The sequence below is a fragment of the Photobacterium sp. 53610 genome, from assembly GCF_036409375.1.
In the GTDB taxonomy this organism is placed as follows: Bacteria; Pseudomonadota; Gammaproteobacteria; order Enterobacterales; family Vibrionaceae; genus Photobacterium.
Window position 1 is genome coordinate 288240 of record NZ_JAXOFS010000004.1, and the last position, 57671, is coordinate 345910.

General features: G+C 51.2%; 59 protein-coding genes (1 of these 59 only partly in view). 29 read left to right on the plus strand and 30 right to left on the minus strand.

Features of this window, described 5'->3' with window-relative positions; translation table 11 throughout:
- Nucleotides 1-95: 95 nt before the first annotated feature.
- Nucleotides 96-1127: a cell division protein ZipA gene (gene zipA, locus SPK40_RS13510; RefSeq protein WP_330960782.1), complete on the minus strand. Its 1032-nt coding sequence runs from the start codon at nt 1125-1127 to the stop codon at nt 96-98.
- A 399-nt stretch (nt 1128-1526) separates the two neighbouring features.
- Here zipA and cysZ point away from each other — a divergent pair, with 399 nt between their 5' ends.
- The 5 genes from cysZ (at nt 1527) to crr (ending at nt 6412) form a co-directional block, all read left to right on the plus strand.
- Nucleotides 1527-2288: a sulfate transporter CysZ gene (cysZ, locus tag SPK40_RS13515; protein WP_330960783.1), complete on the plus strand. Its 762-nt coding sequence runs from the start codon at nt 1527-1529 to the stop codon at nt 2286-2288.
- A gap of 245 nt (nt 2289-2533) precedes the next feature.
- On the plus strand, nt 2534-3502 hold the full coding sequence (gene cysK / locus SPK40_RS13520) for a cysteine synthase A (RefSeq protein ID WP_248143553.1): 969 nt from the start codon (nt 2534-2536) through the stop codon (nt 3500-3502).
- A 319-nt stretch (nt 3503-3821) separates the two neighbouring features.
- Entirely contained in the window at nt 3822-4079 is a 258-nt protein-coding gene (locus SPK40_RS13525; RefSeq protein ID WP_248143552.1) for an HPr family phosphocarrier protein, read from the plus strand.
- A 55-nt stretch (nt 4080-4134) separates the two neighbouring features.
- Nucleotides 4135-5862 (plus strand): phosphoenolpyruvate-protein phosphotransferase PtsI, encoded by a 1728-nt coding sequence (gene ptsI / locus SPK40_RS13530; RefSeq protein ID WP_330960784.1) that lies wholly within the window; start codon nt 4135-4137, stop codon nt 5860-5862.
- 40 nt (nt 5863-5902) lie between these two features.
- Nucleotides 5903-6412 (plus strand): PTS glucose transporter subunit IIA, encoded by a 510-nt coding sequence (crr, locus tag SPK40_RS13535; protein ID WP_036748389.1) that lies wholly within the window; start codon nt 5903-5905, stop codon nt 6410-6412.
- A gap of 86 nt (nt 6413-6498) precedes the next feature.
- Here the strand turns inward: crr and SPK40_RS13540 are convergent, their stop codons facing one another.
- From SPK40_RS13540 to SPK40_RS13550, 3 genes are all read right to left on the minus strand, one after another.
- Nucleotides 6499-7398 carry a Dyp-type peroxidase gene (locus SPK40_RS13540; RefSeq protein WP_330960841.1) on the minus strand — a complete coding sequence of 300 codons (900 nt, stop codon included), beginning with the start codon at nt 7396-7398 and terminating at the stop codon, nt 6499-6501.
- Nucleotides 7399-7662: 264 nt separating this feature from the next.
- A complete protein-coding gene (locus tag SPK40_RS13545) occupies nt 7663-8061 on the minus strand; it encodes a hypothetical protein (protein ID WP_248143549.1) in 399 nt (132 codons plus the stop codon).
- Between the two features lie 19 nt (nt 8062-8080).
- Nucleotides 8081-8524, minus strand: coding sequence for a DUF2919 domain-containing protein (locus tag SPK40_RS13550; protein ID WP_330960785.1), 444 nt, complete (start codon nt 8522-8524; stop codon nt 8081-8083).
- A 389-nt stretch (nt 8525-8913) separates the two neighbouring features.
- Between SPK40_RS13550 and SPK40_RS13555 the strand changes: the two genes are divergently transcribed.
- Nucleotides 8914-9255 carry a DUF2956 domain-containing protein gene (locus SPK40_RS13555; protein ID WP_330960786.1) on the plus strand — a complete coding sequence of 114 codons (342 nt, stop codon included), beginning with the start codon at nt 8914-8916 and terminating at the stop codon, nt 9253-9255.
- 90 nt (nt 9256-9345) lie between these two features.
- Entirely contained in the window at nt 9346-9525 is a 180-nt protein-coding gene (locus SPK40_RS13560) for a hypothetical protein (RefSeq protein ID WP_330960787.1), read from the plus strand.
- On the opposite strand, the gene SPK40_RS13565 is transcribed toward SPK40_RS13560, so the two are convergent.
- Genes SPK40_RS13565 through napF form a run of 6 tightly spaced genes read right to left on the minus strand, consistent with a single transcriptional unit; the run spans nt 9522 to nt 14112 of the window.
- Nucleotides 9522-9665, minus strand: coding sequence for a TIGR02808 family protein (locus SPK40_RS13565; protein ID WP_248143544.1), 144 nt, complete (start codon nt 9663-9665; stop codon nt 9522-9524). The genes SPK40_RS13560 and SPK40_RS13565 overlap by 4 nt on opposite strands.
- Before the next feature lie 12 nt (nt 9666-9677).
- A complete protein-coding gene (locus tag SPK40_RS13570; RefSeq protein ID WP_248143543.1) occupies nt 9678-10253 on the minus strand; it encodes a NapC/NirT family cytochrome c in 576 nt (191 codons plus the stop codon).
- Nucleotides 10254-10267: 14 nt separating this feature from the next.
- The gene (locus tag SPK40_RS13575; RefSeq protein ID WP_371929392.1) at nt 10268-10747 is read right to left on the minus strand and encodes a nitrate reductase cytochrome c-type subunit; all 480 of its coding nucleotides are present in this window, start codon (nt 10745-10747) and stop codon (nt 10268-10270) included.
- A gap of 18 nt (nt 10748-10765) precedes the next feature.
- Nucleotides 10766-13252: a periplasmic nitrate reductase subunit alpha gene (gene napA / locus SPK40_RS13580; protein WP_330960788.1), complete on the minus strand. Its 2487-nt coding sequence runs from the start codon at nt 13250-13252 to the stop codon at nt 10766-10768.
- Complete coding sequence (locus tag SPK40_RS13585; protein WP_330960789.1) at nt 13249-13575, minus strand: chaperone NapD; 327 nt, start codon at nt 13573-13575, stop codon at nt 13249-13251. Before SPK40_RS13585 ends, napA begins: the two co-directional genes overlap by 4 nt.
- Before the next feature lie 3 nt (nt 13576-13578).
- Nucleotides 13579-14112 (minus strand): ferredoxin-type protein NapF, encoded by a 534-nt coding sequence (gene napF, locus SPK40_RS13590; RefSeq protein ID WP_330960790.1) that lies wholly within the window; start codon nt 14110-14112, stop codon nt 13579-13581.
- Between the two features lie 226 nt (nt 14113-14338).
- On the opposite strand from napF, the gene narQ reads away from it, so the two are divergent.
- The 6 genes from narQ to SPK40_RS13620 all read left to right on the plus strand — a co-directional run bounded on the left by narQ (nt 14339) and on the right by SPK40_RS13620 (nt 19245).
- Nucleotides 14339-16066, plus strand: a complete 1728-nt coding sequence (narQ, locus tag SPK40_RS13595; RefSeq protein WP_330960791.1) for a nitrate/nitrite two-component system sensor histidine kinase NarQ — start codon at nt 14339-14341, stop codon at nt 16064-16066.
- 2 nt (nt 16067-16068) lie between these two features.
- On the plus strand, nt 16069-16707 hold the full coding sequence (locus SPK40_RS13600; RefSeq protein WP_248143539.1) for a response regulator: 639 nt from the start codon (nt 16069-16071) through the stop codon (nt 16705-16707).
- A 122-nt stretch (nt 16708-16829) separates the two neighbouring features.
- Nucleotides 16830-17177 carry an ArsC family reductase gene (locus SPK40_RS13605; RefSeq protein ID WP_330960792.1) on the plus strand — a complete coding sequence of 116 codons (348 nt, stop codon included), beginning with the start codon at nt 16830-16832 and terminating at the stop codon, nt 17175-17177.
- Nucleotides 17178-17226: 49 nt separating this feature from the next.
- Entirely contained in the window at nt 17227-18360 is a 1134-nt protein-coding gene (gene dapE / locus SPK40_RS13610) for a succinyl-diaminopimelate desuccinylase (protein ID WP_330960793.1), read from the plus strand.
- Nucleotides 18357-19046 carry a M15 family metallopeptidase gene (locus SPK40_RS13615; RefSeq protein WP_248143535.1) on the plus strand — a complete coding sequence of 230 codons (690 nt, stop codon included), beginning with the start codon at nt 18357-18359 and terminating at the stop codon, nt 19044-19046. The genes dapE and SPK40_RS13615 overlap by 4 nt, the downstream gene beginning before the upstream one ends.
- A gap of 1 nt (nt 19047) precedes the next feature.
- Complete coding sequence (locus SPK40_RS13620) at nt 19048-19245, plus strand: DUF2897 family protein (RefSeq protein WP_330960794.1); 198 nt, start codon at nt 19048-19050, stop codon at nt 19243-19245.
- Nucleotides 19246-19287: 42 nt separating this feature from the next.
- Here the strand turns inward: SPK40_RS13620 and SPK40_RS13625 are convergent, their stop codons facing one another.
- The 6 genes from SPK40_RS13625 to SPK40_RS13650 form a co-directional block, all read right to left on the minus strand.
- Nucleotides 19288-20529: a glutamate-5-semialdehyde dehydrogenase gene (locus tag SPK40_RS13625; RefSeq protein WP_442957578.1), complete on the minus strand. Its 1242-nt coding sequence runs from the start codon at nt 20527-20529 to the stop codon at nt 19288-19290.
- A 53-nt stretch (nt 20530-20582) separates the two neighbouring features.
- Nucleotides 20583-21743 carry a glutamate 5-kinase gene (proB, locus tag SPK40_RS13630; RefSeq protein ID WP_248143532.1) on the minus strand — a complete coding sequence of 387 codons (1161 nt, stop codon included), beginning with the start codon at nt 21741-21743 and terminating at the stop codon, nt 20583-20585.
- A gap of 118 nt (nt 21744-21861) precedes the next feature.
- Nucleotides 21862-22266 carry a sigma factor-binding protein Crl gene (crl, locus tag SPK40_RS13635; RefSeq protein WP_248143531.1) on the minus strand — a complete coding sequence of 135 codons (405 nt, stop codon included), beginning with the start codon at nt 22264-22266 and terminating at the stop codon, nt 21862-21864.
- Nucleotides 22267-22409: 143 nt separating this feature from the next.
- Nucleotides 22410-23666 (minus strand): esterase FrsA, encoded by a 1257-nt coding sequence (gene frsA, locus SPK40_RS13640; protein ID WP_248143530.1) that lies wholly within the window; start codon nt 23664-23666, stop codon nt 22410-22412.
- A 148-nt stretch (nt 23667-23814) separates the two neighbouring features.
- Nucleotides 23815-24276 (minus strand): xanthine phosphoribosyltransferase, encoded by a 462-nt coding sequence (gpt, locus tag SPK40_RS13645; RefSeq protein WP_248143529.1) that lies wholly within the window; start codon nt 24274-24276, stop codon nt 23815-23817.
- A gap of 52 nt (nt 24277-24328) precedes the next feature.
- Nucleotides 24329-25618, minus strand: a complete 1290-nt coding sequence (locus SPK40_RS13650; protein WP_330960796.1) for an NCS2 family permease — start codon at nt 25616-25618, stop codon at nt 24329-24331.
- A 1050-nt stretch (nt 25619-26668) separates the two neighbouring features.
- Here SPK40_RS13650 and SPK40_RS13655 point away from each other — a divergent pair.
- Together SPK40_RS13655 and SPK40_RS13660 are read left to right on the plus strand one after the other, a co-directional pair.
- Nucleotides 26669-28312, plus strand: coding sequence for a methyl-accepting chemotaxis protein (locus SPK40_RS13655; protein ID WP_330960797.1), 1644 nt, complete (start codon nt 26669-26671; stop codon nt 28310-28312).
- A 116-nt stretch (nt 28313-28428) separates the two neighbouring features.
- Complete coding sequence (locus SPK40_RS13660) at nt 28429-29889, plus strand: aminoacyl-histidine dipeptidase (protein WP_330960798.1); 1461 nt, start codon at nt 28429-28431, stop codon at nt 29887-29889.
- A gap of 64 nt (nt 29890-29953) precedes the next feature.
- On the opposite strand, the gene dinB is transcribed toward SPK40_RS13660, so the two are convergent.
- The 10 genes from dinB to bolA all read right to left on the minus strand — a co-directional run bounded on the left by dinB (nt 29954) and on the right by bolA (nt 39408).
- Nucleotides 29954-31036, minus strand: coding sequence for a DNA polymerase IV (dinB, locus tag SPK40_RS13665; RefSeq protein ID WP_330960799.1), 1083 nt, complete (start codon nt 31034-31036; stop codon nt 29954-29956).
- Between the two features lie 132 nt (nt 31037-31168).
- Entirely contained in the window at nt 31169-31390 is a 222-nt protein-coding gene (gene nqrM / locus SPK40_RS13670; protein WP_248143521.1) for a (Na+)-NQR maturation NqrM, read from the minus strand.
- A gap of 14 nt (nt 31391-31404) precedes the next feature.
- On the minus strand, nt 31405-32427 hold the full coding sequence (locus tag SPK40_RS13675) for an FAD:protein FMN transferase (protein ID WP_330960800.1): 1023 nt from the start codon (nt 32425-32427) through the stop codon (nt 31405-31407).
- A 152-nt stretch (nt 32428-32579) separates the two neighbouring features.
- Nucleotides 32580-33806: an NADH:ubiquinone reductase (Na(+)-transporting) subunit F gene (nqrF, locus tag SPK40_RS13680; protein ID WP_248143518.1), complete on the minus strand. Its 1227-nt coding sequence runs from the start codon at nt 33804-33806 to the stop codon at nt 32580-32582.
- A gap of 22 nt (nt 33807-33828) precedes the next feature.
- Nucleotides 33829-34425: an NADH:ubiquinone reductase (Na(+)-transporting) subunit E gene (gene nqrE / locus SPK40_RS13685; protein WP_330960801.1), complete on the minus strand. Its 597-nt coding sequence runs from the start codon at nt 34423-34425 to the stop codon at nt 33829-33831.
- Between the two features lie 7 nt (nt 34426-34432).
- Complete coding sequence (locus SPK40_RS13690) at nt 34433-35065, minus strand: NADH:ubiquinone reductase (Na(+)-transporting) subunit D (protein WP_248143516.1); 633 nt, start codon at nt 35063-35065, stop codon at nt 34433-34435.
- Entirely contained in the window at nt 35058-35849 is a 792-nt protein-coding gene (locus SPK40_RS13695; RefSeq protein ID WP_330960802.1) for a Na(+)-translocating NADH-quinone reductase subunit C, read from the minus strand. Before SPK40_RS13695 ends, SPK40_RS13690 begins: the two co-directional genes overlap by 8 nt.
- The gene (locus SPK40_RS13700) at nt 35839-37083 is read right to left on the minus strand and encodes an NADH:ubiquinone reductase (Na(+)-transporting) subunit B (RefSeq protein ID WP_248143514.1); all 1245 of its coding nucleotides are present in this window, start codon (nt 37081-37083) and stop codon (nt 35839-35841) included. Before SPK40_RS13700 ends, SPK40_RS13695 begins: the two co-directional genes overlap by 11 nt.
- 3 nt (nt 37084-37086) lie before the next feature.
- Entirely contained in the window at nt 37087-38427 is a 1341-nt protein-coding gene (locus SPK40_RS13705) for a Na(+)-translocating NADH-quinone reductase subunit A (protein ID WP_248143513.1), read from the minus strand.
- A gap of 669 nt (nt 38428-39096) precedes the next feature.
- Nucleotides 39097-39408, minus strand: a complete 312-nt coding sequence (gene bolA, locus SPK40_RS13710) for a transcriptional regulator BolA (protein ID WP_248143512.1) — start codon at nt 39406-39408, stop codon at nt 39097-39099.
- 174 nt (nt 39409-39582) lie between these two features.
- On the opposite strand from bolA, the gene SPK40_RS13715 reads away from it, so the two are divergent.
- The 9 genes from SPK40_RS13715 (at nt 39583) to SPK40_RS13755 (ending at nt 47790) form a co-directional block, all read left to right on the plus strand.
- Nucleotides 39583-40725 carry a methyltransferase gene (locus SPK40_RS13715; RefSeq protein ID WP_330960803.1) on the plus strand — a complete coding sequence of 381 codons (1143 nt, stop codon included), beginning with the start codon at nt 39583-39585 and terminating at the stop codon, nt 40723-40725.
- A 54-nt stretch (nt 40726-40779) separates the two neighbouring features.
- Nucleotides 40780-41349 (plus strand): YajG family lipoprotein, encoded by a 570-nt coding sequence (locus SPK40_RS13720; protein WP_330960804.1) that lies wholly within the window; start codon nt 40780-40782, stop codon nt 41347-41349.
- Nucleotides 41349-41903 (plus strand): peptidylprolyl isomerase, encoded by a 555-nt coding sequence (locus tag SPK40_RS13725; protein WP_330960805.1) that lies wholly within the window; start codon nt 41349-41351, stop codon nt 41901-41903. Before SPK40_RS13720 ends, SPK40_RS13725 begins: the two co-directional genes overlap by 1 nt.
- Nucleotides 41904-41944: 41 nt before the next feature.
- Nucleotides 41945-42307 carry a hypothetical protein gene (locus tag SPK40_RS13730; protein WP_248143507.1) on the plus strand — a complete coding sequence of 121 codons (363 nt, stop codon included), beginning with the start codon at nt 41945-41947 and terminating at the stop codon, nt 42305-42307.
- 170 nt (nt 42308-42477) lie between these two features.
- Nucleotides 42478-43842 carry an AmpG family muropeptide MFS transporter gene (locus SPK40_RS13735; RefSeq protein ID WP_330960806.1) on the plus strand — a complete coding sequence of 455 codons (1365 nt, stop codon included), beginning with the start codon at nt 42478-42480 and terminating at the stop codon, nt 43840-43842.
- 398 nt (nt 43843-44240) lie between these two features.
- Nucleotides 44241-45029, plus strand: coding sequence for a nucleoside-specific channel-forming Tsx family protein (locus SPK40_RS13740; RefSeq protein ID WP_330960807.1), 789 nt, complete (start codon nt 44241-44243; stop codon nt 45027-45029).
- Nucleotides 45030-45335: 306 nt separating this feature from the next.
- Nucleotides 45336-46148 carry a nucleoside-specific channel-forming Tsx family protein gene (locus SPK40_RS13745; RefSeq protein WP_248143504.1) on the plus strand — a complete coding sequence of 271 codons (813 nt, stop codon included), beginning with the start codon at nt 45336-45338 and terminating at the stop codon, nt 46146-46148.
- A gap of 117 nt (nt 46149-46265) precedes the next feature.
- The gene (gene panE / locus SPK40_RS13750; RefSeq protein ID WP_330960808.1) at nt 46266-47165 is read left to right on the plus strand and encodes a 2-dehydropantoate 2-reductase; all 900 of its coding nucleotides are present in this window, start codon (nt 46266-46268) and stop codon (nt 47163-47165) included.
- Nucleotides 47158-47790 (plus strand): DJ-1 family glyoxalase III, encoded by a 633-nt coding sequence (locus tag SPK40_RS13755; RefSeq protein WP_330960809.1) that lies wholly within the window; start codon nt 47158-47160, stop codon nt 47788-47790. Before panE ends, SPK40_RS13755 begins: the two co-directional genes overlap by 8 nt.
- 91 nt (nt 47791-47881) lie before the next feature.
- Here the strand turns inward: SPK40_RS13755 and thiI are convergent, their stop codons facing one another.
- The 3 genes from thiI to pomA form a co-directional block, all read right to left on the minus strand.
- Entirely contained in the window at nt 47882-49330 is a 1449-nt protein-coding gene (thiI, locus tag SPK40_RS13760; RefSeq protein WP_248143500.1) for a tRNA uracil 4-sulfurtransferase ThiI, read from the minus strand.
- Between the two features lie 202 nt (nt 49331-49532).
- Complete coding sequence (locus tag SPK40_RS13765; RefSeq protein ID WP_330960810.1) at nt 49533-50474, minus strand: flagellar motor protein MotB; 942 nt, start codon at nt 50472-50474, stop codon at nt 49533-49535.
- A gap of 11 nt (nt 50475-50485) precedes the next feature.
- Nucleotides 50486-51247 (minus strand): flagellar motor protein PomA, encoded by a 762-nt coding sequence (gene pomA / locus SPK40_RS13770; protein ID WP_248143496.1) that lies wholly within the window; start codon nt 51245-51247, stop codon nt 50486-50488.
- Between the two features lie 345 nt (nt 51248-51592).
- Here pomA and xseB point away from each other — a divergent pair, with 345 nt between their 5' ends.
- From xseB to dxs, 3 genes are read left to right on the plus strand one after another with little or no spacing between them, the layout of a single operon-like run.
- Nucleotides 51593-51835, plus strand: a complete 243-nt coding sequence (xseB, locus tag SPK40_RS13775; RefSeq protein WP_248143494.1) for an exodeoxyribonuclease VII small subunit — start codon at nt 51593-51595, stop codon at nt 51833-51835.
- A complete protein-coding gene (gene ispA / locus SPK40_RS13780; RefSeq protein WP_248143492.1) occupies nt 51828-52724 on the plus strand; it encodes a (2E,6E)-farnesyl diphosphate synthase in 897 nt (298 codons plus the stop codon). Before xseB ends, ispA begins: the two co-directional genes overlap by 8 nt.
- Before the next feature lie 24 nt (nt 52725-52748).
- Nucleotides 52749-54611, plus strand: a complete 1863-nt coding sequence (gene dxs, locus SPK40_RS13785; RefSeq protein WP_330960811.1) for a 1-deoxy-D-xylulose-5-phosphate synthase — start codon at nt 52749-52751, stop codon at nt 54609-54611.
- Between the two features lie 85 nt (nt 54612-54696).
- Here dxs and yfbV read toward each other — a convergent pair whose 3' ends face one another.
- Complete coding sequence (gene yfbV, locus SPK40_RS13790; protein ID WP_330960812.1) at nt 54697-55146, minus strand: terminus macrodomain insulation protein YfbV; 450 nt, start codon at nt 55144-55146, stop codon at nt 54697-54699.
- Nucleotides 55147-55461: 315 nt separating this feature from the next.
- On the opposite strand from yfbV, the gene SPK40_RS13795 reads away from it, so the two are divergent.
- On the plus strand, nt 55462-56661 hold the full coding sequence (locus SPK40_RS13795) for an acetate kinase (protein ID WP_330960813.1): 1200 nt from the start codon (nt 55462-55464) through the stop codon (nt 56659-56661).
- Between the two features lie 120 nt (nt 56662-56781).
- Nucleotides 56782-57671: the 5' end (the start) of a phosphate acetyltransferase gene (pta, locus tag SPK40_RS13800; RefSeq protein ID WP_248143484.1), read on the plus strand. 1264 nt of this gene lie beyond the right edge of the window; 890 of the gene's 2154 nt are visible here — the first part of the coding sequence; its start codon is at nt 56782-56784; the stop codon falls past the right edge of the window.

Genomic DNA, 57671 nt, shown 5'->3' on the forward strand with positions numbered 1-57671 from the left:
GGCAGACACAAGACCCGATTTTTCTGATTCTTCACTCTCAACATTTAGGGCCCCAATCAGGGGCCCTAAAACATATTCACTGCGAAACGGCACCATCACAGGTACTGTTTGGCTTTTTCCCGGTAGGCTTTCAAGCGCTGCGGCGTAATCAGATTACGCTCATGGTCCAGAATATCTGCGCCCATGTCATCCGCAATCCGCTGAACGGTCTGCAGCATCAGATTAAAATTGTCATCTGCACGGCCATGACAAGGCAGCATCAGGTAGAACGCAACCCCAGGCGTGGCAAACTCATCCAGCTGGTCCTGAGGGAAGTATCCCGGACTCACCATATTAGCCACCGTGAAAAGAACTGGACCCGTTCCGGCTAAATCAGCATGGCGGTGATAAACAGAGTTTTCACCATAAATCAGGTGATGCCTTTCCAGACACTGGAACAGCTTCACACCGGTTAACATTTCGCCACCACGCGCATGTACATTCAGCACCAGAAAGTCCGGCTCAAGTTTCACTTCTTCAACAGGCGCTTCAGGCTCAGCGAGTGGCACCTCTGAAACTTGTTGTGCTGCTTCAACTTGTACCTCTTCATTCTGCGGCAAAATCGCCTGCTCCGATACCGGAGAGTCTGCAGACACAAACTGCGGCTCCGACTGGGGCGCTTGCTGAATCACTTCCGCTTCTGCCTGGACCTCAACCTCAGGGATGACCGTTTCCAGTACAGCTTCTTCCACAGAAGCCGATGTCTGTACCGAAGCGGTCACCTCAGGTTGCGAGTCCTGAGATATCTCGCCGCGACGTTCTTCCGCCACGGGTGCAGCCGGTGTCGCCGGCGCGTCAAATAAAGGATCAATTGCCAGTTCATCACCAAAGTGCAATTCTGGCTCTTTACGTGCCGGGCGCTTGGCAGGCGCTTCCGGTTCCCCGCCATTCGCGATGACCCTGACGGAACCGATACCGTCCTGATCGAACCCTTCGTTGTCTTTTGTCTTGCCTTCGTCCAGACGACCAATTGGTTTTTCACCAAACTTGGCGGGCTTGTCCTTCCGGCTCGACCACAATCCGTGCAACAGAAGTGCAGAGATAGCCAGCACTCCGACAATAATTAGAACCAGACGCAATTCCTGCATTATGAGTACTCTGAATAACTTGTTTTACCTGACAAAGTCGGCCTGAAACTGTGTATCTGACCAATCTGAAACGCTTGGCTTCAGGGACAGACCCCACTAAGCGTGCCACACCTGAGACATTTTTGCTGTAACCAGGATCTGTTTTGTTGTCCTGACAGCCTGTCTCGTGAAGGTATTGTCCTAATGTATCAAAACTCAAATCCCAAAGAGAAGTTCAAAGTTGTGATTGATGTCATATAGTGCATCCGAGCACAAAATTCCATCAATGAACTGGCATCTGCGGCTTGCCGGGTCTATGACGGCAGATTGATCACACCCAACAGAAACCGTTACTATGCCTGCATCAATATCCTGTCGCCTGTACACACGACAACAGGATCGTTTTTGAGGAGACTGGCAATGCCAAATACTGCTTTAAATACCACCCCGATCGGCGGTGCGGGATATTTTTTCCGTGGCGTTTCTCTGGCGATGCAGCCGGGAACCCGCCGTTTTGTCATCATTCCATTACTGGTCAACATACTGCTTTTTGGCGCTGCTTTTGGTTTTGTCCTGACACGACTGAATGACTGGATTACCAGCTGGATGGAAGGCTTGCCTGGCTGGCTGGACTGGTTGTCTTATCTGCTGTGGCCGCTGCTGGCGATTGCGCTGCTGGTGGTGCTCTCTTATTTTTTCAGTACCATCGCAAACTGGATTGCCGCGCCATTCAATGGGCTTCTGGCTGAGCATCTGGAAGCCAAATTAACCGGTGAAGCACCACCGGACAGCGGGCTGAAAGATATGCTGAAAGACTTACCCCGCATCCTGCATCGCGAGTGGGTCAAACTCAAATATTACCTGCCCAAAGCAATCGGACTGCTCATTTTACTGTGGATCCCGGCAATCGGTCAGACACTTGGGCCCGTACTGTGGTTTCTGTTCAGTGCCTGGATGATGACCATCCAATATGTCGATTACCCGTTCGATAATCACAAGGTTCCTTTTATTACCATGCGGGACGCGCTGAAACAGTATCGGGGCAAGTCCCTGAGTTTTGGCAGCCTGGTGATGCTGTGTACCATGACCCCGATTCTGAACCTGTTCGTCATGCCGGTTGCCGTCTGCGGTGCGACCGCCATGTGGGTGGATCACTACCGAAAACCCATGATGAGTCTCTGACCCCGTCAGAATCCTTCATCCCCGGCAATGCCGGTAACAACAGAGGCGGATTGACCGCCTCTTTCTTTATTCTTCTGACAACGCCCGGATTCCGTTCTCTGGCGGCCTGACGACAAAATCGGTGGCCCGGTTCACACCTTTTCTTATAACTCTAAGATATAACAATAAATTACTTTTCAATATGCAGTCAGCGATTATGCTTGGTCTATCATCTGTTGATAACGTGTCACCAAGGAACGACAAGCATGAGTAAGATTTACGAAGATAATTCTCTGACAATTGGTAATACCCCGCTGGTTCGCCTGAACCGTGTCAGCAAAGGCAATGTTCTGGCCAAAGTTGAATCCCGTAACCCTAGTTTCAGTGTGAAATGCCGTATCGGTGCCAACATGATCTGGGATGCAGAAAAACGTGGCGTCCTGAAACAAGGTGTGGAACTGGTAGAACCAACCAGTGGTAACACAGGGATTGCTCTGGCATTTGTTGCCGCAGCCCGTGGGTACAAGCTGACCCTGACCATGCCAGAGAGTATGAGCCTGGAGCGTCGTAAACTACTCAAAGCACTGGGTGCCAACCTTGTTCTGACCGAAGCGCCAAAAGGCATGAAAGGTGCCATTGAAAAGGCAGAAGAAATCGTTGCATCTAATCCGGATAAGTACCTGCTGCTGCAGCAGTTTGACAACCCGGCAAACCCTGAAATCCACGAAAAAACGACTGGTCCTGAGCTGTGGGATGCAACGGATGGTGAAATCGATGTTTTCGTTTCCGGTGTCGGTACCGGTGGTACGCTGACTGGCGTCAGCCGCTATATCAAGCAGCAGAAAGGAAAAGCCATTACGACAGTTGCCGTTGAGCCGGTTGAATCTCCTGTCATTACCCAGGCGCTGAACGGTGAAGAAATCAAACCGGCCCCGCATAAAATTCAGGGTATCGGTGCTGGTTTCATTCCTGGCAACCTGGATCTGACACTGATCGACGAAGTTGAGCGTGTCAGCTCTGAAGATGCCATCGAAATGGCTCGCCGTCTGATGGAAGAAGAAGGCATCCTGGCTGGTATCTCTTCCGGTGCGGCAGTCGTTGCTGCCAACCGCATGGCGGAACGTCCGGAGTTCGCAGGAAAGAACATTGTTGTTGTGCTACCAAGCTCAGGTGAGCGCTACTTATCGACTGCACTGTTTGCTGGCATCTTTACCGAAAAAGAAACCCAACAGTGATCACAAAATTGCCATTTTTGATAAGCAATTGTTAATGTCAAGCCCCCCAACGGGGGCTTTTTTATTGCTTTTTGACCTTACCTTTAATATAAATCCGACCACGCTTTTATTTTCAGCATCGAAATAAAGGGGCAAAAATTGACCTGGTCGATGTTTGCTGGGTGATAAACCACTTAGAATGGGACCCAGAACAACACTAAATCAATGTAAATGAATGTGAAATTAAACACCTAAATTAGCAAGCTTTCGCTATTGGGATTAAGCTTACCTTCAGTTGCGTGATTATTACATTAGACGATATCAAGAATCGGGGTGAAAAATGTATCAGAAGCAAGTTGAGATTACTGCAGAAAACGGCCTACACACTCGTCCTGCTGCGCAGTTCGTGAAAGAAGCAAAAGGTTTTGACGCAGACATCACTGTTACTTCTAACGGTAAAAGCGCAAGTGCAAAAAGCCTGTTCAAACTGCAAACACTGGGCCTGGTCAAAGGCACTGTGGTAACTATTTCTGCTGAAGGTGCGCAAGCACAAGAAGCTGTTGACCACCTGGTTGCCCTGATGGATCAACTGCACTAATCAGCCGCAGTACAAAAATTCCCTACTAGTTGTTTGTTAATTTTAAGGTAAGGCTATGATTTCAGGTATCCTGGCATCTCCTGGTATCGCTTTTGGTAAAGCGCTGCTACTGCAGGAAGAAGAGATTACTCTTGATAAGTCACCAGTTTCTGGCGATCAGATCGAAAAAGAAATTGAGTGCTTCTTCAATGCGCGTCAGAAATCTTCTGAACAACTCGAAGTTATCAAAGAAAAAGCAAGAGCAACCTTCGGTGAAGAAAAGGAAGCTATCTTTGAAGGCCACATCATGTTGCTCGAAGATGAAGAGCTTGAAGAGGAAATCATAGCCTTCATTAAAGAAAACAAAGCGAGAGCAGCCTACGCTATTTATTCAGTGATTGAAGAGCAGGCAATGACGCTGGAATCGCTGGATGATGAATACCTGAAAGAGCGTGCAACGGATATCCGTGATATCGGTAACCGTTTCGTCAAAAATGCGCTGGGTATCAATATCGTCAACCTGAGTGCCATCAATGAAGAAGTTATTCTGGTGGCCAACGATCTGACTCCGTCTGAAACAGCACAGATCAACCTGAATTATGTGTTAGGTTTTATCACCGACATCGGTGGCCGTACCTCACACACCTCAATCATGGCACGTTCACTGGAGCTGCCTGCGATTGTGGGTACGAACGACATCACCAAGCAGGTACAGAACGGCGACATGCTGGTTCTGGATGCGATCAACAACCAGATCGTCATCAACCCGACTGATGGTGAAATGGCGAAGTTCAAAGCCATTCGCGATGAATTCCAGGCCGAAAAAGATGAACTGGCCAAACTGAAAGACCTGCCGGCTATTACGCTGGACGGCCATCAAGTCGAAGTCTGCGGTAACATTGGTACCGTGAAAGACTGTGATGGCGTGAACCGCAACGGCGGTGAAGGTGTTGGCCTGTACCGCACCGAGTTCCTGTTCATGGACCGTGATGCACTGCCGACAGAAGACGAACAGTATCAGGCATACAAAGACGTGGCGGAAGCCATGCAGGGCCAGGCGGTCATTATTCGTACCATGGACATTGGTGGCGATAAAGATCTGCCATACATGGATCTGCCAAAAGAAATGAACCCATTCCTGGGCTGGCGTGCCGTACGTATCAGCCTGGATCGCCGTGACATCCTGCGCGCTCAACTTCGTGCGATTCTGCGAGCATCTGCGCATGGTAAATTGCGTATCATGTTCCCGATGATTATCTCGGTTGAAGAAATCCGTGAACTGAAAAACGAGCTGGAAACCTACAAAGCAGAACTGCGTGAAGAAGGTTTGGCATTTGACGACAGCATTGAAGTCGGCGTCATGGTTGAAACACCGGCAGCCGCTGCAATTGCGCACCACCTGGCCAAAGAAGTTGACTTCTTTAGCATTGGTACAAACGACTTAACCCAGTATACTCTGGCTGTTGACCGTGGTAACGAACTGATTTCTCATCTGTATAACCCGATGTCACCAGCGGTACTGACCGTCATCAAGCAAGTAATTGATGCCTCCCACAAGGAAGGCAAATGGACTGGCATGTGTGGTGAGTTAGCCGGTGATGAACGTGCAACCCTGCTGTTGCTTGGTATGGGTCTGGATGAGTTCAGCATGAGTGCGATTTCTATTCCACGTATCAAGAAAGTGATTCGTAACAGTAACTTTGCTGATGTAAAACTGATGGCTGAGCAAGCCCTTGCTCTTCCGACAGCTGCTGAAATCGAAGCACACGTAGAGACATTTATCGCAGAAAAAACCATCTGCTAAGATAGCAGCAGATAGAATAACAACGCTTAGGAGCAACGCTATGGGTCTGTTTGACAAATTGAAGAAACTGGTTTCTGACGACACCAATGAAGCAGGCGCGATTGAAATCATCGCCCCACTTTCAGGCGAAATCGTCAATATCGAAGACGTGCCTGATGTTGTCTTTGCTGAGAAAATCGTTGGTGATGGCATCGCTATCAAACCTGCCGGTAACAAAATGGTTGCCCCGGTTAACGGTACTATCGGTAAGATCTTTGAAACCAACCACGCGTTCTCTATCGAGTCTGATGACGGTGTAGAGCTGTTCGTACACTTCGGTATTGATACTGTTGAACTGAAAGGCGAAGGCTTTACCCGTGTCGCAGAAGAAGGCCAAACCGTGAAAGTGGGTGACACTATCATTGAGTTTGATCTGGCTGTACTGGAAGAAAAAGCAAAATCTACGCTGACCCCGGTTGTGATTTCTAACATGGATGAAATCAAAGAGCTGAGCAAACTGTCCGGTGCCGTGACTGTTGGCGAAACCCCAGTTCTGCGCATCAAGAAGTAAGACTCTCCTGAGAGACTGAAAGCAAACATAAAAAGCCGCCTCAACAGGCGGCTTTTTTGTCTCTGTCAATCACATTCGAAACAGTATCAGAGTTGCTTCAGCATTGCTTCAGACGGCACAAAGAAGTATCCCCCGGTCACGGCCTGGGTGAAATCCAGTAACTTATCCGTCTGACTATCTTTCTCACCATACATGCTACTGAGCATTTCACGGAAATTTCGCTGCTCCGCACAGTAAGCAATGAACAGCAAACCATGCTCACCACTCACCGCACCATAAGGGAGACTGTGACGGACAATCTTCAGTCCTTTGCCATTTTCTTTCAGATCAACACGGCCCACATGGGAATTCTCAGGGACATCATCCAGCTCGACTGAGTCCGCTTTGGTCCGCCCGATAATTTTTTCCTGCTGGGCGACGTTCACGGCATGCCAGGCCGGCAGCTGATGGACAAAACGCTGGACCATCACGAAGCTTCCCCCAGCAAACTCCCCATCCGGGATAATTGCCACCTGACGACGTGCCTCCTGCATTTTCGGATTTTCCGTGCCGTCAATAAATCCGGTCAAATCCCGGGCATCGAGATAACGAAAACCATGGGTCTCATCCAGCAGTTCCACTTCCGACGAAATAGGCTGTAAAAAGCTGCTCAGCAAATGGAAATTCAAATCATGTCGATTCGAATGAATATGCAGCAGAATATCCCCTCCGGTCGCCGGTGCCGTGACGTCACCACTTCCCAGTGGGGTAAATTCTTCAAAATCGTCCGGACAACCCAACTCGAATTGCTGCCAGAACGCTTTCCCAAACCCCATACTCAAATGAATATCAGCACTCACATGCTGGTGGTTGAGCTTTTTCGCGATTTCCGGGAGCCCCTGGCACTGACGGATAACCTTTTCCTTGTTTCCGACCAGGTTCAACACACAGACTAAAGAAAACGGACCTGCTTCTGGTAATATGGCACTTTGTGGCGTCACCTTCATTCTCCCATGATTGTCTCGTTCTGTTTTCCGACTCATTGAAACTGCGCTCTGCCTTTGCAACATCAATGATTAGAAAATGATAATAGTCGCTTCTGAGTTAAACATATTGATCATCAACAGCCAAGACGAGATCGAATCCAAAATTGTTAACTCTCGTGAAGGCTGCGCCTCATCACTCAAATCTTCATCAAAGAGAAAACAAAAAAGCGCCTTATAAGGCGCTTTTCAATCATCAAAATACACTTTTATCAAACAGAGACAGAGTTACGCAGACATCACAGCCACTTGCAGTTTCACTGAGTTCAGTGCGTCATCTTCACACGTTTCAAATGAAGCCGGTGTATCAAGTCCTGTCGAAATTACCGGTGCAGCCAGTACCCGCCAGGCACCGTCATCCAGCTGTTCTTGTATCTTAAAGGCGATTTTCACTTCTTCGGCCGAAACTTCCAGCAATTCTGCACTGCCGAAAAACTTACGGCGCTCTCCTTCAGTGGAGCCGAAAATGACCGTTTCTTCACCTGGCAGCAGCTGTAAGGATGTCGCTACCGATTGGTGGTAACCTGCACTGGACAGTTCAAGGTTCACATTCAGCAACCAGTCTGCCATCGCCAGCGGGCTCAGTAAGGCACTAAACAGCACCACCCCTCTCCCAAAATCATTCATCTGACACTTTCTCCATAGGCTAATTGGCAAATGTATGTCTGACTCGGGAACTCCGTACCAGATAGGCCATCAGCCAGAGCGATATCAGCAGCGTCACGGCTGCCGGCCAGCTAAAGGCGCCTCTCATTAACGTCAGGTGGTACACTTGCAATACAACATCAAAGGCATATGTCATCAGCAGAATTGGTCTGCCATATCGCCATAGCCCATTCACTATTTTGTTTTTTTTATGTCGAAGTCCACTCAGCCACATTAAAACCACAGCCGGTAAACCAATTCCCATCAGCAGATAAAGATTCTGCGTATGGGGAAAAAACAGCTGAAGCAGATTGGCGCCCTGCGCCTGACTTGCTCCGGCCATTACAAACGCGCCCCAGCCTCTTGCACTGAACAGCATGCTCAGCCATAACAAGCCTGATGGTTTCAGCTGGCCATGACTGTCATAAGCATCAATCGAATACATCTGTCCTTCGCTCAGAGTTTTGAACAACGTATTTATTTTTTTCGACAATAAATGATATGGATCAATAGGCAAAGACATAGACGTTCGTTCTGCGTCATCACGCACGAATAATTTGCCTAACCTGCAATCACGATCACGATTTTACGTATACTTAACAAACAATTCGTCTGTGATGTTTTTTCCATCTGCAAACAGACAGACGATTTCCCTGAGAATTGATGATATTTCATCAACTTGATAGTCTTGGTCAGTCACATGGAAACATTCAACCGTGAATGTTCGACAGCCAAAATGTAGGAAAATTCCTACAAATCATCTCAATTTACGCTTTGAAGTATTCCGGGATAAACTGCTTACTTCACGTTATTTTCATCGTCAATGAGAACGCTATGAGCAAATCAGCTAACAGCCCGTCCCCAGAGACTCAGTCGGAAGCACTGCAAATCGCCAGAGCTACGCAAAAGCCAGGCCAAACCAAAGAGCAGACCAAGCTCATCGCCCAGGGCATCCAGAAAGGGATTGAACTCTATAAGAAACAGCAAAAAGCCAAGGCCAGGGAGAGGGACAAGTTCCGGAAGAAACAACAGAAAGAAAAAGTTGCCGCCGCCAATCACACCAATGCAGTCCGTGACGACATCGAACCGCAGATCATCGTGAAACACAGTGCGCTGCCCTGGTTGCTTTTAGCTGTGTCATGGTGCGGCTTTTTGGCCTGGCAATATTTCAGCTGATTCAGATCAATGCCACACACTTGATAATAATTAGCATTTGCATCTATACTTATCCATAAATTTTGAAAGGATAAATCTATGGAGCGGCGAGTGTTTCGAATGATCTGCCTGCTGGGATTGACCAGTATCGCTTTGCTTCACCTGGGTGAAATCTGGCTCACTGGCCCAACCCAACAAACTCATTTCCTGACTGAATGGCTGCCACTATATACCGTTTGGGGGATCCAGCTGGCACTCAGCTGGTGGCAGCCGGATCAGGAAAATTCCTAGGAATGGTGAGTCGATTTGTCTTTCCCGAATGACAGCAGCCACAATGACACCACAGCCACGGCAAGGAAGCCGGTCAGAATAATCACAGGCATCGCGGCATAACCCAATACATGCCAGATGACAGATTCCAGCGTACTCATGTTCCTTTCTCCTTATTGCCAGCCTTCAACATCTTTCATATCCGGTAACCGGTGCGCAATCCCTTTGTGGCAATCCACGCAGGTTTTATCCCCTGTTGCCAGCGCCTGAGAGTGCTGTTTTACCGCACGTTCACCCTGCTCTGAATAATCCATATAGTCAAACTGGTGGCAGTTACGGCATTCTTTTGAATCATTTTTCTTCATGCGGCTCCACTCGCGATGGGCAAGATGTCCCCGCCTTTCCTGAAACTTCTCTTCGGTGTTAATTGTCCCCATTGCAAAAGCAAACAGTTCTTTGGAAGCCTGAACTTTACGGACAATTTTATCCGTCCATTCATGAGGCACATGGCAGTCAGAACAGATCGCCCGCACCCCGGAACGGTTGGAGTAATGAATAGTGGAGCGGATTTCTTTTACAATCGGCGCATGGCAACCGGAACAAAAAGCTTCAGTGTTCGTGGCCTCCATCCCGGTGTTAAAGGCCCCCCAAAACAGCAGACCGCCCATAAAGCCCAGAAAAAGCACCACCCCTACCGCAGCCTTACTCGGCGATTTTAAACGGCACCAGAAACGTTTAATGATATTCATAACTGGCTCCGTGGTTATTTATCTTCCAGGGCGTCAACACGCTTGAAGGTGTTGTCGACCAGGGGCGTTGCATCCGCCTGCGGCACATGGCATTGCAGACAGAAATACCGGCTGGGAGATACATCAGACAGCACCTGCCCCTGACGCGGCGAACGATAATGGGTCACACTGATTTTGGTCGCCCCCATTTCATTGGCATATTTCCAGCTGTGGCAGGACAAGCATTTATTCGCATTCAGCGAGACTTCGTAATTCCGTATCGTATGCGGAATCAAAGGCGGCTGATACACGTAGTCGCTGTCAATAGGCTTGCCATCCTTCGGATAGTTTTTCCAGCTTTCCCCGGGGAAAGTATCTTTAATCTCTGTCTGCCCCCGCAGCGAATGCAGGCCGCCATTGCCGCCCACCAGCTCATCATTTGTGTCAGTAGCGGCATGGGCAGCACCCAAGGCAAGCAACAGGACCATCAGCCCGCCAGTCAATTTGTTCGCAATCTTCATGAGCAGCTCCATTTACGCCTTGGTAATCTTGATCGGGCATTTTTTGTAGTCGGTCTGTTTCGACAACGGATCCGTTGCATCCAGCACCAGCTTATTAATCAGAACCCTGGCATCGAAGAAAGGCACAAAGACCAGTCCTGCCGGCGGTCTGTTCCGGCCCCGGGTATCCACCCGACAGCGAACTTCACCGCGGCGAGACGTCAGCAGGACTTCATCTCCCCGGCGAATGTTGCGCTTCCGCGCATCATCAGGATGCATGTAACACACCGCATCCGGAACTGCTTTATAAAGCTCTGGAACACGACGGGTCATGGTGCCGGTATGCCAGTGCTCCAGCACCCGGCCGGTACAGAGCCACATGTCGTATTCTTCATCCGGTACTTCCGGCGGCTGTTCATATGGGGCAAAAATGATGTTCGCTTTACCGTCCGGCTGTCCGTAGAAATAGAAACCTTTCCCTTCAGGTACATAAGGGTCAGAGCCCTCGGCATACCGCCAGCGGGTTTCTTTCCCGTCCACCACCGGCCAGCGTAAACCACGGGCGTTGTGATAATCATCGTATGGTGCCAGATCATGACCATGACCGCGGCCAAAGCTGGCATATTCCTCAAACAGACCCTTCTGCACATAATAACCCTGTGCTTTGGCGTCATCATTCAGTGCCTGAGCTTGCTCCAGCGGGAACTGATCTACCTGGCCGTTACGGAATAACACGTCGTACATGGTTTTGCCTTTGTATTCCGGCATTTTTGCCAGCAGTGCTTCGTCCCAGACCTCTTCGATTTTGAAACGTTTGCTGAACTCCATGATCTGCCACAGATCCGATTTGGCGTCTCCGGGCGCTGCAACCTGCTGGTACCAGGCCTGTGTCCGGCGTTCTGCATTCCCGTAGGCACCTTCTTTCTCAACCCACATCGCCGTTGGCAGAACCAGGTCGGCCGACTGCGCAGTTGCGGTCGGGTACGGGTCAGAGCAGACAATAAAGTTCTCCGGATTGCGATAGCCGGGCAACCGCTCCTGATTGATGTTCGGGCCCGCCTGCATATTGTTGTTACACATCACCCAGTACGCGTTCAGAACGCCGTCATGAAGCATGCGATCCTGAAGCACGGCATGGAATCCGGGCTTCGGCGGGATGGTCCCTTCCGGCAGCTTCCAGATTTTCTCTGCGATGGCACGGTGTTTCGGATTCATCACTACCAGATCCGCCGGTAAACGGTGCGCAAAGGTACCAACTTCCCGTGCGGTTCCGCAGGCTGAAGGCTGGCCGGTCAGTGAAAACGGGCTGTTCCCCGGCTGTGAGATTTTTCCGGTCAGCAGGTGGATGTTGTAAACCAGATTATTCATCCATACCCCGCGGGTATGCTGGTTCATCCCCATGGTCCACAGTGACATCACTTTCACATTCGGATCGGCGTAATATTTCGCCAGCTCCAGAAGCTTGTCTTTCTCCACACCGGACAATTCAATCGTTTTCTCCAGCGTGTATTCCGCGACAGAGGCCTTATATTCCTCAAACGTCATGTCATGCATGGCACCTGAGTTCGGATTCGCTGCCGCCTTCTGCCGCGGATCTTCGTCGCGCAGCCCGTAACCGATATCCGTGTCGGCGCGTTTAAAGTGAGTATGCTTGTTGACGAAATCCCAGTTCACCGCGTCGTTTTCGATAATGTAGTTCGCGATAAAGTTTGCAATCGCCAGATCGGACTGCGGATGGAAGATCATACCGTTATCCGCCAGCTCAAAAGAGCGGTGATAGTAAGTCGACAGCACGTTCACCTTCACATGGGGATAGCTCAGACGCCTGTCGGTAATCCGGGTCCACAATATCGGGTGCATCTCCGCCATGTTCGAGCCCCAGAGGACAAAGGCATCCGCATGTTCAAAGTCGTCATAACACCCCATCGGTTCGTCCATATTGAACGCCCGCATGAAGCCCACCACCGCCGAAGCCATACAGTGGCGAGCATTGGGATCGATGTTGTTGGAACGGAAGCCCGCCTTCATCATCTTGGAGGCCGCATAGCCTTCCATCACCGTCCACTGTCCTGAACCGAACATCCCGACACTGGTTGGCCCTTTGGCTTTCAGGGCTGCTTTCCATTTTTCAGCCATAATATCGAAGGCCTGATCCCAGCTGACTGGCTGGAAATCACCGTCTTTGTGGTATTGGCCATCTTTCATGCGCAGCAAAGGTGTGGTTAAACGGTCGGCGCCATACATGATTTTTGACAGGAAATAGCCTTTGATACAGTTCAGGCCGCGGTTGACTTCAGCTTCAGGATCGGCCTGCGTCGCAATCACCTTGCCCTGCTGCGTCCCCACCAGCACCGAGCAGCCCGTCCCGCAAAAACGGCAGGGGGCTTTGTCCCAGTGGATCTTGGTTTCATCCGAACTGACAATCAGGTTGGTTGCCGAGGCCGGTAAGGTAATGCCGGCCACTGCTGCGGCCGAAGCTGCCGCGTTTGCTTTCACAAACGCCCTTCTGGTCATTTTCATGGTGTATCCTCAAAGTCAGGTCCCTGCTGCTCAACCTGGTGAAACACCAGAAAGGTCGTCAGCACATGATCAAATGCTTGAATGACATCAATAATGTCGGTTACTTCTCTGTGATTTGCGGTTTCCAGTACTACCACCAGCTTGCCTGCCGGGCTTTCCCCGTAAACTTCAGCCTGCGGTATGGCATTGATCCGGGTTTTCACCCGGGCCAGGCCTTCTGGTTTCACGTGCACAACCAGGCTGGAAATATGGACCTCTCCGGAAGGTGCCGACGGTGATTTCTGAAAACGCGGATCCGCGTCTTGTCTGAATTGCTTCATCATCTGTTATTCCACCTGGCTTTCTGGGTGATAGTTGTCTGAATGATGGTTTTCTGCATGAAGGCTGTCTGAGTGAATCTGGATGGCCTGAGCCGGGCACACGGAAACGCAGGCCCCGCAGCCGGTACAATCCACAGCACTGACCACAGGCTGAGCCACTTTGCCCTGCTGTAATACAAAACGAATCGCCACCGGCTCACACTGCTCTCCGCAAGACCGGCACTCCACCCCGTTGAATGCCAGACAGGTCTCAGAGATTTCAGCACTTACCTGCCAGGGCGCTTCTGCCTGCGGGCGAAACAACGGCTCCGGGCACACCTCAGCACACTGATAGCAAAACGTGCATTCTCCGCGCTGAAAATCAACCTGAGGAAAACCGCCGTCACCCTGGACAATAATGCTGGTCTCGCAGGCTTTCTGGCACGCCTGGCAGCGTGTGCACTGTTCCGTGAACACCTTGTCTTCTGTCATCCAGGGAAGCCGGGGGGCTTGCGGCGCGTTCCCCCGCCTCAGCCAGAAACGTCGAGCTAAATCAGCCATAGATTCATCACAGCAGTTATTCCGTTTTGCCTGACCGGGGTATGCAAAACATGATGGTCAAAGTATAGACTCAGTTTAAAAAGGGTTATTGGTAGCAGAATATACCTCTAAGGGGGTAATTCGGGGGTAAGCTTGTTTGAGATCAAGAAAGTACATTGTCAGCCTTCACAAAATGACTGACATCGGCGAAAACAGGGCGTCGGGGATTCAGCAGAAAGGAGCCGGGGTGTACCGAAAGACAACAACGAAAGCCGCCTTGAAAAGTGCCGGTGCTGGCAGCGTCACCGGGGTTATTGCCCGCGTGATGCTCGCGATTGTGCTGCTGTCGCTTCTGACAACAGGCGCCACCATGCTGGCTGTCAATGCCAGTCGATATGATGCAGAAATGGTGAATCTGGCCGGGTCACTGCGGATGCAGAGTTACCGGCTTGCTTTTCAGTTGGCCCAGGACGGCCAAGCCCGTGAAACTGACATTGCCCATTTCAGCCAGACGCTGAATGCACCAGCCATGACCTCACTGAGAAGCCTGACGACACCGGATAATCTGCTGCAAAGCTATCAGAACCTGCTGGATGACTGGCGCCGGATCAGTCCACAGCTGACCGGTGCTACCCCGGATTACTTTGTTCATCAGGTGCCCGAGTTTGTTGATCGCATTGATCACTTTGTCTATGAATTGCAGGCTTTTTCTCAGCAAAAACTGCACATCATGGCCGCAATTTCCGGTCTGGGGCTGGGGATAATCCTGATGCTGGCATTATTTGCCATTCACTACAGCCGACGCCGTATTGTGCCGCCACTGCAGAGCTTGCTTGCCGCCAGCCAACAGGTTCAGGCCCGTCATTTCTCGGTCCGGGTTGATGAAAACAGCCAGAATGAGCTGGGAACCCTGGCCCGGGCTTTCAATCATATGGCACAAGAGCTGGGACAGAGCTACCGGGCGCTGGAAACCACAGTCGAAGAGAAAACCCATCGTCTGAAAGAAGCCAATAATGCCCTGAAAACCTTGTACGATTGCGCGCAGTTGCTGTCCGTAAACCGGATTCAGGCCAGACATTTCAGTCAGATTCTGGACAGACTGATCCAGCTCGAAGGCTTTGCCGTCATCCGGCTGGTTGTCGAAGAGGGCCACGGGATTCGCACTGAATTTCAGGCAGGCAAGCCCGACGACAGCCAGAGCTGGCATCAGCATGCGCTCAAACAGGAAGACCAGCATCTGGGAACCCTCTGGTGGCAACACACCCTGCCCTGTCCGGATCCGGCGCTGATCATCAGTGTCGGCCATTTGCTCAGCCGGGCGCTGTACGCCCACCAGACGCAGACACAGAGCGACCAGTTACTCCTGATGGAGGAAAGGGCCACCATTGCCCGTGAACTGCATGATTCACTGGCACAGGCCCTGTCCTATCTGAAAATTCAGCTGACACTGCTCAAGCGTCAGCTGGCCACATCCCCGGACGCCGCAAACAACATTATTGATGATCTCGAACAGGGGCTGTCTCAGGCTTACCGTCAGCTTCGTGAGCTGCTGAATACATTTCGTCTGTCGATTAAACCCGGCAAGCTCAGCGACGCCTTAAATGACATGCTGGCACCGCTCCGGAATCAGACCACAGCGACCATTCTGCTGCATAATCAGCTGCCCTCCCTGCAACTGACGGCGCCACAGCACATTCACCTGATTCAGCTGACACGGGAGGCTGTGCTCAATGCCATCAAGCATGCAAAAGCGACAACCATCACGGTCGACTGTATCCCGCAGGGCGATCAGGTGCTGGTCGAGATCTGTGATGATGGTCAGGGATTCGATCCGGATCAGAGCAAAACATCCCACTATGGGATGTCGATCATGAACGAGCGGGCAGAAAGTCTCGGCGGAAAACTGACCATCCTCAGCGCCGCCGGTCAGGGCTGCCGCGTTCAACTGAAATTCGCCTTACAAAGTACAGGATAACCATGATGCACAACCCACCGGCCCACCGGATCGTCATTGTTGATGATCATCCTCTGATGCGACGCGGCCTCAGTCAGTTACTGGAACTGGAGCCAGATTTCGAGCTTGCCGGGGAAGCCAGCAATGGTTATCAGGCACTGGATATAGCCCTGGAACAAGAACCGGATCTGATATTACTGGATCTCAACATGAAAGGGCTGTCCGGCCTCGACACCTTACGCGCTCTGCGCGAACAGGGCTGTCAGGCAATCGTGGTCATCCTGACGGTTTCCGACAACCCAAACGACATCCGGACCTTGCTGGAGGCCGGTGCAGACGGATATTTACTGAAGGATACCGAACCGGAACAATTGCTGGCGCTGCTTCAGCAGGCGCTGACCGGACAGCAGGTATTCAGCGAGCAGGTCAGGCAATATCTGGAAAACAACACTCAGGCCGACGATCCGCTGCAGGAACTCACCGGCAGGGAGAGAGAAATTCTTCATCTGGTTGCCCAGGGCAAACGAAATAAAGACATCGCCATGCTACTTTTCATTTCAGAAGCCACAGTGAAGGTCCATATCAAAAGCCTGCTCAAAAAACTGGAGGTGGGGTCACGCACAGCTGCCACAGTCATTTATCTGCAAACGCAGGAGAAATAGCTCCGGCACTCAGGCCTGCTTCGGTGGCGGATACACAGGCTTTCCCATTGCGTCGCTTTCTCATTCCCGTTATAAAAGGGGCTTGTTTCAAAACAACTGCCATGCACAAAACAGGTTAGATTATGAGCACCATTGCCTACGGGATCAAAAACTGCGATACCATCAAAAAAATGAAGAAGTGGCTCGATGCCCAGAGCGTTGAATACCGCTTCCATGACTACCGTGTTGACGGCCTGGATCGCACTCTTCTTGAGTCTTTTGAAGCCGAACTGGGCTGGGAAGCCATGCTGAACAAGCGCGGCACCACTTTCCGTCAGTTGACCGATGAGCAGAAAAACAACCTGGACCGGGAGAATGCCCTGGCACTGATGCTGGAATATCCGGCGATGATCAAACGCCCGCTGCTGGTCCACAACAAAACCTGCCACCTCGGCTTTAAGCCTGAGCAATATCAGGCCATTTTCGCGTAACTGCCCATATTTACTTTTCCCAACCCAAAGAACACAGAAGGAAACACGGATGTCAGACAGCCCAGTGATCGCCCTGACCAAAGACCTTATCAGCCGAGCCTCAGTCACCCCGGAAGACGAAGGGTGTCAGGATGTCATGATCGCCCGACTGGAAAAACTGGGCTTTCAGATAGAGAGCATGGTGTTTGAAGACACCACCAACCTCTGGGCTCGCCGGGGTACAGAAGCCCCGCTGTTTGTCTTTGCCGGTCATACTGACGTCGTTCCTGCCGGTCCGGCTGAACAGTGGCATACACCGCCTTTTGAACCCACCATTATCGACGGTTATCTGCACGGCCGCGGTGCTGCGGATATGAAAGGCTCACTGGCCTGTATGATCGTATCGATTGAACGTTTTCTGGCCGAGCACCCTGACCATCAGGGCTCCATTGCGTTGCTGATCACTTCCGACGAAGAAGGGCCGTTTATCAACGGAACCACCCGTGTTGTTGATACCCTTGAAGCCCGCAACGAAAAAATCGACATGTGTATTGTCGGTGAACCGTCCAGTACCCATGAAGTGGGTGATGTGGTGAAAAATGGCCGCCGTGGTTCAATCACCGGTGATCTCGTCGTGAAAGGTGTTCAAGGGCATGTTGCCTACCCACACCTGGCTGACAACCCGGTTCACAGAGCTATGCCTGCGCTGGCAGAACTGGCGACTACGGTCTGGGATCACGGCAACGATTATTTTCCGCCAACTAGTTTCCAGATTGCCAATATGGCAGCAGGCACCGGCGCATCCAATGTAATCCCCGGAGAACTCAAGGTTCAGTTTAACCTGCGTTTCAGCACGGAGCTGACCAACGAAGACATCCAGCGCAAAATACACTCCGTGCTGGATGCTCATGGTCTGGAATATGATCTGGCCTGGACCTTCAACGGCCAGCCGTTCCTGACGGACAAGGGCACCCTGCTGGAAGCCGTCGTCCGTGCGATTGAAGAAGTGAACCATCAGCGTCCGGAGCTGCTGACCACCGGCGGCACCTCTGATGGCCGTTTCATTGCCCGCACCGGTGCGCAGGTGGTTGAACTGGGTCCTGTGAACGCGACCATTCACAAGGTCAACGAATGCGTGAAGATTGCCGATCTGGAAAAATTGACCGACATGTACCAGAAAGTACTGGAAAACACGCTGGTATGACTCTCAGCCTGCCCCATTTAACGCTGGCGCAACTCACCGGGCTGGATGAAAGCCATCTCTGTGAGTATCAGGGACGCCAGATTCACGCTGGTATTCAGGATGCACTGGCCGCCTTGCAAGAGGCGGCCGCTCAGGCTGGATTTGATCTGAAACTGGCCAGTGCATTTCGCTCCTTTGACCGTCAGCTGCTGATCTGGAACAGCAAGTTCAACGGCCTGCGACCCATTCTGGACAACAACAGTCAGCCGCTTAATCCGGCCTGTCTGTCTGAACTGGAAAAGATCCACGCCATTTTACGCTGGTCTGCCCTGCCCGGTGCCAGCCGCCACCACTGGGGCACCGATCTGGATGTCTACGCAGCCAACTGCCTGCCTCAGGGAGAATCGCTGCAACTGGAACCCTGGGAATATCTTGACGGCGGACATCAGGCCGGATTCAACAACTGGCTGACAGCGCATATGAACCGTTTCGGATTTTACCGCCCTTATGCCGCTGACTTAGGCGGGGTCGCCATTGAACCCTGGCACATCAGCTATTTTCCACTCAGCAGTCAGCTCAGAACTCAGCTGACGCCAAGCCAGCTTGCCACTGTCATTGCCGATCAACCTGTTGCAGGAAAATCGCATATTCTGGCAAACCTTGATACGCTTTATAGTAAGTACATCAACAACATCTGTGAGGTCTGATATGGACTGGCTGCTCAATCCCTGGGTCATCACCATCATCATCGTGAGTGTTGTGGTCAGTAACATTGCGGCCATTAAATACACGGCCAATATGAAATTTGGCCATCACGACAAAACCAGCGAGTTACTGAAAAAACAGCAGGAAGTAGAAAACCTGACCCACAAAGATCACGCCGCTGAAAATGAAGAAAAAAAATAGCCGGTTTCAAAAACCGGCTATGGCTGTTTTGTGGCTGAATCATCAGCTCCGGCAGAGGTAATCTGCCTGACCAACCCATTTGTAACTGGTCAGTTCTTCCAGCCCCATCGGTCCGCGGGCATGTAACTTCTGAGTCGACACCGCAACTTCAGCGCCCAGACCAAACTGCGCCCCATCCGTAAAACGGGTGGATGCATTGACGTAGACCGCCGCTGAACCCGCTGCATTAATAAACCGCTCCGCAGACATCAGGTCATTGGTCAGAATCGCATCTGAATGGCTGGCATTGTGCGCGTGCATATGCTGAATCGCCGCGTCGACATCCGGAACAATTTTCACCCCCAGCGTATAACTCAGCCATTCAGTATCAAAGTCGCCTTCCTGAGCTGCACACACCTGATCGGCGTGATCTTTCAGCAAAGTCATTGCCTGCGCTTCTGCAACCAGTGTGACCTTGTTCTGATTCATCCGCTCTGCCAGTTTCGGCAAAAACTCCGCGGCTACCGCTTCATGCACCAGCAGCGTATCCAGCGCATTACAGGCTGACGGACGCTGAACTTTTGCATTTTCAACCACATCCAGTGCACGGATCAGATCCGCAGACTGATCCACAAAAGTATGACTGATTCCAAAGCCGCCGATAATGACAGGAATCGTGCTCTTTTCCTTACACATCTTGTGCAGACCGGCACCACCACGCGGAATGATCATATCGACATACTGATCCATCGTCAGCAGCTCAGACACCAGTTCACGGTCAGGCTTGGCAATGTACTGCACCGCCGCTGCCGGTAAACCGGCCTTTTCCAGTGCCTGTTGAATGACGCTCACCAGCGCCATATTAGAATGGAAGGTTTCACGACCGCCGCGCAGAATACTGGCGTTACCAGTTTTCAGACAAAGCGCTGCAATATCAATGGTCACATTCGGGCGCGCTTCATAAATCACACCGACAACACCCAGCGGAACCCGGCGACGACTCAGGCGCATGCCATTTTCCAGCACCCGGGAGTCCAGTTCAGCACCCACAGGATCCGGCAATCCAATCACGTTCCGGACATCACCGGCAATTGCCGCCAGACGCGGTGCATTCAGCATCAGACGATCCAGTAACGCTTCTGACATCCCGCTTTCCCTCGCAGCTGCCAGATCTTTTTCATTGGCAGCCAGGATTTCAGCCTGACGGGCTTCCAGTTCATCCGCAATAAAAGCCAGTGCCTGGTTTTTCTGTGCGGTCGCTGTTGTCGCCAGTGTAAAAGCAGCCTGTTTTGCTGCTTGTCCCATTGCTTGCAATTCCACCCTGTTTCCCTCTCGGTCCGTATGATTGTGCTGTTGTATTAGATGAGTACCAGATCGTCCCGGTGGACAGCAACCGGACCGTACTCATAGCCCAGCACTTTATGAATATCCTGACTGTGTTTTCCGGCAATTTTCGCAATATCCTGGCTGGAATAGCGACTGATCCCGCGGGCCAGCAAAATTCCGTCGGCACTGTATATCCGCGCCACTTCACCCCGCTCAAACTGGCCTTTGACCTCAGTGATCCCTTTCGCCAGCAGACTGCTGCCACGCTGAGTCACCGCCATCGCGGCACCGGCATCAACAATGATATCCCCGGCTGGTGGCGGTCCCGCGAGGATCCAGCGCTTCCGGCTTTCCAGTGGTGATTCCAGCGGCAGGAACCGGGTTCCGACCTGCTCACCATTGACAATACCGGCAATCACTTCCGGACGGCTGCCCGCAGCAATAATGACTTCAATTCCGGCACGACGTGCAACATCCGCGGCCTGCAACTTCGTCGCCATCCCGCCGGTTCCGAGACCACCGACGCTGCCACCCGCCAGCTTCCGCAGGGTTTCATCAATAGTATGTACTTCCCGGATCAGTTCCGCATCCGGATTGCTGCGCGGATCCGCAGTGAAAAGTCCGGGCTGGTCTGTCAGCAACAATAGCTTGTCTGCTCCGGCCAGGATCCCGACCAACGCAGATAGATTGTCATTATCGCCGACTTTAATTTCCGTGGTGGCGACAGCATCATTCTCATTCACCACCGGAATAATATCGTTCTCAAGCAGTGCCAGCAGCATATCGCGGGCATTCAGATAACGTTCTCTGTCGTTCAGGTCGGCACGGGTCAGCAACATCTGGCCCACATGCAGTCCGTAAATACTGAACAGCTTTTCCCACTCCTGGATCAGACGACTCTGACCCACGGCAGCCAGCAATTGTTTGCTGGCCATGGTTTTCGGCAGTTCCGGGTAACCTAAATGCTCGCGACCTGCGGCAATGGCACCGGAGGTCACAATCACCACCTGATGACCCTGTCGGCGAAGATGGGCGCACTGCCGGACCAGTTCAACCATATGTGCACGGTCGAGTCTCAGTGTGCCCCCCGTCAGAACGCTGGTTCCCAACTTCACAACGATGGTCTGTGATGCAGTCTCAGCTGCATGATGAGCCTGGTGCTCACTTGCTTGTAATTTGTGATTGTCTGCCATGAAGAAAACTAAAGGATGCTGAAGAATGGCATTTGTTTTATCAACCCCGACCGTAAAGCACAAGAAAAATGCGTCTGAGTCGACGCATTTTCTATTTTTTCAGGATTTCATGTGGAAATCAGGCCGAAACGGATAAAGTCGGTGCTGACAGATCCGGGGCCGGATGAATCGGGAGGTCGTATTCCTGTTCCAGTAACGTACTGAGCTTGTGGTAAAAATCTTCCAGTGTCTGTTGTACCGGCTCCAGATGTTTTGCCGGCACCTTATCTTCCAGCCAATCACCATGAATATCATAGCGGCCGAAGTAGTAATGGTACTGGAACCCGCCCTCACTTTGGGTCAGTTCCAGCCACCATCCCCAGAACTCACGCTCTTCCGGTGCTTTTTTGGCATTAATGCAGCTGGCTAAGCAATCGAAGAAAAAGTGTCCTTCAGATGACTGTTGCTGACGCAGGTAAGGACCAAGTGCGGTCAGCTTGGTCATCAGACGGCCATGGGAAGGAAAAGTGACTTGTGTTGGCATAGGTCCATCCTTAGTCTGGTATTCAACAAAAAGCGCTAAGGGTCTGTTGACCCTACTTGTTTCCCCTATCGCTATCATTTAACACACAGCGACAGAGAAATGGCAACATTTTATTTACATCCTCAGACCAGATCATCGAGCCGTCACAGCTTATCCTTCAGCCACTCGACAACCTGGGTCATGGCTCTGTGATAACCGTCGTGAAGCGGCGCGGCCGGCAGGCTGACCGCTTTCCCGCCCCGGCTGGACATTGCAATCAGCTGATTATCCATGTCGGTGCTGACCGGATCGTCTTTCAGGTTGACACCCAGCATCGGAATATCAACTTTCCTGCGCCCGAGCAGCCCCTGCTGCTTCAGCGACCAGGCCGTCATATGGGAAACCAGACTTGCTTTAGACACGCCGTTTTTACCCATGCGCGAAGCAAACATATCCAGATACATGCGCGGCATACTGTTCAGCAGCTTGGGCTGGGACAGGAAACTATGAATAATTCCGCCAAGGCTGATACAGGTTTTCAGCCGGGTCGGCTCAACGAACCCCAGCCGGATTGCAGCATTCCCGCCAAACCGGATACCAAGCATTGCGACCCGGTGGTGATCAACCCAGGGGACGTCCCTGACCTGTTGCAGCAATGCCTGATGCAGCTGACTGGTATCTTCGGTGAGTGTCCATGCTGCACTGTGGCCAACCGACGGCATGTCCAGTGTGATCATGGCATAACCCGCTGGTCCCAGATATTGCTGATACAGCGGCCAGAGTTCCGTCTGGAGTGTATCCAGGCCGCCGCTGACAATCACGGTCGGTAACAGCTGATCGGTACGCGGCAAGTGGATAAAGGCCTGGAATGTTTTTCCCTGATAAGACACATCAATCGTTTTGACCTGATGCGGCATCAGTTCCATGGCATCTTTATAAGTGACGGTCGCCTGCAGCTCAGCCTGGGCAGCCAGCTCATCCCCTTTGAGATGCGGATAAGCTGCGATGCTGTAATGAGTACTGGCTTTCAGCATCATCTCGGCCGCTTTTTCCTTATTGCCTTTGTCCAGATGTTCACGGCTGAGACGCTGGTACTGACTCCCCAGTTGTGACCATTCATAAACCCAGTTCCCGGGCTTATATCCAATCACGGTATCTAGCAGTTCATCATTGGTCCGCTTTGCTTTCGCGGTGGCAATTCTGGCAAAGATCCCTTCCATTTCAATGGGATCGACTCCCTGCCAAATCCAGAGCGGACGGCGTAAGACCCGATACCAACCAGCAACGGTATCGCCGTCAAGCGCATTGTGAACTTCTGTAGATGAGGCATGGGCCAGCCTGACCAGACTGGAGGTTTCTTTGGTCGTTTGACGTGGTGCGAACAGTTTTTCAGACAGGTTCACCTTGGAAGGCTCAGACACTATTGACTCCTGCGTGTGGAAGGTTCAAAACCCGTTTTACTTTCAATCTGGCTTCATTGTATATGTTTTCGGGATAATTACCCCAAACACGGCACACAAAAAAGGAGCCTGAAGGCTCCTTTTCAAATTTATTTTCAACCGGGCTGGATCATGAGCGCTTGGAAATCGGCTCAACAAAAGTGACAGCCATATCCCATGGTTGTTCAATCCAGGTATCCTGCTCAATATCAACCACATAATCATCAACCAGATGTTTACCGGCTGGCTTGGCGCAGACCGTCACAAATTTTGCTTTCGGATACATAGCACGAATCATTTCCGCGGTGCCGCCTGTATCAACCAGATCGTCCACAATAATGAATCCTTCACCATCACCGTCGGCTTTCTTCAGTACTTTCATGTCACGCTGGTGGTCATGGTCGTAGCTGGAAATACAAACGGTATCGACATAACGAATACCCAGTTCGCGAGCAAGAATTGCAGCCGGCACCAGGCCACCACGGCTCACTGCGATAATCCCCTGCCACTGATCCGCCGGCAGCAGTTTTTCCGCCAGTTGGCGCGTGTAGCTTTGCATGTTATCCCAGGTGATGACGAACTTTTTAGTCATATCCGATGAACCTCTAAATCAGCGAATCAATACCGCTGGTCAATAAAACAAATTATAAAAAGACGATTTTAGCTGTGAACAGTGCGGCAATGACCCAAACACTGACATTCACATCCCGGCCTTTACCACTCAGCAGTTTCACCGCTGCATAAGTGATAAAGCCCAGCGCAATACCTTCCGCAATGGAGTATGTTAACGGCATGAGCAGGCAGACCACAACTACAGGTGCAGCTTCTGTTAAGTCACGCCAGTCGATTCCCGCCAGGCCGGAGACCATTAAAATGGCCACATAAAACAACGCACCAGCGGTCGCATAAGCCGGAACCATCCCTGCCAATGGGGCAAAAAACAGAGCCAGCAGGAACATGATACCCACTGTAACCGCCGTCAGACCTGTCCGGCCACCCGCAGCGACACCGGCCACACTCTCAACATAAGAGGTCGTATTGGATGTGCCCAGCAGAGCACCCACAGATGTCGCCGTACTGTCGGCCAGCAAAGCACGGCCCAGACGCGGCATTTTGCCATCTTTATCAACCATTCCTGCTTTCGTGGTGGCTCCGACCAGAGTCCCAGCCGTATCAAACAGGTCAACAAACAGGAAAGCAAACACGATTGAGATCAGCCCGACATCCATGGCACCACTGATATCCAGTTGCATAAATGTTGGCGCAATACTCGGTGGCGCAGACACAATGCCGTTGTAATGAACATCACCAAACGCAATGCCCAAACCGGTCACGATCAGGATCGCCACCAGCACAGCCGCTTTCATTCCCCGGTGAACCAGACCGATGGTCAACATGAAGCCCAGCGCAGCCATTACCGCCGGGAAGCTGGTCAAATCACCAACGTGCACCAGGGTCGCCGGGTTATCAACCACAATGCCAGCGCTTTGCAGCGCAATAAAGGCCAGGAATAAACCGATACCAGCAGTGATGCCTGTTCTCAGTGACAGCGGTATCGCATGGATCAGCCACTCCCGAACTTTCAGCAAGCTGAGCAAGATGAAACATAAACCGGAGAAAAACACAGCAGCCAGGGCAACCTGCCAGGTGTGGCCCATACCAAGGACAACTGAATATGTAAAGAAGGCATTCAGACCCATGCCAGGTGCCTGAGCAACCGGGTAGTTGGCGACAAGCCCCATCATGAAACAGCCGATCATCGCAGCCAGACATGTTGCAACAAAAACCGCGCCTTTATCCATCCCCGTCGCGGCCAGCATTGATGGGTTGACAAAGATGATGTAGGCCATGGTCAAAAAGGTCGTTACCCCTGCCAGCACTTCAGTACGAACATTCGTACCGTTTTCTTCTAACTTAAACAGTTTCTCAAGCATTGTTCTCTGGTCCTTGGAGAAAAGTATCTGTTCAGACTGAACGCTAAAATTTTATACCTCAAAAAGGGAAACGTTTGCGTCACAGCCATTTTTGGGGGGCGATTATAGGCTTATCACTAATAAATTACCAGACTCATCAAGAATACACGCCTGACCGCAAATAATGCGTAAATTTTCTTCGGCAAAAATTACTGAAAATTAAAAACAATTAAAAATCATAATTTTAAATAGATACCAAGGTGTATGTCTTTTAACCGAATTTATTTTTTGCTTTCAAGGCAAACGCTTAAATCAGAAAAAAGAGTGCCTGCTTTGGCTGGCTCATCAGAATGTAATCGTATACATGCTTTTTTATCCAATCTCTCAATGAGAAAGAATGAATGAAACTTCATGAATAAAAAAACAGAAATAAAAAAACGCCACCCGATCCTGGGTGGCGCCAAAACTAATCTCACTGGCGAGAGCAACAATCAAAATTGCTACCAAACCGCTGTATACAGTCTTGAAAGTTAGGGGGTGAATATCAACCTCGCACCGCCTCAGCGCTGCGAGTCAATCAGGCAGATAGCCAGACAGAAACAAAGCTGGCTTGAATTTACTTAGTAACCAAACGCACTTGGATAGTTGAAAGAACCACCGAAAATGCCTTTCTTGTTCCAAAATTTAGCTGTGGATTCATATACTTTCATGACAACGACTTCCTCAATTACTTATGCTGCTTTGAGGTTGCAAACAAAGCAGAGCTGATTGATCTCGGTTCCCTGGAGTCCGCGCACATACCTTTTCCCTGTGCTGACTATCGTTCTTGCAACTTGGTCACAGGATAACCAAAAGGTAATTTAATTACAATATTAATTTTAACTAGATCACACTTTTCCTGGATCAACACCACAAAACTCACCCTTGTGAAAGTATTTTTCTTACAACACAAGTGTTAGCAAACGCATAAAAATTAAGAAATGAGACTAAAGTTGCATATATAGTCGCCAAATAAGAATACAACATGACTCATGCTCATTTGCCATGAGTGCAAACAAGGAAGGCAGCGCTATGACAATACTTCACCACCTACGTTCTTTATCGATCAGCAGCCGACTCTACCTGCTTGGCTTTATCATCACGCTCCTCACACTCTTCCCGCTGATGACATTTGTATCTGGTTACCAGGATTCACTCTTGGATCAAAAGCGAGATAAGACGCGGAATCTGGTTGAAAGTGCCCACAGCCTGCTGAACTTCTACTATCAGCAGGAAAAAACCGGAAATCTGAACCGCGAAACAGCTCAGCAGCTTGCAAGGCAAGCAATTGCCAGCCTGAGATATGAGAAAAATGACTACTTCTGGATTAACGACAGCCATCCCCGCATGATCATGCACCCCTTCAAGCCAGAACTCGATGGTAAAGATCTGTCTCAGTTTCAGGATCCCATCGGGAACAAGCTTTTCGTCAACATGGCTGAAATTGTTCAGCGTCAGGGGGAAGGCTTTGTCGACTATCAATGGGAAAAACCCGGACATGCCCAACCTGTCGACAAAATTTCTTTCGTGAAAGGCTTCAGCCCCTGGGGGTGGATCATCGGTTCGGGAATCTATGTCGATGACGTGGCAGCTCAATTCTATGCCGAGCTGAAACGCCTTGGTCTGATTATTGGCGGCTCCTTGATCCTCATGCTCATTCTGGCCAGAGCCATCGGCCGGACCATCACCGCCCCCTGTGAATCAACGCTGAAAGCCATGCAGGACATCTCTCGGGGAGAAGGCGATCTGACCCGCCGCCTGCCCGTTCAGGGCAATGATGAATTAAGTAAAATTGCCACGGCTTACAACCAGTTTGCAGACAAGATCAGCGAAATGCTGAGAGCCGTCTCGCCCGTCAGTGAACACATCAGCGCGGCAGCCAGTCAGCTTAATGTCGTCGCCAATACCACAGCAGAAAGTGCAGGTCAGGCGCATCAGCGTGTTGATTCAGTCGCGTCAGCAATGACTGAGTTGCATTCAAGCAATCAGGAAGTCGCCCGCTCGGCGACGAACGCCGCAGAAGCCGCAACGGAAGCACAGACTCACAGCGATCAGGGACTGGACGTTGTCTCACGCTCCAGTGAGGAAATGCGTGCGCTGCTGGCACTGCTCGACGAAACCAATGAAAGTGCCAAGGCGCTGGCAGAAGATTCAGAAACCATTGGCGCCGTCCTTGATGTCATCCGCAATATTGCCGAGCAAACCAACCTGCTGGCCCTGAACGCCGCGATTGAAGCAGCTCGGGCCGGTGAGCAGGGTCGTGGCTTTGCGGTCGTCGCGGATGAAGTCCGCACCCTGGCGACCCGGACCCAAAGCAGTACCAATGAAATTGAAACCATTATCACCCGCCTGCAAAACCGCTCTGCCGATGTCAGCCGCGCCCTGGTTCAAACCCGGGAACAATCAGTCAGTACCGTTGAACATTCAGGGGAAGTCGCTCAGGCGCTGGCAGCCATCAGTCAGCAAATCAACACCATCCGGGATTTAAACCAGCATATCGCTGACGCCAGCCAGCAGCAGACAGATGCCGCAGAAGCCATCAACATGAGTCTGGCAGAACTGAGTGAGCACAGTCATCACCATGTTGCACAGGGAGAACAAATCGCCGCAGCGAGTGAGCAGTTACTCTCCAGTGGCCGCCATCTGAATGAGCAAATCTCTCAGTTCAAAATTTAGGAAAAATGGCAAGCACCCTTCAGCTGTTGTAATATATTCAGCTGCCTGATCTGGAAATAAACCGAAGGATAGCCCAGAACAGGCAGTATGAATGACAGTTTATTAGGGAGAGTTCCGTGTCTGAAATCAGCCAACTTTCGCCACAAATCGTGTGGCAATTCTTTGATCAAATCTGCGCCATCCCTCATCCATCCAAGCATGAAGAAGCGCTGGCCCAGCACATCATTCATTTTGCTAAAAGCGAAGGTCTGGAAGTTCGCCGTGATGCCACGGGTAATGTCTTCATCAAAAAACCAGCGACACCGGGTATGGAAGACCGTAAAGGTGTTGTTCTTCAGGCGCATATTGATATGGTGCCGCAGAAAAACGAAGACACTGATCATGATTTCACCGTCGATCCGATTCAGCCTTACATTGATGGCGAGTGGGTCACCGCGAAAGGGACCACCCTGGGGGCGGATAATGGGATCGGCATGGCAACCTGTCTGGCCGTACTGGCTTCGAAAGATATCGAGCACGGTCCGCTGGAAGTGCTGCTGACGATTGATGAAGAAGCAGGAATGACTGGTGCCTTTGGTCTGGAAGAAGGCTGGCTGGCAGGCGACATTCTGCTGAATACCGACTCAGAGCAGGAAGGCGAAATTTATATGGGTTGTGCCGGCGGTGTCGACGCCGAGCTGTCGCTGTCCATTGACCGTGAAGCCGTTCCTGCCGGTCACACTGCCGTGAAACTGGTCATCAAGGGTCTGAAAGGCGGCCACTCCGGCTGTGATATCCACACCGGCCGTGCCAATGCGAACAAACTGCTGGGTCGCTTCCTGTTCGGTCATGCAGATGAACTCGGTCTGCGAGTCAGCAACCTGACCGGCGGGACACTGCGTAACGCCATTCCGCGGGAAGCATTTGCAATTGCCACCCTGCCAGCAGAGCAAGCAGATGCTTTACATGCACGTTTCGCAACATTCCAGCAAATCCTGAATGAAGAGCTGGGTAAAGTGGAAACCAACATCCAGCTGTCGGTTGACCAGGCAGAAATGCCGTCTGACGTTCTGGCGATCAGCAGTCAGCAACGCCTGATGTCACTGATCAATGCCTGCCCGAACGGCGTGGTTCGCATGAGTGACGATATTCCGGGTGTGGTAGAAACTTCACTGAATCTGGGCGTTATCACCACAGATTCAGATCGCATTACCCTGCTGTGCCTGATCCGTTCCCTGATCGATTCCGGCCGCAGCTATGTTGAGCATACGCTGCTGGCACTGACTCAACTGGCAGGCGCGCAGTGTGAATTTTCCGGTGCTTACCCTGGCTGGAAACCGGATCCAAGTTCAGAAGTGATGCACCTGTTCCGCGAAACTTATAAAGATATCTACGGAAATATTCCGAATATCATGGTGATCCATGCAGGCCTGGAGTGCGGACTGTTCAAAGAACCTTATCCGGAGATGGATATGATTTCTTTCGGCCCGACCATTAAGTTCCCGCATTCACCAGACGAGAAAGTAAATATTGAGACCGTCGGCCTGTTCTGGGAGCAAATGGTTGCCATCCTGAAACAGATTCCGGTCAAACAATAATTCCGGTCACAATGAACCTCTGATTTTCAAGGGGAGCCACAGGCTCCCCTTTTTCTATCATGAGTTACCAGTTAAAGGAAAGCTGCTGGGCCTTGGTTCCCAGTTCCAGTCCCACACTCATCCCGATCAACCGGATTTCACGGCCTTTTTGTCTGGTCAGCGCTTCACTCAGCAAGACCGCAAACTGACGTTTCTCCAAAACAGGCTGGCTATGTTCGACTGTCGTTTGCTGGAAATCAGCAAACTTAATCTTAATGCCCTGCCGGGCGATCCGAAGATCAGGGCGGACTCTTTTCAGCCTTGATTCCAGCTCCGGATACAGCCGCTCAATGACTTGCCAGCACTCATCATATTCACGGATATTTTGCGAGAATGTTCGTTCAACGCCCACTGACTTCCGCTCTCGTGAAACGACCACTTCTCGTTCATCAATGCCGTGTGCCCGCGACCAGAGTGACTGACCAAATTTACCAAACTGCTGTAACAGTTTTGTCCTGTCGTATGCCTGCACATCTTTGCCCAGATACAGGCCATGTTCATGCAACTTTTGAATAGTCACTTTGCCAACCCCGGGTATTTTCTCCAGAGGCAGTTCCGCGACAAATGCCGGGATATCTGCCGGAGTCACCACAAACTGCCCGTCAGGTTTATTCATATCCGAAGCAATCTTGGCAATAAACTTGACCGGCGCAATACCCGCAGATGCCGTGAGGTGCAATTCCTCGCGGATCGCCTGACGAATATCCTGCGCAATCAGGGTTGCAGACCCCCGATGTAAGGGGCAAAGGGTGACATCAAGGTAAGCTTCATCCAGAGATAATGGCTCAATGAGGGATGTATAACGCTGGAAAATTTCGCGGATCTGCTGGGATACTTCTTTGTAAACAGACATTCTGCCCGGGATCAGGACTAAATCCGGACAAAGCTTCATGGCCTGTGCAGTTGGCATCGCAGAACGCACACCAAATTTCCTGGCAAGGTAGTTACAGGTACTGATCACACCCCGCTGCTCAGAGCGACCTCCGATCGCAATCGGCACCTGCTGAAGTGCCGGATTGTCACGCATTTCAACCGCTGCAAAAAAGCAGTCCATATCAACATGGATGATTTTCTTCTGTGCTGGTTGCCCGGAATCATTCTCTGACATAACAGACGTGCTTTATATCGAATAAACTGTTTTTATATACAGTATTATAAGCGCCGAACCGTCAGATAGCGAGCAGCAAAAAGCCCGTGAAAATCACGGGCTTTGAAATACTTTCCGGGAAAAGTGAATTTCTCAGATAATCTGATTCTTTTTCCATTCTGCTTGTTTGGCAGCGCGGGCTTCACGCTTCAGACGCTTATCACAGGGTTCCGGGCAGTCACATTCTTTCTCGATGCCAACGGCCCCTAACCCACCGCAGCTACCGGCAACGGTTTTGCGCTGGAAGATATAACCCACAGCCATCGCTACGATGACCAACAGAAACACACCAAAAGTTGCTACATATACCAACATACTATGCTCTCAGATTACTTTTTCTGCATGTAAGGGGCAAAAGCCTCAGAACTGTACTCTTTAAAGCCTTCGTCTGTGCTCACAATCAGCAGTACCGGCAGGTTTTCTTTGTTTGCCAGTGCAATTGCTTTTTCTTCACCCATCACAGAAAACGCGGTTGCCAGCGCATCCGCTGTCATACATGACAGATGCAAAACGGTCACAGACACAACACGGTTTGTGATTGGCTTCCCGGTCTTCGGGTTAATCAGATGCGAGTAGCGTACACCATTTTCTTCAAAATAGTTACGATAATCTCCGGATGTTGCTACAGCCATTTCGACTGGCTCAATCACTTCCTGGATAGCACGGCTGCCGTCCTGAGTCGGCTTCTCGATAGCAATGCGCCATGGCACACCTTCCAGATTATTGCCTTTCAGGCGGATTTCGCCGCCAATTTCAACCAGATAATCCTGAGCACCCATGGAGGCAATATAATCTGCCACCACATCAACACCGTATCCCTTGGCAATCGATGATAAATCAACGTACAGCCCTGGCAGATCTTTAATTAAAGTATTTCCGGCAACTTTCAGATGCTCAATGCCGACTTCCTTACGCCGTTCTTCCAAATCAGCATCCGTCGGGATCACCTCAGGCCGTGCTTCCGGACCAAAACTCCACAGGTTCACCAGTGGACCAACAGTCACATCCAGTGCGCCATCTGTCAGCTCAGACAAACGAATCGCTTCTTTGACGACTTTAGCCGTATCCGCTGAAACTTCAAACGGCTCGCTGCTGGTGTGCTGGTTAAATTGACTGAGCTCGGAGAGCTTACGATAGGTCGACATCTGGTCATTGACCAGTTCCAGGCGCCGATCGATCTCTTTCTGAAGTTCAGCTTCGCTTGGTAAGCCTTCCTGCTTAATCAACTTTATTGAATAGTATGTCCCCATCGTTGAGCCGTTCAGGTGAATCAGCTGACGTTGTTCGCTACAGCCACTGATAACCAGTGCCATCACCAGCAGCAGCATCGCTCGGGTGAAGAGTCTTTTCATGCAAGGGATCTCCAAAATTCAGAACATATCCACTCAGACACCGGTATCACGGTGTGAGTGCTTTGGGCTCTCAAAGGATAAATCAGGGATTGATTGACGAAAAATGGCTGACCCAGAGGATCAGCCATTCTTGAATGATGCTTCAGGCTGTCTTAGCCGCCGAAGTCATCCAGCAGGATGTTTTCATCTTCAACACCCAGGTCTTTCAGCATGCTGATAACAGCGGCATTCATCATCGGTGGACCACACATGTAGTATTCGCAGTCTTCCGGTGCTTCATGATCTTTCAGGTAGTTTTCATACAGCACGTTGTGGATGAAGCCAGTGTAACCGTCCCAGTTATCCTCAGGCATCGGATCAGACAGGGCACAGTACCACTTAAAGTTATCGTTCTCGTCTTGCAGCATGTCGAAATCTTCTACGTAGAACATTTCACGCTTAGAACGAGCACCATACCAGAAGGTCATCTTACGCTTAGAGTGCAGACGCTTCAGCTGGTCGAAGATGTGAGAACGCATAGGCGCCATACCCGCACCACCACCGATGAAGACCATTTCTGCATCTGTGTCTTTCGCGAAGAACTCACCAAACGGACCTGAAATCGTTACTTTATCACCGGCTTTCAGTGACCAGATGTAAGAAGACATGATACCTGGTGGTACATCCGGGTTACGAGGTGGCGGCGTAGCAATACGCACGTTCAGCATGATAATGCCTTCCTCTTCCGGATAGTTCGCCATTGAGTATGCACGGATTGTGTGATCATTCACTTTAGACTCGTAACGGAACAGGTTAAATTTATCCCAGTCCTCACGATACTCTTCAGGAATGTCGTAATCAGCATACTTCACATGGTGAGCAGGCGCTTCGATCTGGATGTAACCACCTGCACGGAAAGGTACAGATTCGCCATCCGGGATACCCAGCTTCAGTTCTTTGATGAAGGTTGCCTTGTTATCGTTAGAGATAACAGTACATTCCCACTTCTTCACACCAAAGATTTCTTCTGGCAGCTCGATGTCCATGTCGGCTTTCACGTTGACCTGACAGGACAGACGCTCACCTTCACGGGCTTCACCTTTAGTAATGTGATCCAGCTCAGTTGGCAGGATGTCACCGCCGCCTGATTTGATTTTAACACGGCACTGACCACATGAGCCACCACCGCCGCAAGCAGAAGATACGAAAATACCGTTGCTCGCCAGCGCACCCAGAAGCTTACCACCCGCTGGGGTCGTAATCGCTTTTTCCGGGTCGTTGTTGATTAGAATAGTAATGTCACCTGATGGTACCAGCTTAGATTTAGCGAACAGGATCACTAAAACCAGAGCCAGGATAATCAAGGTAAACATAACTACGCCAAGAATAATAACATTCATGAATTATTCCTTAATATCCTGATTACAGCTGTACACCGGAGAAGGACATGAAGCCCAACGCCATAAGACCGACCGTGATAAAGGTGATACCCAGACCACGCAGGCCCGCTGGTACGTCAGCATATTTCAGCTTCTCACGGATACCCGCCAGAGCAACGATTGCCAGCATCCAGCCCACACCAGAGCCAAAGCCATACACGATAGACTCAGGGAAGTTGTAGTCTCGCTGTACCATGAAAGATACGCCACCGAAGATTGCACAGTTCACGGTGATCAACGGCAGGAAGATACCCAGCGCGTTGTACAGCGGCGGGAAGAAACGGTCCAGAATCATTTCCAGAATCTGTACCAGTGCCGCAATCACACCGATGAAGGTGATGAAGTTCAGGAACGTCAGGTCCACGCCTTCAGCAATTGCACCGTCTTTCAACAGCAGGTTATAAACCAGGTTGTTCACCGGCACAGAGATGGTCAGTACAACGGTAACCGCGACACCCAAACCAAAAGAGGTTTTGACTTTCTTAGAAACCGCCAGGAATGTACACATCCCCAGGAAGAAAGACAGTGCCATGTTCTCGATGAAAATCGAGCGAACCAGTAAGCTAATATAATGTTCCATGTTTCCCTTACTCCTTCGCTTCAACTTGTTCCGGACGGAAAGTACGCAGTGTCCAGATCAGGAAGCCAATCAGGAAGAAGGCAGACGGAGCCAGCAGCATGATACCGTTTGGCTGATACCAGCCACCTTCAGAGATCAGCGGCAGCACCTGCATACCGAAAAGTTTGCCTGAGCCCAGCAGCTCACGGAAGAAACCAACCGTCAGCAGAACGAAACCGTAACCCAGACCGTTACCCACACCATCTAGCAGAGACGGCAGTGGTGCAGACTTCATGGCATATGCTTCTGCACGGCCCATCACGATACAGTTCGTGATGATCAGACCAACGAATACAGACAGCTGTTTAGAGATGTCGTAAACGTATGCTTTCAGGATCTGGTCAACCACGATAACCAGAGACGCGATAATCGCCATCTGCGCGATAATACGGACACTGCTCGGGATTTGGTTACGTACCAGAGAAACAAAGAAGTTGGAAAATGCTGTAACAAAAGTTACCGCAAGCGCCATTACAAACGCAGTTTCCAGTTTCGTGGTTACAGCCAAAGCTGAACACACGCCCAGTACCTGAAGGGCGATCGGGTTGTTGCTCAGGATCGGCCCAAACAGGACTTTTTTCATTTCTTTAGTATCAGCCATTGTTCAGGCCTCCGTTACGCACTTTCGTCAGGAACGGACCAAAGCCGTTTTCGCCCAACCAGAACTTGAAGGTATTCTGCACGCCGTTACTTGTCAGAGTTGCACCTGACAGGCCGTCGATACCGTGAGCATCACCTTCAGGTGCGCCACCTTTCACGACATGGATTGCAGGTTTAAAACTGTCATCAAACAGTTTTTTGCCTTCCCACTGAGCACGCCATTTCGGGTTTTCGACTTCACCACCCAGTCCAGGAGTTTCCCCCTGCTCGTAGTAAGTGATGCCAGACACTGTGTTTCCGTCGGTTTCAACCGCAACGAATGCGTACATCATCGACCACAGGCCCTTACCATTCACAGGCAGGATCAGCTTCTGGATCTGATTGTTGTCATCTTTAACCAGATAAATCTTGGCAACGTTTGCCAGACGAATCAGCTTCGCTGGGTCACTCGCTGGATCCAGCTTCACAGACAGAGCTGGATTTTTTGCTGCATCACGCGGGTCATAGTCTGCTGGTGATTTTCCATCAACAGAATCAACGAAGTTGCCAGTTTTCAGATCAACCAGTTTTGGTTCAATATACTGGTTGTACGTTTCACCAACTTTCACACCGTCTTGCAGCAGACCTGCAACAGACAGGATATTCCGTTGTACGTCCAGCTTAGCGTTATCTTGCTGCATCGGACGCAGCATAACTGCTGCTGTTGAAACCACAATCGAGCACACCAGACTCAGGGCAACAACAACGGTTAGCGTTTTCTTGATGCTATCGTTCTTACTTGACATGACGAGCCAGTCTCCGTTTGATGTTGCCTTGAATCACTGCATGGTCAAACAGCGGTGCAAACAGGTTAGCGAACAGAATCGCCAGCATCATGCCTTCCGGATACGCAGGGTTCACCACACGAATCAGAACAGCCATCACGCCGATCAGTGCACCATACCACCACTTACCTTTATTGGTGAAAGCAGCAGAAACCGGGTCAGTTGCCATGAACATCATACCGAACGCAAAACCACCCAGAACCAGGTGCCAGTGCCATGGCATGCTGAACATTGCATTTGTTTCAGAACCAATGATGTTGAACAGCGTTGCAGCCGCAACCATACCGATCAGCGTACCGGCGATGATGCGCCAGGACGCAATCCCCAGGTAAACAATGAAGGCACCACCGATCAGAATGAACAGCGTTGAAACTTCACCAATTGAACCAGGAATACGGCCAATGAAAGCATCCATCCAGCTAATCGCTTCGCCAGTCACAGTATTAACGACTGCAGCCTGACCACCGCTCGCCCACTGGCTCAGTGCTGTTGCACCAGAGAAACCATCGGCAGCAGTCCACACCAGATCACCAGAGATCTGAGCAGGATATGCGAAGAACAGGAAAGCACGACCAGCCAGTGCAGGGTTCAGGAAGTTACGGCCAGTACCACCGAAGACTTCTTTCGCCACAACAACACCAAAGGTAATACCCAGGGCTGCCTGCCATAATGGCAGTGTTGGCGGCACGATCAGCGCAAACAGAATCGAGGTGACAAAGAAACCTTCGTTCACTTCGTGCTTACGGATCATACAGAACAGCACTTCCCAGAAACCACCGACGATAAATACAGTCGCGTAGATTGGCAGGAAGTAAGTTGCACCCAGCAACATTTTGCTGCCCCAGCCTGCATCAGCACCTAAGGTGCCGCCCAGTGCTTCGGTCAGCCAGTAATGCCAGTCGCCCTGAATCACTTTCACCAGTTCTGCACCGGCATACAGGTGGTTCAGACCAGCAACAGCCTGATGGCCCACGTTGTACATACCCCAGAACATTGCCGGGAATACGGCCAACCAGACCATAATCATGATACGTTTCAGGTCGATACTGTCACGTACGTGAGAGCCGGTACGGGTCACCATACCTGGGGTATAAAGCACGGTTGCAACTGCTTCGTACAGTGCAAACCACTTCTCATGCTTACCACCTGGCTCAAAGTGGTGTTCGATCTGCTCGAGGAAATTCTTGAGGCTCATGAATTACCCTTCCTTCTCAATCTTGTCCAGGCATGCACGCAGCATTGGACCGTACTCATACTTACCTGGGCACACGAAGGTACACAGCGCCAGATCTTCTTCATCCAGTTCCAGCGCACCCAGCAGTTGGGCACTATCGCTATCACCGGCGCACAGATCACGCAACAGCAGTGTTGGTTCGATGTCCAGCGGCATGACACGCTCATAGCTACCGATTGGCACCATAGAACGCTCACTACCATTGGTAGTGGTTGTCATGTTGTACAGTTGGCCTGGGAAAAATTGGCTAAAGAAAGCACGTGTTACAGAGAATTTGTTCTTACCAGGTGCGATCCAGCCCATGAACTCTTTCTCACGGCCTTCGCGCAGCGCAGTCACCTGCAGGTGGTAGCGACCCAGATATGCGTGCGAACCAGTGGCATGAATACCATTCAGCACAGAACCAGACAGAACACGCAGTTCACCGGTCAGCAGTTCACCGTCAGTCAGCTGATCAACAGAAGCACCGATCACAGTACGGACCAGACGTGGCTCATTCACAGCAGGGCCCGCCAGAGAAACCACACGCTCAGCGTACAGCTCACCAGTCAGGAACAGTTGACCAAAGGCAATCACATCCTGGTAGTTCAGGTGCCAAGCAACATTGTTCATGTCGGCGCCGAACAGTTTGTGGATATGTGTACCCACCAGACCCGCAGGGTGCGGACCGTTGAATACATGCTCTTCGACATTGGCTTCGTTGCTGCGCGGCAGGCTGGCGCCAGACTTACACACATAAACTTTGCCACCTGTCAGACGAGACAGAAGAGTCAGACCAGCAACAAAGGCTTCGCCTTGTTCGTTGATGATCACTTCCGGATTGGCCGCCAATGGGTTGGAATCCATTGCATTGACAAAGATCGCCTGCGTTTCAGCATCGATTGCAGGAACCTTGCTGAACGGACGCGTACGCATTGCCGTCCACATACCAGACTCCACTAACTGCTCTACAATAGCAGCGCGGTCCAGCTGTGACAGCTGCGCTTTGTCGTAACGGTTAAAGGTGATCGTTTCTTCGCCTTCGACATCGATGACGACAGACTGGAGAACACGCTTAGCACCACGATTGACTTCCACAACCTTGCCGCTGGCCGGAGCAGTATACTTCACGCCTGGGTTCTTCTTATCTTCGAAGAGCACCTGACCTTTTTTTACTACATCCCCAACGCGGACATGCATCGTTGGACGCATGCCGACGTATTCTTCGCCAAGCAAGGCGACTCGAGTGATGGCTTTGCCATCATTTATCGCCTGGGCAGGAGTCCCAGCAATTGGGATATCCAGACCCTTCTTTATTGTAATCATACGCACTTGCACTACATTAACGGGAAAAAGAACTTGTTATTGCGCAATTTAGACACGACTTTCCTTGGTCCGAAGCCGGTATCAGAAACCACCAGCACCGCAACATCCTATTTACTCTTTCATCACACAACTGGATGACGAGTATTTTCGAGGGCCGGATTTTAGCATTAATCAACTGGTTTTTACTATGGCAAACCTCGCTAATCGAACTGAAATTCAGCGATAGCTGATGTGCTAATAATCACTGTGATAGATAAATTTGACCCAACGCACACTTGCGGTGAATCCTCCGGCACTTGCCACGATCAGAGTGTTTTTCTGCTATTTACAATCCGGTATCAATTTTTCAACACCACAGGACCGTCGGTTAAACTCACGCATTCGATGTCTATAAAGCAGCAAAATTCCATGCAATTTCGCATCGATTCTGCAACATATGTTTTCACTCTCTCACACAGGTAACCACCTTTGAGATATCCGGGTGTCAGTATAGACGCCCCAGCAGAAGTCAAAGAGGTTTACACACCCGGCAAGGATAAAAAATGAACGATACGCATCTTACGCCATCATTCAGTAATCACTCACTTACCGACTTCAAACTTCAGACTGTAAAAAACCGCAAAGCTGCGGTTTTTTATCTGTCAGTCCTGAACGCCGGTATAGCTTAACTTACCCGAACTTACTGCCACCCAAACAAGCGGGTGAATCGGGTGCAGCCTGCTGCGTCTGCCACTCATCCGGTGTATAAGTGTGAATCGCCAGCGCGTGGATATGATTCGCCAGCTCATCAGCCAGAATCGTATTTATCATTCTATGGCGACCGATCAGTCGCTGACCTTCAAATTCATGACAGACAACGACGACTTTAAAGTGACTTTCAGCCCCTGCCGGCACATTGTGCATGTAGCTTTCATTCACCACTTCCAGGTGAGCCGGAGATAAAGATTGCTGTAATTTTTGTTCGATACGTTCCTGGATCATACGTCCTCCTGATACGGCGCTGTCCGCTGCCTGAAAAACCATCCTGGTGAAAAATACAGCAGCGACTTGCGGAAACGACACAACAATCGGCCACAGTGTTCAGGTTAGTCTTTGCAGCTTCGCCAGCATCTGCGAAAATATTCAACCCGACAACATACCCTAAAGATAGCCTGAATGAAACCTGAGCTCACCCTGCACGGCCGCAGCCTGCAACTGCAACGTTATCCCGTCCGAAACCGAGAAACCCTGCAAGCCTGGGATGCGGCCGATGAATACCTGATTAATCAGGTTGAAGCGATGAAAGAAGCCAAGCAACTGTCCCTGAATTCAGAGCGTCCCATTGTGATCCTGAATGACAGCTTTGGTACGCTGGCCTGCTGGTTCGCTGAACAGGGACCGGTCGTTTCATCAGGCGACTCCTATATTGCGCGTAAAGCCGGTGAAGCGAATCTGGCAGAAAACAATCTGCCTGCGGTGACCTTTACGGATTGCCTCGCTGCTCTGCCCGAGAATTCACAGCTGGTCTTAATCAAACTGCCAAAGAACAACCGTCTGCTGATCTGGCAACTGACGCAACTGTGCGCCGCGTTACCTGACGACTGCACAGTGATTGCGGCAGCCAAAGCCAAGGAAATCCATACTTCGACACTGAAACTGTTCGAAAAACACCTGGGACCGACCACGACGTCACTGGCTGTGAAAAAGGCCCGGTTGATTTTCTGTCAGCCAGACAAATCACTTGCGGCACAATTGCCAGCAGTTCAGCGCTGGGAAGTCCCGGAGTACAACCTGACGCTGACCAATCATGCCAATGTCTTTTCCGGAGAAAGTCTGGATATCGGTGCCCGGCTGCTTCTGCAGCACATCCCTCAGGATCCGGCCCTGAAACATATCATTGATTTGGGCTGCGGAAACGGGGTGATCGGGCTGCATGCCGCGCGGCTCAATCCGGAAGCCAGCGTTACCTGTGTCGATGAAAGCTACATGGCCGCAGCATCCTGCCGTGAAAATGCTGACCTGAACCTGACGAACAACAAACAGTTGACCGCTAAAGTAGATAACTGTTTGGAAAGTATGGTAAATGATGAGGCTGATCTGGTGCTGTGTAATCCGCCGTTCCATCAGCAAAACACCATTACAGACCATATCGCCTGGCAGATGTTCTGCGATGCAAAACGCTGCCTGCGCCGTCATGGCCGGCTGATTGTGATTGGCAACCGCCATCTGGGCTATGACGGGAAACTCAAGCGCCTGTTTGCTAAAGTACATCAAATTGCTCAAAACAATAAATTTGTGGTTTATCAAGCAGAAAAATAAACCCGCCCTGAACATTCTGGCTGACTCACAGCCTGCTGAATAAGGAACACCTGGATGAAACCGCTTGTTTTTGCTGCCGCCCTGCTGACTTTGACGGCCTGTACAACGCCGACGGATACGCAACTTAACCTGCAGCCCACCCCCGCACTGGCCGCTCAGCCAAGTGTACAGGGCCTGCATCTGAACCTGGAAAGCCGTGACCTTCGCACAGCACAATTTGTTGCCGTGATCGATAACGGCGACAAAAATGTTCACCCGCTGCATGCCCGGGAAAACCTGCGTCAGACCCTGCAGACAGCGCTGTCCCGACAGCTGGAATCTCAGGGCATCCAAATCGATCACGACAGCCAGAGCACGCTGCGTCTGGATATTCTGGAAGCCATGGTCAACGTGAAGCAAAGCACGCTCAGCCACACGCTGAGCAGTAAACTGCAGCTCCAGCTGGTCCTGAACACACCCAACGGCAAATTCATCAAACGTTATGCAGGCAAGTCATCCCGGGAAGGTGCCATGGCCGCCTCGAAGGAATCGATGGAGCTGGCCATGAACGGCCTGATGGATGCTGTCCTGCGTGATATTCAGACCGATTCTGAACTGAACAACTACATGGAGGAAAACCTGTAATGCGCCGAATTTTAACTGCAGCCCTGCTGACCCTGTCTTTTTCTGCCGCAGCCGCTACACAAGTTGCCGTAGAAACCAGTCTGGGGGAATTTGTGGTTGAGCTGAATGAAGAAAAAGCCCCTGTGACAACCAAAAACTTTCTGCGGTATGTTGAAGACGGCAGCTATGTCGGCACCATTTTTCACCGGGTGATCCCGGGGTTCATGGCACAGGGCGGAGGCTTCGATGCCGAACTGAACCGCCGTCCGAGCTACGAGCCAATCAAGAACGAATCTGCAAACGGCCTGAGCAACCAGCGAGCGACCATCGCGATGGCCCGGACGCAGGTTGCCGATTCTGCAACCCGACAGTTCTATATCAACTACCAGAACAACACCTTTTTGGACGGTCAGCCAAACCGTCCGGGCTATGCTGTGTTTGGAAAAGTTGTGAAAGGGTTCTCAGTTATTGAAAAAATGGCCGCAGTTCCTACAACAACAGTCCGCTCAATAGGTATGAAAGATGTACCTCAGCAGCCTATAGTTATTAAAGCAATCAACGTTATCAACAAGTAGACTGACGTCCCTGGCCGTGAGTCTGCGGTCAGGTGATCCCCATGCTTAGACTTGTTTCCTCACAGCCGGATGTGCCGACAGAGCGAATTGCCCGTCACATTGCTGACCATGCCCCAGCGTTGGCGCTGTCGATGCTGGGAACCATCAACGGGGAAACCAGTTACGACTCCTTGCGGCAAACCTGTACGGAACAGCTCCATGAGTGGTGGCAGCTCTGTGTTCCCAGCGGCACGCCGGGCACGGCTTATGAATCCGTCTACTGGTACCTGCTCCACCTCATGGAATCGCTGGAAGAGCATCAGCTTCTGGGAAACTGCTTTATCCAGTTTCGGGTCACTGCGGGGGCCAAGTATCTGCTGGGCATTGGCGAAGCACCTGAAAAAATGCAGGGAATTCGTCCTTAAACACACATTTCTCTCCAGCGACGCCTCAGTTTTGACGTTCTGATGGTTTTTCTCCACTCGCCATACTGATACCTTTATATCTCTGACCTGTTAGAAGCTGCTGCCCGCACCGCGGCAACTTCCCGCAGAACGTCACGCGTTTTATTTTATGCTGAAGAGGGTCCATTCCGATGGAGCAAGCTGTTGACGACCGCCCGGGCACCGGCTGGCGTGTATATCTAGAAAAAAAAGTCCTGATCATGCTGGCGCTGGGGTTCTCATCCGGTCTGCCGATTTTGCTGGTATTCGGAACCCTGTCATTCTGGTTACGGGAAGCGGAAGTCAGCCGGACCGATATTGGCTACTTCAGTTGGGTGGCACTGGCCTACGGTTTGAAATGGGCCTGGTCCCCACTCATTGACCGCTTTCCCGTCCCGCTTTTTTCAAAACTTTTAGGACGTCGACGTGGCTGGATGGTGTTCTCACAAATGCTGATCATCGCTTCGCTGTGCGGTATGGCGATCAGTAATCCCCAGGCAGACCTCTCTCAGTTAGCCGTTTTCGCGATCATTGTCGCCATTGCGTCTGCATCACAGGACATCGTGATCGATGCTTACCGGATTGAACTGGCCACCGAGCGCTTACAGGCCGCCCTGGCTGCCGCGTATATGACAGGCTATCGTCTGGCAATGATTATGGCCGGTGCGGGTGTACTGGCTATTGCTGCGCTATTCGGTTCAGACACCAGTTATGATCCTATCGGCTGGAAAACTGCTTATTTCATCATGGCGGGTTTAATGTCAGTCGGCTTAATTACCGCTTTGTGTATCCATGAACCTCAGCTGGATGGCAAAGCCATCGACAACCTTGAAACGGATATCCGCCTGCGTCTGCAGGATGCCAATGTCCCCTACCCGCTGGCCAGAGCCATGGCCTGGATTTACACCTCAGCGGTCATGCCTTTCCTGGATTTCTTCAGCCGCTATGGCAAAGCCGGCATGCTGTTACTGGCATTGATCGGCTGTTACCGGATTTCAGACGTTGTCATGGGAATTATGGCGAATGCCTTCTATGTCGATATGGGATTCGCAAAAAGCGAAGTTGCCACAGTTTCCAAAATCTACGGTGTGATCATGACACTGGCCGGTGCGGGCCTTGGTGGTCTGTTAATTACCCGTTACAGCACCTTACGGATTCTGGCACTGGGCGCCGTGTTGTCAGCATTCACAAACCTGCTCTTCATGGCATTCACCTACATCGGAAACAGCCTGCCGATGCTGACGCTGGTCATTTCCATCGACAACCTGAGCGCCGGCATTGCGACAGCGGCCTTCATTGCCTTTATGTCGGGTCTGACCAATGTGGCGTTCTCCGCCACCCAGTATGCGCTGTTCAGCTCCATCATGTTGCTGTTCCCGAAATTCCTGGCCGGTTTCTCTGGCCTGTATGTGGATCACTTCGGCTATAACATCTTCTTCCTGAGTACCGCTTTGATTGGCCTGCCAGTCCTGATCCTGATCAAAGCCGTAGAAAAATACGCCCCGCATCAGGATTAATTTCTCAGTCCTGTGAACTATTTCTGGCCTGAATGTTCCAACAATTCAGGCCAGATACACCCTCACTTCCATCCCGTTTTTTCTGATTTTGTTGACGCCATGCCAGCACTTTTTGACTTTATTTGATTTCAGATAACTTTCCCCCCATCCAGAGATGAACACTTAATGACCAAACACTCATTAGGTTCGAAATATTTGCATCAAATCACGGCCAAATAGCGATCAAAATCACCTTTGTATTTTTTTGTAATCCATTACACAAGATCCAGCTCACGATCAAAAAATTAGAAGTGAAACGTTACATTCACATTCGTGACATCAAACAATACACTTCCCGCCATTGCAAACGGACTGGTTAAAAAAGTCCGGTGTCTTAATACAATTAGCGAGAGTTGACGATGCGTAAATCCCTTGTTGCACTGAGTGTACTGGCTGCTTCCCTGTCTGCTGCGACCCAAGCTGCTGATTACACCGACGGTAATATCCATAAAAACGACTACAAATGGTCTCAATTCAACCTGATGTACGCGTTTGACGAACTGCCAGGCGAATCAAGCCACGATTACCTGGAAATGGAATTCGGCGGCCGCTCTGGTATCTTCGACCTGTACGGTTACGTGGATATCTTCAATCTGACCAGCGATCCAGAAAGTGACAAAGCCGGCAGACCAAAAATGTTCATGAAGTTTGCACCACGCGTATCTCTGGATGCACTGACCCAAACCGACCTGTCTTTTGGTCCGGTTCAAGAGCTTTATGTTGCAACTCTGTTCAACTGGGACGGCAGCGCTGATGGCGTAAACAACTCTTTTGTTGGTCTGGGTTCTGATGTCATGGTTCCTTGGCTGGGCAAAGTAGGCCTGAACGTTTATGGCCTGTATGACATGAACAACAAAGACTGGAACGGTTACCAGATTTCTACCAACTGGTTTAAGCCTTTCTACACTTTCGACAACGGCAGCTTCGTGTCTTACCAAGGTTACATTGATTACCAGTTCGGTCTGAAAGAAGAGTACTCTTCTGCAAGCAGTGGCGGCGCAATGTTCAACGGTATCTACTGGCACTCTGACCGCTATGCAGTGGGTTACGGCCTGAAAGCATACCAGGATGTTTACGGTATCAAAGACTCTGATTCATTCAAGTCAACTGGTGTCAGCCACTACGTGAGCGTGACTTACAAGTTCTAAGGTCGCGTCACAGGACACGATTTCTTTTCAGCAAAGGCGCCTCCAGGCGCCTTTGTTTTTTCTTTCCCACTCCTGAGACAATTTTTCTCTGCTTCTCGGCCCTGCTTTGTACTTCATTTTCTTCAGAAATTTCCACAGCCTGCGTCACATGGGCGTCTGACGGATATTTTCCGGTCCTGCCGATAAGGCATCCCACCCGCAATACACTAATCTTTTAAGTTAGACATTGTCTTTCTGTTTAGAAACAAGCCTCTGTCGACAAGCAACAAGCAATGGCATCGATAAACGATAAGTGAGAACGCCAACATGAAACAGACACCGTTAGCTTTGGCTCTTGGAGCTGCACTTGTTGTCCCCGGAATCAGCCTCGCCGCAGATTACACCGATGGCGATATCCATAAAAACGACTACAAATGGTTCCAGTTCAACCTGATGTACGCTCTGGAAGAATACCCCCGCGCACCTGATGACCCATCCGGTCACGATTACCTGGAAATGGAATTTGGCGGCCGCTCCGGCATTTTTGACCTCTACGGCTATGTCGATTTCTTTGACCTGACCGAAAGCGGTGCCAGTGATAAAAAAGACCGGCCGAAAATGTTCATGAAATTTGCTCCCCGGGTTTCACTGGATGCCCTCACAAACACGGACCTGTCTTTCGGCCCGGTGCAGGAACTTTATTTCGCGACCCTGTTCAACTGGGGCGGTGGTGCCCAGGATGTCAACAACTCCTTCTGGGGCATCGGTTCCGACATCATGGTGCCCTGGTTCGGCAAAGTCGGCCTGAACCTGTATGGCCTGTATGACGTAAATGCGAAAGCCTGGAATGGTTATCAGGTTTCCACCAACTGGTTCAAGCCCTTTTACACCTTTGAAAATGGTTCATTTATCTCTTATCAGGGCTACATTGATTACCAGTTTGGTGCCGACACTGAATTTCAGGGTAATCCGCAGGCAACGCATGGCGGGAACTGGTTCAACGGCCTTTACTGGCACTCAGACCGTTTCTCTGTCGGTTACGGCCTGAAGCTCTTCTATGATGTCTATCTGATTAAAGATTCAGACACATTTGAATCCACCGGCCCGTCTCATTATTTCTCGGTCACTTATAAATTCTGATTGGCCGTCCCCGCAATCGTCCGGATCAGCACCTGCTCATCCGGACTTTCTCTTTCCCCTTTGATTTATCAACCGTTACAATAACGAACAATGATTCCTTTCCGGACAGGACTTAAGGTGAAGATTTCTCTGGTTGGAGCAGGTGCAATTGGCAACCTCTGGGCTGGCGCACTGGCAAAACAAGGCCATCAATTACATCTTTGGCGGCGTCAGCCCGGCAATACTTACACACTGAACTGGCAGGATGTCCATTCCTCCCGGGAAGATACTTTCTGTTTTGACAGCAATCAGCCTGAACAACTGGCAAACAGTGATGTTATTTTCATCACGGTCAAAGCCTTTCAGGTCGCAGATGCTGTCACCACCCTTTTACCCTGGCTCAGTGCAGACACACCAGTCATCATCATGCATAACGGGATGGGAACAGAAGACGAAGTGCTGTCACTGCTGCCGGATAATCCGGTGTTATACGCCACCACCGCTCAGGCAGCCTTCCGTCCGGACCCGCATTCTGTCCGCCATACCGGTAACGGCCCGACTTATCTCGGCGGCGTCAACCCGGCTGGCCTGGCCTGCTCAGGTCTTGCAGAACTCCTGCACACTGCACTTCCGCCCTGTCACTGGCAGACTGATATTCACGAACCGCAATGGCAGAAGCTCGCCATCAACTGTGCAATCAACCCGCTGACAGCGATTCACCAGTGCCGGAACGGTGAATTATCCGAAACACGGTATGCCGATGAACTGACCGCTGTCTGCCATGAAGTTTCTGCTGTGATGACTGCTGCGGGTTATCCGATTGATACTGTGACACTCAGGCAACAGGTGATGGCGGTCATTGAAGCAACCGCAGCCAACTATTCTTCTATGCAGCAGGATGTCGCTCACCAGCGACCGACAGAAATTGATGCCATTACCGGCTTTCTGATCCGGCAAGCGAACCATTTTCAAATTGCCACACCAGCCAACACCCGACTGTGGCAACACATTAAAGACTTGGAGCAACACTATGACTAACGCCTATCAACCCGCTGACCAAGCCCTGAAAGTCGCGCTGTGTATCGCCCCCGGCAGCGAAGAAATGGAAGTCATCAACACAGCCGATATTCTGATTCGTGCCGGAATGCAACTCACCATTGCAAGCGCCGCTGAAGACGGTTCGCTGGCGGTGAAAGGCTCGCGGGGGATTACCCTGACGGCAGACTGTCCGCTGGTCGATATTGCTGATGAGCCCTTTGACTGTGTCGTGCTGCCCGGCGGTCTGCCCGGTGCAGAATATCTCCGCGACAGCACGCTAGTGGTAGAATTTGTGAAGCAGCATAAATACGACGGTAAACTGGTCGCAGCTATCTGTGCAGCGCCGGTGATTATCCTGGAACATCATGGGCTGTATCCGGAAGCGCTGATGACCGCACATCCGGCTTTTGTCGAACGTATTCCGGAAGACCGCCGCCGAGCCGGACGCCGAGTCATGTTTGATGTGAACAACAATCTGCTGACCAGCCAGGCTCCCGGCACATCACAGGAATTCGCACTGGAAATCATCACATTGCTGATGAGCAAATCCAAAACGGCCGAAGTTGCCGAACCTATGGTGATGTGGCCAAGCATGTGCTTCGACGTCATCGGGGGCAAAGCCTGATCCCGGACACACTGACAAGACCGTTTACACACAAAAAAAAAGCGAGATCCGGAGATCTCGCTTTCTTCAGTGATATGTCTGTCCTGACCCGTTACGGGCGGTAGACTTTCACGTTCTCGAAACCATTTTCTTTCAGGTACAGCGCCTGTAAACGGCTCATCACACCGCGGGCACAGTACAGCAGGTACGTTTTGTCCTGCGGCAGATCACCGAACTGAGTTGCCAGTTTGTAGAATGGCAGGTGTTTCACTTCCACTCCTTCAATCTCCAGCGGATTTTCATCCTCTTCGTCCGGGCTGCGAATATCCAGTACCGTACTGTTGCCATCAATCTGATCCACCAGCTCAATTTCCGGCGCCTGAGCCTGGCTCTCTTTCTCAATGTCACGGATGTCCATCACCCGGGCTTCGCTCACCACGCGATCCAGCACTGCAAAGTCAAACTTGGCTTCTTCAGCTTCCAGCTTCTCCTTCACGGCTTTCACCGTCGGGCTCTTGGAAATAACACCACAGAATTCCGGCATGGTCTTGGCGAAATCTTCAGTGCCGATATCACGCGCCACATTGATGATGTCTTCTTTGTCCCAGTTGATCAGCGGACGCAGGATCAGCGTATCGGTCACATTATCGATATGACGCAGGTTCGTCAGCGTCTGACTGGACACCTGCCCTAGGGCCTCACCAGTCACCAGCGCCTGAATCCCGAAACGTTCCGCAACCTGAGCAGCGGCACGCATGAACATCCGTTTGAGCACGACGCCCATCTGGCCGTCATCCACGTTTTCCAGAATTTCAGCCACGACCGGTTCAAAATCAATCGCAATGAATTTCACCTTGGCCGAAGAACCGAATTTCTTCCACAGGTAATGAGATACCTGCTTCACGCCGATTTCGTGCGCCGGGCCACCCAGGTTGAAGAAGCAGTAATGCACCTTACTGCCGCGCTTAATATGCAGGTAGCTGGACACACCCGAGTCAAAGCCACCGGAAATCAGGCTCAGCACGTCTTCCTGAGTCCCCAGCGGGAAGCCACCCAAGCCTTTGTGGCGGGCCAGGATCTGGTTCAGCTTTTCGCCTTCCACTTCGATCTGTACCGTCACCTGAGGATTTTTCAGCTGCACCTTGGCGCTTTCAATGGCCTGATTCAGACCACCGCCGACATAACGTTCCAGTTCAATCGAGGTGAAATCATGCTTCCCGGTCCGTTTAGCGCGAACGCAAAACGTTTTACCGTCCAGTTGATCAGCCACATGAGCCAGTGTCTGTTCATAGATATCGTGCATGTCCGTGAAGCTGGTCTGCTTCACTTCCAGGACATGATGAATGCCCGGCGTCTGCGTCAGCACGGTCAGAACCTGCTCGCGAAGGCTGTCGTCCTTCACGGTAACTTCGATATAACTGCGACGGTTATAGACCGCCACTTGATCGGACAGGCGCTGAAGAATAATGCGGATATTGCACTCCAGGATTTTGGTAAAGCGCTTCCGCACTGATTCACTCTTTACAAAAATCTCAGGATGGGGCTTTACAATAAATTTCATAACATGCTTCGCTTCACAGGGCCTAACTAAAGGCGCGGATTATACAGCAAGCAAGCGGTCGCTGAAATACAAAGGATTATCAGAATCATAGTGAGGGCAGACATTTCAGGCCAGACAGAGTGCTCAGACAACCGCTGCGCTCAGCCATGGACTGTCCGGCACTGAGCCGGACAGCCTCCGATTCCTTACTCAGAGTGTAGGCTTAATTTGAAGGGACGGCAGATTCACCTGCCGGGTCACTGGTCAGTTCATTGGAGAAATGCGGTTTACCCTGCATGATCGCAATCTCAACCCTGCGGTTCAGTTTGCGTCCTTCCGCAGTATCATTGCTTTCCAGCGGCACAGTGTCTGCCAGACCCAGCACCCGCATCCGGCTGTGATCAAAACCGGTCACTTTTTCCATTTCCTGCGCGACCGATACGGCCCGCTGCGCAGACAGATCCCAGTTGGATCGGTAAAGCTCCGAATCCAGACGCTGATTATCCGTGTGACCGGAGACCGTAATCACACCCGGCACATCTTTCACCAGGTCCGCCACCTGGCGCACCAGCGGACGGAATTTCGGCTGCAGAAACGCAGAGCCTTCCGGGAAAGCACCTTTCTCACGGATACGAATCACCACCTGCTGCCCGAGGTTTTCCACCTCAATCAGATTTTCCTGAATTTCACGCTCCAGCGCGGTTTCCAGAATATCGGCCAGCTGCTGCTGTGCCTGCGTCATTTCCGACTGGGTGTTCTGGTTCATCTGTGTGGCGGTATGCTCAGAACGACCGCCGGTCAGCTTACCGGCTTCGCGTTTGGTTCCGCCAGCCTTCTGCGATTCCCCTTCATGGAAGTCCAGCGTCCGCTGCGTCATGTCAATCGTCTGCTGCATGATGACTTCAATCGGGGTCGGCTCCGGCCTGCCCGGACGAAATTCCTGAGCAATGACACTGGTCCCTTTCGGAATATCCTTCACTTCCACCATATTCTGGACCCCGAAAGCAAATTTCAGGGATCCGGCAATCTGCTTGAACTTCAGAACGTCCATTTCTGAAAAAGACAGCAAAAGCACAAAGAAACACATCAGCAGGGTCGCCAGATCGGCAAAGGTTGCCATCCAGGCTGGCGCCCCTTTTTTACAGTTGCACTCGAGCTCGTCCATCAGACACCTCCTTATTCATCAACGTCGATACGACGCTGTTTTTCGTGGAGGTAGTTTTTCAGGAAGCCGTCAATCACACGCGGGTTCTGACCGTCCTGAATTGCCAGCACGCCATCAAGAATCAACCGACGGTTCAGACGTTCCTCGTTTTTACGCAAGGACAGCTTATCCGCAATCGGAATCGCCACCATGTTAGCCAGCACAGAACCATACAGGGTGGTCAGCAGTGCAACCGCCATCGCAGGACCGATCGACTTCGGATCATCCATATTGGTCAGCATGGCGACCAGACCGATCAGTGTCCCGATCATCCCCATTGCCGGAGCAACATCACCCATTGCAGTGAAAATACCGATACCACGCTCATGACGTTCATTGGTAAGCGAGATATCTTTCTGCAATGTCGAACGCACCACATCTGCATCATGACCATCCACCAGCAAATCAATGCCTTTACGCAGGAAGCTGTTATTAACTTCCATCTCTTCAAGAGCCAGAAACCCCCCTTTACGGGCGGCATCAGCCATCTCTACGATCTTAGCAATCAAATCTTCCGGGTCGTCCGTTTTGAACATAAACGCCTTGGCCGCAATTTTGGCTGCACCAAAAAACTGCGACAGACTGTACTTCATCAGGACAACAAATAACGTCCCGCAAAATACAATCAGAACCGAAGGCATGTTAAAAAAGATATCCAGGCTACCGCCCAGCAGCATCGCCATGATGACGAAAGCAAAGGCACCGACTAAACCTATGAGGGTTGCCAAATCCACGGCTCACTCCTATGTAATTTTTTTTCTTTCCGGCCAACTCGCACTGGCGCCATTCTAACTTACTCACCCTGTATCGGCATCTTTGGATTTTGGTTTAGCACGGATTCAACCCCGGTTTTGTGCTCTGCTGGGAAAAAAAACACATTCCTTCTCAAGCCAGTGTCAGCGCCCCCTGAAAATCTGCCCTGGCAATTTCAGCCGGCAAACGGAAAACCATAAAAATAACACTGTAATGCGCACACTTCCCTGTGCCATAATTTGACCCGGCCTAGCCTGTGCGCTATTTTCCCCTCATTTTCCGAGCGTACACCTGACCGCGCTCTCAACCCAATCAATGGACCGGATATGGCAACCAAAAAACCAGAAAATATGGCCTTTGAAGAAGCCATGAATGAACTCGATGTCATTGTCAACGAGCTGGAATCCGGTGAAATCCCTTTGGAAGACGCGCTGAAAAAATTCGAGCGCGGAATTGCCCTGGCACGCAACAGCCAGCAGAAACTGACCCAGGCTGAACAGCGTGTCGAAATTCTGCTACAAGCTGATGACAATGCGCCACTGACGGACTTTGACCCGAGCGATGACTAACAGCCTTTCCCAACAGCTGGCCTTCTTTGCGGCCCGTAATAATGAACAACTGGAACACTGGCTGACCCGGCAGCCGTTTGCTGAACAGCCGCTGGTTCAGGCCATGCGCCATGGTACGTTGCTGGGCGGAAAACGAGCCCGTCCTTTCCTGACTTATGTGACCGGTCAGATGCTGGGTGCCGAAATCAGTGACCTGGATGCGCCGGCAGCCGCCGTCGAATGTGTCCATGCTTACTCTCTGATCCATGACGATTTACCCGCCATGGACGACGATAACCTGCGCCGTGGTCAGCCAACCTGTCACATTGCTTTTGACGAAGCGACAGCAATCCTGGCCGGAGATGCTCTGCAGACGCTGGCTTTTGAAATTCTGGCCTGCGGACAACTCAGTGATGCAGGCAACAGCCAGCGTATCGCCATGGTCCGCGAGCTTGCTCTCGCTGCAGGGGCTTCCGGAATGTGTGCCGGACAGGCGCTGGATCTAGCGGCGGAGAAAAAGCAGGTCGGTCTCACTCAACTAGAAAGCATCCACCGCCATAAAACCGGTGCCCTGATCCGATGTGCCATCCGTCTGGGTGCACTGGCTGCCGGAGACAAAGGCGTCGCCGTTCTGCCGCAGCTCGATCAGTATGCCAATGCGATTGGCCTGGCTTTTCAGGTACAGGACGACATTCTGGACGTGATCAGCGACACTCAGACACTGGGGAAACCCCAGGGCTCGGATTTAGCACTGGAGAAAAGCACTTATCCTGCCCTGCTCGGACTGGAAGGTGCACAGAAAAAAGCACAGCAGCTGTATCAGGAAGCCCTACAAGCTCTGGAAGCAATCCCCTACAATACAGATTCACTCGAAGTTTTTGCCCGATACGTTATCGAGCGCAACAACTAAAAACAGTATAAGCGCCGACATGTTATGACACTGGATATTTCAAAGTACCCGCATTTGGCTTTAGCCAACACACCGGACGAACTCCGTTTACTGCCGGTGGAAAGTCTGCCTGCTCTCTGTGAAGAGCTGCGGACATACCTGCTCAGATCGGTGAGCCAGTCCAGTGGACACTTTGCCTCTGGACTCGGTGCCGTCGAGCTGACGGTTGCCCTGCATTATGTATACAACACCCCGTTTGATCATCTGATCTGGGACGTTGGACACCAGGCTTATCCCCATAAAATTCTGACCGGCCGCCGGGAGCAGATGAATACCATCCGCCAGAAAGACGGCCTGCACCCGTTCCCATGGCGTGGAGAAAGTGAATACGACGTTCTGTCCGTCGGACACTCTTCCACCTCCATCAGTGCCGGACTGGGGATGGCGATCGCAGCCGAGCGTGAAGGACAGGGCCGTAAAGTCGTCAGCGTGATTGGCGATGGCGCGATCACCGCTGGTATGGCATTTGAAGCCATGAACCATGCCGGTGATGTCCACAGCGACATGCTGGTGATTCTGAATGACAACGAAATGTCGATTTCTGAAAACGTCGGCGCTCTGAATAACCACCTGGCCCGCCTGCTGTCCGGCAACTTTTACACCAGTATCCGCGAAGGCAGTAAAAAAGTCCTGTCCGGCGCACCGCCGATTAAAGAACTCGTCCGCCGCGCTGAAGAACACCTGAAAGGCATGGTCGTTCCGGGCACTATGTTTGAGGAACTGGGGTTCAACTACATTGGCCCGATTGACGGTCACGATGTACAGGAACTGGTCCGCACCCTGAAGAATATGCGGAACCTGAAAGGCCCGCAGTTCCTGCACATCATGACTAAAAAAGGCAAAGGCTACGCGCCTGCAGAAGCCGACCCGATCAACTACCATGCTGTGCCGAAATTCGATCTGAGCGAAAATCCGCTGCCAAAAGCAAAAAGCAGCAAGCCGACGTTCTCGAACATCTTCGGCGACTGGCTGTGCGATATGGCGGCTCAGGACGATAAACTCATGGCCATCACGCCAGCCATGCGTGAAGGCTCGGGCATGGTCCGTTTTTCCAAAGAATACCCGAATCAGTATTTTGACGTGGCGATTGCCGAGCAGCACGCAGTGACGCTGGCAACCGGGATGGCCATTGGCGGGTATCACCCGGTCGTTGCAATCTACTCAACGTTCCTGCAGCGCGGTTATGATCAGCTGATCCATGACGTGGCAATTATGGATCTGCCGGTCATGTTCGCCATTGACCGTGGTGGTCTGGTCGGTGCCGATGGTCAGACCCATCAGGGTGCCTTCGATCTCAGCTATCTGCGCTGTATTCCGAACATGGTGATCATGGCACCGAGCGATGAAAACGAGTGCCGTCAGATGCTCTATACCGGCCACTTGCATCAGGGACCGAGTGCCGTTCGCTATCCGCGTGGCAGCGCGACCGGCGTCAAGCCGGATACGACCATGACCGCACTCGAACTGGGTAAAGGCGTGATTCGTCGTCAGGGCGAAACCGTTGCCATTCTAAACTTCGGCACGACCCTGAGCTCTGCACTGGAAGCCGCAGAGAACCTGAATGCGACGGTTGCAGACATGCGTTTCGTGAAACCACTGGACGAAGCTCTGATCCGTGAACTGGCAGACAGCCATGATGTGTTGGTGACCGTGGAAGAAAATGCGATTGCCGGGGGCGCAGGTTCAGGGGTGATTGAATTCCTGATGAAAGAGAAACGCCTCAAACCTGTGTTGCAAATTGGTTTACCGGACAAATTTATCCATCAGGGCACTCAGGCTGAGTTACATGCAGAGCTTGAGATCGACGGCCCGGGTATCGAGGCGCAAATCCGCCGGTATCTGGACTAATAATTCCTGCCGTTCAGCCAGATGAATACAAAAACGGACCGGGTACAAACCGGTCCGTTTTCTTTTACGCAATCATCCGTGAAAATCAGAACCAGCGCTCCAGCGACGTCTTATCCAGTTGCTTGAAAGCCCTGTTCAGCACCATCGCCAGTTCCAGATATCGCGGACGCTCCTTCAGCGGCTGCATCGCATACCCTTCACTCAGAATTTTTCCGTGAATTTCCCTGTACCAGCTCGCCAGAGACGGCGGCAGATCCGTCCGGCTGCGTTTCCCCAGCCACAACAGTCCCTGTAACGGCATACTCAGCGCAAATAAGGCAACGGCCATCGCCAGCGGCAAACCTGAAGTATTGTGAAACGCCATCTGACTGAGGACACTCATCACCGCGACTGCAGGCATCACCCGCACCGCAAACCGGGTCGCTCTGATATAGCGCTGTTCGGGAAATAATAGGGCCAGCTCTTTGCGCATGGGCCATACCGACATGTAATGCTGGCCATGTTGGACCTGCTTCCAGATTTTTGTCTGATTCATATCGCACCAGCCTCAACAAATTTTATAAACTTTAAAAATAGACAACAATCAATCTAACTCGAATTAATTTTTAAAAATTTTTTTGTTATATCGCGCAACAAGGGCTATCCTATGCACGCCTTTGGTAATTGTTGGCCGATAACCCCGTTATCGCAACATTAAGGATAACCGACTCCTCAGGTTCACATCACTTCTACGGACAGAAGCGACACTTACCTGGTCTAGCCGCCTCAGAAAACCCGGCGACTATTCTATGGGTAACGCTTATTCAATTGAATATCAACTTTCAGACAGATTATATAGGTAGTCACTCACATGTCTAAGCTGGTTCTAGTACTTAACTGCGGTAGTTCTTCACTGAAATTTGCAGTCGTTGACGCAGTATCAGGTGATGAGCATCTGACAGGTCTTGCAGAATGTTTGCACCTCCCTGAAGCTCGTATCAAGTGGAAACTTGATGGCGCCAAACATGAAGCTCAACTGGGCAATGGTGCCGCTCACGAAGAAGCACTGGCTTTCATGGTAGAAACGATTCTGGCTTCTAAACCTGAACTGGCTGAAAACCTGAAAGCAATCGGTCACCGTGTAGTTCATGGTGGTGAGCAGTTTACTCAGTCTGCCCTGATTGACGACGCTGTACTGAAAGGTATTGAGTCTTGTGCAACGCTGGCGCCACTGCACAACCCTGCACACATCATTGGTATCAAAGCAGCTCAGAAAGCGTTCCCAAGCCTGAAAAACGTCGCAGTATTCGATACAGCATTCCACCAGACCATGCCGGAAGAAGCTTACCTGTACGCACTGCCGTACAAACTGTACAAAGAGCACGGCATCCGTCGTTACGGCATGCACGGTACGTCTCACCTGTTCATCACCCGTGAAACAGCGAGCCGCATGGGCAAGCCAGAGAGCGAACTGAACATCATCAACTGCCACCTGGGTAACGGCGCATCTGTCTGTGCAATCAAGAATGGTAAGTCTGTTGATACCTCTATGGGTCTGACGCCGCTGGAAGGTCTGGTGATGGGTACCCGTTGTGGTGACATCGACCCTGCGATCATCTTCCACCTGCACGATACGCTGGGCTACACCATCGATCAGATCAACACCATGCTGACTAAAGAGTCTGGCCTAGCTGGTCTGACTGAAGTGACTTCTGACTGCCGTTTCGTTGAAGACAACTACGGCCAGAAAGAAGAAGCGACCCGTGCAATGGACGTCTTCTGCCACCGTCTGGCGAAGTACGTTGCCAGCTACACGGCGACTCTGGATGGCCAGCTGGATGCCATCACGTTCACCGGTGGTATCGGTGAGAACTCAGCACCAATCCGTGAAATGGTGCTGAACCGCCTGAAGATCTTCGGTATCGAAGTTGACAGCGAGAAGAACCTGAAAGCACGTTTCGGCGGCGAAGGTGTCATTACCACCGAAAACAGCCGCGTCCCAGCTATGGTGATTTCAACCAATGAAGAGCTGGTGATTGCTGAAGATACAGCACGTCTGGCTGAAATCTAAGACATCAAATGGCCGACTCAGTCGGCCATTTTCTATCCAGAAAGATGATAAGGCAGAGGGTTGCCTATAATCCATCTGCCAACATTTTCTACCGTTTGCCATCAGTTTGAGGAATTGACTGTGTCACGTACCATTATGCTAATTCCGGTTGGTGCCGGAGTCGGCCTGACCAGCGTCAGCCTGGGTGTGCTACGCGCTATGGAGCGCAAAGGCGTCCGTGTTTCCTTTTTCAAACCTATCGCCCAGCCACGTCACGGCGGCGATCAGCCGGACCTGACCACCACCATTATCCGTGCGAACAGCGACATGCAAATCGCCGAGCCAGTTTCTATGGCACAGGCCGATGAGCTGATCCGCAGCGACCAGAGCGATGTGCTGCTGGAAGACATTGTTGCACGCTTTAAAGAAGCGACTGCAGGTGCCGAAGTTGCCCTGATCGAAGGTCTGGTCCCGACCCGCAAGCACCCGTTTGCGAATCAGATTAACTTCGAAATCGCCAAAACCCTGGACGCGGAAATCGTGTTCGTGGTTGCACCGGGTACAGACAACCCGGCTCAGCTGAAAGAGCGCATTGAAATTGCCTGCTCGAACTTCGGCGGCATCAAAAACAAACACATCGCCGGCGTCATCGTGAACAAGCTGAACGCACCGGTTGATGCGGAAGGCCGTACACGTCCTGACCTGTCTGAAATCTTCGACGGTTCTGACGCTGTTATGCCGACTCACGTTGAAGTGATGCAGGTTTTCAACTCCAGCCCGATCCGTGTGCTGGGTTGTGCGCCATTCAACGCTGAACTGATCGCGACCCGTGCAACTGACATCGCGCATCACCTGAATGCTGAAATCATCAACGCAGGTGAAATCGAGAGCCGCCGCATCAAGAGCATTACCTTCTGTGCCCGTTCCATTCCGAACATGGTTCAGCACTTCCGTCCCGGCTCACTGCTGGTGACTTCTGCTGACCGTCCGGATGTTGTGGTTGCCGCCTGTCTGGCTGCCATGAACGGTGT

Coding starts and splice junctions, on each gene's coding strand:
- zipA (WP_330960782.1), bottom strand. CDS start 1,127: ATGCAGGAATTGCGTCTGGTTCTAATTATTGTCGGAGTGCTGGCTATC.
- cysZ (WP_330960783.1), top strand. CDS start 1,527: ATGCCAAATACTGCTTTAAATACCACCCCGATCGGCGGTGCGGGATAT.
- cysK (WP_248143553.1), top strand. CDS start 2,534: ATGAGTAAGATTTACGAAGATAATTCTCTGACAATTGGTAATACCCCG.
- SPK40_RS13525 (WP_248143552.1), top strand. CDS start 3,822: ATGTATCAGAAGCAAGTTGAGATTACTGCAGAAAACGGCCTACACACT.
- ptsI (WP_330960784.1), top strand. CDS start 4,135: ATGATTTCAGGTATCCTGGCATCTCCTGGTATCGCTTTTGGTAAAGCG.
- crr (WP_036748389.1), top strand. CDS start 5,903: ATGGGTCTGTTTGACAAATTGAAGAAACTGGTTTCTGACGACACCAAT.
- SPK40_RS13540 (WP_330960841.1), bottom strand. CDS start 7,398: ATGAAGGTGACGCCACAAAGTGCCATATTACCAGAAGCAGGTCCGTTT.
- SPK40_RS13545 (WP_248143549.1), bottom strand. CDS start 8,061: ATGAATGATTTTGGGAGAGGGGTGGTGCTGTTTAGTGCCTTACTGAGC.
- SPK40_RS13550 (WP_330960785.1), bottom strand. CDS start 8,524: ATGTATTCGATTGATGCTTATGACAGTCATGGCCAGCTGAAACCATCA.
- SPK40_RS13555 (WP_330960786.1), top strand. CDS start 8,914: ATGAGCAAATCAGCTAACAGCCCGTCCCCAGAGACTCAGTCGGAAGCA.
- SPK40_RS13565 (WP_248143544.1), bottom strand. CDS start 9,665: ATGAGTACGCTGGAATCTGTCATCTGGCATGTATTGGGTTATGCCGCG.
- SPK40_RS13570 (WP_248143543.1), bottom strand. CDS start 10,253: ATGAATATCATTAAACGTTTCTGGTGCCGTTTAAAATCGCCGAGTAAG.
- napA (WP_330960788.1), bottom strand. CDS start 13,252: ATGAAAATGACCAGAAGGGCGTTTGTGAAAGCAAACGCGGCAGCTTCG.
- SPK40_RS13585 (WP_330960789.1), bottom strand. CDS start 13,575: ATGATGAAGCAATTCAGACAAGACGCGGATCCGCGTTTTCAGAAATCA.
- napF (WP_330960790.1), bottom strand. CDS start 14,112: ATGGCTGATTTAGCTCGACGTTTCTGGCTGAGGCGGGGGAACGCGCCG.
- SPK40_RS13600 (WP_248143539.1), top strand. CDS start 16,069: ATGATGCACAACCCACCGGCCCACCGGATCGTCATTGTTGATGATCAT.
- SPK40_RS13605 (WP_330960792.1), top strand. CDS start 16,830: ATGAGCACCATTGCCTACGGGATCAAAAACTGCGATACCATCAAAAAA.
- dapE (WP_330960793.1), top strand. CDS start 17,227: ATGTCAGACAGCCCAGTGATCGCCCTGACCAAAGACCTTATCAGCCGA.
- SPK40_RS13615 (WP_248143535.1), top strand. CDS start 18,357: ATGACTCTCAGCCTGCCCCATTTAACGCTGGCGCAACTCACCGGGCTG.
- SPK40_RS13620 (WP_330960794.1), top strand. CDS start 19,048: ATGGACTGGCTGCTCAATCCCTGGGTCATCACCATCATCATCGTGAGT.
- SPK40_RS13625 (WP_442957578.1), bottom strand. CDS start 20,529: ATGGGACAAGCAGCAAAACAGGCTGCTTTTACACTGGCGACAACAGCG.
- proB (WP_248143532.1), bottom strand. CDS start 21,743: ATGGCAGACAATCACAAATTACAAGCAAGTGAGCACCAGGCTCATCAT.
- crl (WP_248143531.1), bottom strand. CDS start 22,266: ATGCCAACACAAGTCACTTTTCCTTCCCATGGCCGTCTGATGACCAAG.
- gpt (WP_248143529.1), bottom strand. CDS start 24,276: ATGACTAAAAAGTTCGTCATCACCTGGGATAACATGCAAAGCTACACG.
- SPK40_RS13650 (WP_330960796.1), bottom strand. CDS start 25,618: ATGCTTGAGAAACTGTTTAAGTTAGAAGAAAACGGTACGAATGTTCGT.
- SPK40_RS13655 (WP_330960797.1), top strand. CDS start 26,669: ATGACAATACTTCACCACCTACGTTCTTTATCGATCAGCAGCCGACTC.
- dinB (WP_330960799.1), bottom strand. CDS start 31,036: ATGTCAGAGAATGATTCCGGGCAACCAGCACAGAAGAAAATCATCCAT.
- nqrM (WP_248143521.1), bottom strand. CDS start 31,390: ATGTTGGTATATGTAGCAACTTTTGGTGTGTTTCTGTTGGTCATCGTA.
- SPK40_RS13675 (WP_330960800.1), bottom strand. CDS start 32,427: ATGAAAAGACTCTTCACCCGAGCGATGCTGCTGCTGGTGATGGCACTG.
- nqrF (WP_248143518.1), bottom strand. CDS start 33,806: ATGAATGTTATTATTCTTGGCGTAGTTATGTTTACCTTGATTATCCTG.
- nqrE (WP_330960801.1), bottom strand. CDS start 34,425: ATGGAACATTATATTAGCTTACTGGTTCGCTCGATTTTCATCGAGAAC.
- SPK40_RS13690 (WP_248143516.1), bottom strand. CDS start 35,065: ATGGCTGATACTAAAGAAATGAAAAAAGTCCTGTTTGGGCCGATCCTG.
- SPK40_RS13695 (WP_330960802.1), bottom strand. CDS start 35,849: ATGTCAAGTAAGAACGATAGCATCAAGAAAACGCTAACCGTTGTTGTT.
- SPK40_RS13700 (WP_248143514.1), bottom strand. CDS start 37,083: ATGAGCCTCAAGAATTTCCTCGAGCAGATCGAACACCACTTTGAGCCA.
- SPK40_RS13705 (WP_248143513.1), bottom strand. CDS start 38,427: ATGATTACAATAAAGAAGGGTCTGGATATCCCAATTGCTGGGACTCCT.
- bolA (WP_248143512.1), bottom strand. CDS start 39,408: ATGATCCAGGAACGTATCGAACAAAAATTACAGCAATCTTTATCTCCG.
- SPK40_RS13715 (WP_330960803.1), top strand. CDS start 39,583: ATGAAACCTGAGCTCACCCTGCACGGCCGCAGCCTGCAACTGCAACGT.
- SPK40_RS13720 (WP_330960804.1), top strand. CDS start 40,780: ATGAAACCGCTTGTTTTTGCTGCCGCCCTGCTGACTTTGACGGCCTGT.
- SPK40_RS13725 (WP_330960805.1), top strand. CDS start 41,349: ATGCGCCGAATTTTAACTGCAGCCCTGCTGACCCTGTCTTTTTCTGCC.
- SPK40_RS13730 (WP_248143507.1), top strand. CDS start 41,945: ATGCTTAGACTTGTTTCCTCACAGCCGGATGTGCCGACAGAGCGAATT.
- SPK40_RS13735 (WP_330960806.1), top strand. CDS start 42,478: ATGGAGCAAGCTGTTGACGACCGCCCGGGCACCGGCTGGCGTGTATAT.
- SPK40_RS13740 (WP_330960807.1), top strand. CDS start 44,241: ATGCGTAAATCCCTTGTTGCACTGAGTGTACTGGCTGCTTCCCTGTCT.
- SPK40_RS13745 (WP_248143504.1), top strand. CDS start 45,336: ATGAAACAGACACCGTTAGCTTTGGCTCTTGGAGCTGCACTTGTTGTC.
- SPK40_RS13755 (WP_330960809.1), top strand. CDS start 47,158: ATGACTAACGCCTATCAACCCGCTGACCAAGCCCTGAAAGTCGCGCTG.
- thiI (WP_248143500.1), bottom strand. CDS start 49,330: ATGAAATTTATTGTAAAGCCCCATCCTGAGATTTTTGTAAAGAGTGAA.
- SPK40_RS13765 (WP_330960810.1), bottom strand. CDS start 50,474: ATGGACGAGCTCGAGTGCAACTGTAAAAAAGGGGCGCCAGCCTGGATG.
- xseB (WP_248143494.1), top strand. CDS start 51,593: ATGGCAACCAAAAAACCAGAAAATATGGCCTTTGAAGAAGCCATGAAT.
- ispA (WP_248143492.1), top strand. CDS start 51,828: ATGACTAACAGCCTTTCCCAACAGCTGGCCTTCTTTGCGGCCCGTAAT.
- dxs (WP_330960811.1), top strand. CDS start 52,749: ATGACACTGGATATTTCAAAGTACCCGCATTTGGCTTTAGCCAACACA.
- yfbV (WP_330960812.1), bottom strand. CDS start 55,146: ATGAATCAGACAAAAATCTGGAAGCAGGTCCAACATGGCCAGCATTAC.
- SPK40_RS13795 (WP_330960813.1), top strand. CDS start 55,462: ATGTCTAAGCTGGTTCTAGTACTTAACTGCGGTAGTTCTTCACTGAAA.